We start from the raw sequence: 57024 nt of genomic DNA on the forward strand, positions 1-57024 counted from the left end.
AGACTGGTGGTTCCGGCCAGTTCGCGAAGGTGCAGATGGCCATCGAGCCCCTCGAGGGCGACGGCTACGAGTTCGAGAACAAGGTCACCGGTGGCCGTATCCCGCGGGAGTACATCCCGTCCGTGGACGCGGGTTGCCAGGAGGCCATGGAGTTCGGCGTGCTGGCCGGCTACCCGCTGACCGGTGTCAAGGTGACGCTGCTCGACGGCGCCTACCACGACGTCGACTCGTCCGAACTCGCCTTCAAGATCGCCGGTTCCATGGCGTTCAAGGAGGGTGCTCGCAAGGCGTCCCCGGCTCTTCTCGAGCCGATGATGTCGGTCGAGGTCACCACCCCCGAGGACTACATGGGTGACGTCATCGGTGACATCAACTCCCGCCGTGGCCAGATCCAGGCCATGGAGGACCGTCACGGCGCCAAGCTCGTCAAGGGCCTGGTTCCGCTGTCGGAGATGTTCGGCTACGTCGGAGACCTCCGCAGCAAGACCTCGGGTCGCGCAAGCTACTCGATGCAGTTCGACTCCTACGCCGAGGTTCCGCGGAACGTCGCCGAGGAGATCATCGCGAAGGCCAAGGGCGAGTAACTCCGCGTCTTCGCACGCGAAGCTCACGCTTTAGGCTTTACACCGACTGTCGGGGCATACCGCAGCAATCCGCAGGAATGCAGCGGATGCCCCGGCGGACGGCACCCCAGCAAAGATCACCTGGCGCCGTTGAAGTAAGGCGTACAGAACCACTCCGTAGGAGGAACAGTGGCGAAGGCGAAGTTCGAGCGGACTAAGCCGCACGTCAACATCGGCACCATCGGTCACGTCGACCACGGTAAGACCACTCTTACCGCGGCGATCACCAAGGTGCTGCACGACGCGTACCCGGACCTGAACCCCTTCACGCCGTTCGACGAGATCGACAAGGCGCCGGAAGAGCGTCAGCGCGGTATCACGATCTCGATCGCTCACGTTGAGTACCAGACCGAGTCGCGTCACTACGCCCACGTCGACTGCCCGGGTCACGCGGACTACATCAAGAACATGATCACCGGTGCCGCCCAGATGGACGGCGCGATCCTCGTGGTCGCCGCGACCGACGGTCCGATGCCGCAGACCAAGGAGCACGTGCTCCTGGCCCGCCAGTCCGGCGTTCCGTACATCGTTGTCGCCCTGAACAAGGCCGACATGGTGGACGACGAGGAGATCATGGAGCTCGTCGAGCTCGAGGTCCGTGAGCTCCTCTCCGAGTACGAGTTCGACGGCGACAACTGCCCCGTCGTCCAGGTCTCGGCTCTCAAGGCGCTCGAGGGCGACAAGGAGTGGGGCGAGAAGCTCCTCGGCCTCATGAAGGCCGTGGACGAGAACATCCCGCAGCCCGAGCGTGACGTCGACAAGCCGTTCCTCATGCCGATCGAGGACGTCTTCACGATCACCGGTCGTGGCACCGTCGTCACCGGTCGTATCGAGCGTGGTGTCCTCAAGGTCAACGAGACCGTCGACATCATCGGCATCAAGACCGAGAAGACCACCACCACGGTCACCGGTATCGAGATGTTCCGCAAGCTGCTCGACGAGGGCCAGGCCGGTGAGAACGTCGGTCTGCTCCTCCGTGGCATCAAGCGCGAGGACGTCGAGCGCGGCCAGTGCATCATCAAGCCCGGTACGGTCACGCCGCACACCGAGTTCGAGGCCACGGCGTACATCCTGTCGAAGGACGAGGGTGGCCGTCACACCCCGTTCTTCAACAACTACCGTCCGCAGTTCTACTTCCGTACGACTGACGTGACCGGTGTTGTGACCCTCAAGGAGGGCACGGAGATGGTCATGCCCGGCGACAACGCCGAGATGACCGTCAACCTGATCCAGCCTGTCGCGATGGAGGAGGGCCTGCGCTTCACCATCCGTGAGGGTGGCCGCACCGTCGGCGCCGGCCAGGTCGTCAAGATCAACAAGTAATCACGCGGCCTCCGGGCCGAGTGTTACCGAAGGATCTGGGCGGGCCCCGCACATCATTCGATGTGCGGGGCCCGCCTTTTTTCGTGCCCGGGCTCCGTGTCCCGGCCGGGTGCTTCGTTCTGGCAAGGTGGCGCCGACGTACGCCGGGGAGCCGCGGCGGGATTGGACTGACGCCTTGACCATCCGGAACGAGGACGACGAGCTGTGGATCCGGCGTTTCCGTCCCTCGCCGGACAGTGCGGTCTCCCTGGTGTGCCTCCCGCACGCCGGAGGGTCGGCGAGCACGTACGCCGGCTTCTCCGAGGCGCTCTCCCCGGCGGTCGAGGTGCTGGCCGTGCAGTACCCCGGCCGGCAGGACCGCCGCTGGGAGGCGCCGGGCCGCACCGTCGCCGAGCTGGCGGACGCGGTGACGGACGCGCTCGCGCCCCGGCCCGGCCGTCCGGTGGCGCTGTTCGGGCACAGCATGGGGGGTGCGATCGCGTTCGAGGTGGCGCGCCGCCTGGAGGAGCGCGGCCGGGCCCCCGTCGCCCTCTTCGTCTCGGGCCGACGGGCCCCCTCCCGGCACCGCGAGCGCCTCGGCGCCGAGGCGCCCACCGACGAGGAGGTCGTGGCGGAGCTGCGGCGGCTCGGCGGCACGGACGCGGCCGTCCTGGCGGACGCCGCGCTGCTGCGGATCCTCCTGCCGGTGGTCCGGGCCGACTACCGGGTGGCGGGCTCCTACCGGGGCGAGCCCGGGGCGGCCGTCGGCTGCCCGCTGACCGCGCTGGTCGGCGACCGCGACCCGGAAACCACCATCGAGGAGGCCGGGGCCTGGGAAGCGCACACCACCGGGGGGTTCGAGCTGCGGATCCACCCGGGTGGGCACTTCTTCCTCGAGCCGAACCGGTCCGAGGTCATCGACGTGATCTCGGACGTGCTGCTGCCGAACGGCGCCGCCCGGCCCGCCCCCACGGCGGGGTGAGGCCGGGGGCTCTCGGCCCGTCCGTCGCCGACCGTTTCCGTCCAACGAGCGACGTGCCTTCGCGGCCCTGCCCCCCGAACGAGCGTGATGGCCCCTTCCTCCGGGGCCGGACGCGGAAGGAAGCCGTGGTCAACGCCTGCGGCGGGGCGCGGTGTGCGCGGGCCGGGGCTGCGGAACACCCCCGGCTGAGCGCCCACGGGAACCGGGATCAGGGGTTTTCCGGGGTGCTTTCTCTGGTCGAATGCCATCGGGGGAGGGCCGGCGTGCCGCGCGCCCCGCCATGGACGCGGTGACAGGTCATCAAGGGGGAAATCGTGGGTTCCAGGAACGTGCGCCCCGCGCTGCCGCGACCGGCGGCGGGCGGGTTGTCCGGGAGGCGGCTGTTCGGCGGACCCGGGGGTCCGCGCGGGGAGTTCCTCGGTGAGGGCACCCGGCGTCCGGTCACGGAAGTGCGCGACGCCGGGGACGATCGGCTGCCGCCCGTCCTGCCCGACACGGCCAGCACCGCGCCCGCCCCGCGCCGGCCCGAAGCCGCCGGCGCACCGGAGGACGAGGCGGCCCCGTTACGCACGGCCGAGTTCACGTACACCTGCACCTGGCAGCCCGCCCCTCTGACGGCCACCGCCCACGACACCCCCGCGGGCCCGGTGCTGATCCTGTACACCCCCGCCGGGCGGCCCCTGGCCGACGCGATCGCCGCGCGGCACGACACCGACGACATCGTCCACGTCGAACTGGGCACGGTCACCCGGCAGTCGGCCCCCGGCCGCTGGGAGCTCGACGCCGCGGCCCCCGAGGCTCCGGCCGCCCTGCGCGACACGCTCCCGAGGCCCCGCACCGTCTACTTCCTCGGCGGGCTGCGCGACGCCGCGAAGGACTCCACGGCGGAGCTGGACCGGGCCGAGGAGAGCGGCGTACGGGCACTGTTCCGCTGTGCCAGGCACCTCGTGATCCCGTCGGCCGCCACGCGGGAGACCGGCTGGAAGGTCGTCACGAACGACGCCTGGCCGGTCGCGGGCGGCCGGGTCGCGAACCCGTACGCGGCGGCCCTGGCCGGCATGGCCCGGGTGCTGGAGAACGAGCACCGGCGCTGGAGCGTCCCCGTCGTCGACCTCGGCCTCGACGGCCGCCTCCCCGGACCCGGCGACCCCCGCCGGCACGAACTCGCCGCCCTCGTCACCGCCGAACCGGCCGAACGCGGCGTCCGCGTCGCCCACCGCGACGGCGTGCGCCACCGGCAGGCGCTGCGCCCGGTCACCCTCCCGGCCGCCGACGCCGCCGCGATCCGCACCGGCGGCACGTACGCCGTCGTCGGCGGCGCGGGCGGCATCGGTCTGGAGACGGCCCGCTTCCTGGCCCGCGACCACGGCGCACGGGTGGCCCTGATCGGCCGCTCCCCGCTGGACGAGGACCGCCGACGCCGGATCGCCGACGCCGACCCCGACGGCTCGCGGCTGCTGTACGTACGGGCCGACGCCTCCGACGAGGACGGCCTGCGGGCCGGGCTCGCCCTGGTCCACGAGCGGTTCGGGCCCGTGCACGGTGTGTTCCACTCGGCGCTGGACCACACCGCCGCCGCCCTGGTCCGCAACCTCGACGAGAGCGCCCTGCGCGCCGGTCTCGCCGCCAAGACCGGGGTCAGTGTCGCGCTGGCCTCGGTCTTCGCCGCCGAACCGCTGGACTTCCTGCTGTTCTTCTCCTCCGCGCAGTCCTTCCTCGGCGACCCCGGCCTCGCCGGCTACGCCGCCGCGTCGACGTTCCAGGACGCCTATGCGCACGCCCTGGACCAGCGGATGCCGTTCCCCGTGCGCAGCATCGACTGGGGTTACTGGGGCACGGTCGGCGCCGTCGCGGGCGAGGTCCACCGCGCGCGGCTGACCCGGCAGGGCTTCCGCTCCATATCGCCGCGCGAAGGCTGGGACACCGTCCTGCGCGCCCTGGCCGGACCGGAGGCACAGGTGCTCGCCCTGCCCGCCGAGGAGATCCTCCTGGAGCGGCTGGGCCTGGGCGGCGAGCTGCGCACCCATGAAGCGCGGCCGGTGGCGCCCGCGCCCGTGACGGCCACCGCCCGACCGTGGTGACGGCCCGTGCACCGCGCCCGTGCGGGAGCGGTGACAGTGCCGTCGCCGTGGTCGGCACGGCGGGCATGCGTGGCGGGCGGGGCGCGGAGATGCCCCGCCGGGCCGGGGTGAGCGCGTTCGGGCTGGGTGGCATGGACGCGCACGCGGTGGTGGAGGAGTACGTCGAGGACCCCCGCCGCGCGGCGGACGTCGGGCCCGGGGTGTTCGTCCTCTCCGCGAAGAGCGAGGAGCGCCCCCACGCCGCGCCGTGCAGCGCCCCGGCGCCGACGCGCCCCTTCGCGAGGGAGCGGTACCGGGTACGGGTGGGGGAGCGGTTCGACGGCGGGCAGGGCGCGTCTTGAGTGATCCCACGGATGTCGGGCGGCGGGTCCCGCAGGGGGCGCCCGGACTCATCGAGGCGCGGCTGGCGGGCGTCCTGCGGGAGCTGCTCGGTGTGGGCGCCGCGGCGGTGACCACGACCGAGACGTTCGCCGAACTGGGACTGGACTACCCGACCTTGGCGATGTTCGCGCGGCGGACGGCGGCGGAGCTGGGAGCCGAGCGGTCCCCCTCCTTCCTCGCCCCCTTCCTCGACGGCGCCTCGACGCTGGCCTCGCTGGCCGCCCGGCTGTCCGGGCCGGCGGCGCCGCCCGCGCCGGACCACGCCCTGGTCGGGGCGGCCGTCGAACGGCCCGAAGGGCACGTCTTCACGGCGCGGCTGGCCTTGGCGGACCACCCTTGGCTCGCCGATCACGTGATCGCCGGTTCGGTGCTCCTGCCCGGTACCGCCTTCGTGGACCTCACCTCGCACATCGCCCACCGCATGGGCGTGCCCGTGGTCGAGGAGCTGACCCTGTCCGTCCCCCTCGCCCTGCCCGGGCCGGATCCGGCCGCCGCCCTGCGCGTCTCGGTGGACACCGCCGACGCCACGGGCCGACGGGCCTTCGCCGTCCACTCGCGGCCGGAGGACGCCCCGGGCGGCACGCCGTGGACGCGGCACGCCACCGGTGTGTTCGCCGCCGGGCGGGCAGCGGCCGCACGGCCTCCCACCGGCCACGCGGCGTGGCCGCCCGTCGGCGCCCGGGCCGTGCCGGTCGCGGGGACGTACGAGCGGTCGGCCCGGGCGGGGCTCGGCTACGGCCCGTCGTTCCAGGGCCTGCGGGCCGTGTGGCGGCAGGGCCGGGACGTGTACGCCGAGGTCGCGTTGCCCGGTGCCGTGCCGTCCGGGGGCTTCGGGGTGCACCCGGCCCTGTTGGACGCCGTGCTGCACGCGATCGCCTTCGGGGACTTCCTCGCGACGCCCGGCACGCCGTACCTCCCGTTCGCGTGGAGCGGGGTCCGGCTGCACGCGGCTCCCGGCGTGTCCGGGCTGCGGGTACGGATCTCCCCGGCGGGGACCGACATCGTGTCCCTGGAGGCAACGGATGCCACGGGCGTTCCCGTGGTCACCGTCGAGTCCCTGGCCCTGCGGCCGCTGCCGGCGAGTACGGGCGGCGGCTCGCTGTTCCAGGTCGACTGGGTGGAACTGCCCGCCACCGCCGCCGGTACGGCCGGGCGGCGTTGCGCGGTCCTCGGCGACGTTCCGGCGGTGTCCGCCGCGCTGTCGGCGGCGGGCGGGACGGTCGTGTCCGCCGCCGACCCGGCCGCGCTCGCGGCCTCGGGGACGGTCCCGGAGCTGGTGTTCGTCCCGTGCGCCGCGACGGCGACACCCGGCGGGGAGGCGGCCCGCGCGGCGGTGCGGTGGGCGCTGGCGCTCGCCCGGGCATGGTCGGGCGACGACCGCTTCGCGCGGTCCCGGCTGGTGTTCCTGACCCGGGGCGCGATGGCCGTCGCCACCGGGGACCGGGTGGACGACCCGGGACACGCGGCGGTCTGGGGCCTGCTGCGCTCGGCCCAATCGGAGCACCCGGACCGCTTCGTCCTCGTGGACGTGGAGGACACCACCCCGGACACCGCCCGCGCCCTGCTCTCCGCCCTCACGTCGGACGAACCCCAACTGGCCGTACGCGCGGGTGTCGTACACGTACCGCGCCTGGCCCGCGTGGCCCCGGGGCCGGGGGCGGATGCCTCCGCCGTTACGCCCGGCGCGGTCGCGGACGGCGTCCGGTCGGCCGGGCCGGGAGCGGACGTCACCGGGCCCGGCCCGGAGGGCGCGGGGACGGCCGCACGTGGCGCCCGCGCGCCGGGTGGGCCCGGCGCCGCCCCACCGACTGCGGGCGGTTCCGCCGGGCCGCCGCGCCCGGGCGCAGCGGACGCGACGGCCGCCGGGGCGAGTGGCTCCGAGCTGCCGGACGAGCCGATCGGGACCGCCCTCGCGTCCGGCGGGGCGGCTCCGGACACCGGCTGGGCCGGTCCCGGCACCGTCCTGGTCACCGGCGCGTCCGGCGCGCTCGGCGGGCTCGTCGCCCGGCATCTGGTGGCCGTACACGGCGTGCGGGGACTGCTGTTGCTCAGCCGCCGTGGAGCGCGGGCGCCCGGGGCCGAGGCGCTCGAAGCCGAGCTGGCCGGGCTCGGCGCGCACGTCACCACCGTGGCGTGCGACGCCGCCGACCGGGAGGCGCTGGCCGGTGCGCTCGCCCGGGTCCCGGCGGAGCGCCCGCTGACCGCCGTCGTGCACGCCGCCGGTGTGCTCGACGACGGTGTGCTGGGCGAGCTGACCCCCGCCCGCCTGGACGCCGTGCTGCGGCCGAAGGCGGACGCGGCGTGGAACCTGCACGAGCTGACCCGCCACCTGGACCTGTCCGCCTTCGTGCTGTTCTCCTCCGTCGCGGGCGTCATCGGCGGCCCGGGGCAGGCCAACTACGCCGCCGCCAACACCTTCCTGGACGCGCTGGCCCACCACCGCCGCGCCCGGGGCCTGGCCGGTCTCTCGCTCTCCTGGGGCCTGTGGGAGGGCGCCGACGACACGGCGGGCGGCATGGGCGGCACGCTCGACGGAGCCGGCCGCCGTCGCATGGACCGTACGGGCGTCACCGCGCTGTCCGCCCGTGAGGGCCTGCGGCTGCTCGACGCGGCGGCCGCGTCCGGCCGGGCGCACCTCGTGGCGATCGCCCTCGACCCGTCGGCGGCGGGTACGGGCGCGGGGCCCGTGCCGCCGCCACTGCGCGGCCCGGTCCGGAAGCCCGCCCCCGCCCGCCTCCTGTCCCTGCCCGGGCCCGGGCAGGGACAGGAGGCGCTGGCGCAGTGCGTGCGCGCCCAGATCGCGGCCGTGCTCGGCCACGCGGACGCCGGTGCGATCGAGTCGGACCGGCCGTTCGCCGAGCTGGGCTTCGACTCGCTCACCTCGGTGGAGTTCCGCAACCGGCTGGAACGCGCCCTGGGCGGCCCGCGCCTCCCCGCCACGCTGACCTTCGACCACCCCACCCCCGACGCGCTGGTGGAGTATCTGCGCGGCGAGCTCGGAAGCGGGGGAAGGGCCGCCGGGCCCGCCGGGGAGAACGACGAGCGCGGCCGGGAGCCCATCGCCATCGTCGGCATGGGCTGCCGCTACCCCGGAGGCGTCGGCACGCCCGAGGACCTCTGGCGGCTCGTCGCCACCGGCGCCGACGGCGTCACCGCCTTCCCCGAGGACCGGGGCTGGGACATCGAGGCGCTGTACGCACCGGACCCCGGGAACGAGGGCAGCACCCCCGCCCGGGAGGGCGGGTTCCTGCACGACGCTGCCGGGTTCGACGCCGGGTTCTTCGCCATGTCGCCGCGCGAGGCCCGCGCCACCGACCCGCAGCAGCGGCTCTTCCTGGAGACCGCCTGGGAGGCCGTCGAACGCGCGGGCATCGACCCGCACACCCTGCGCGGCAGCCGCACCGGCGTCTTCGCGGGCGTGATGTACCACGACTACGCCGGGGCCGGCGCGGCCGGCAGCGTCGTCTCCGGGCGGGTCTCGTACGCCCTGGGCCTGGAGGGCCCGGCCGTCACCGTGGACACGGCGTGCTCGTCGTCGCTGGTGGCGCTGCACCTGGCCGTGCACGCGCTGCGCCGCGGCGAGTGCGCGCTGGCGCTGGCCGGCGGGGTCACGGTCATGGCGACGCCGGAGACGTTCGTGGAGTTCGGCAGGCAGCGGGGGCTGGCGGCGGACGGGCGCTGCAAGTCCTTCGCGGCCGCGGCCGACGGCACGGGCTGGGCCGAGGGCGTCGGCGTGCTCCTCGTCGAGCGGCTCTCCGACGCACGCCGCAACGGCCACCGGGTCCTCGCGGTCGTCCGCGGCAGCGCCGTCAACCAGGACGGCGCCAGCAACGGGCTGACCGCGCCCAGCGGCCCGTCCCAGCAGCGCGTCATCCGCGACGCGCTGGCCGACGCGGGCCTGTCCGCCGACCGGGTCGACGCCGTCGAGGCGCACGGCACCGGCACCCGGCTCGGCGACCCGATCGAGGCACAGGCGCTGCTGGCGGCCTACGGACAAGGCCGGGCACCGGGGCGGCCGTTGTGGCTGGGGTCGGTCAAGTCGAACCTCGGCCACAGCCAGGCGGCCGCCGGTGTCGCGGGCGTCATCAAGACGGTCATGGCCCTGCGCAACGGGCTGCTGCCGCGCACCCTGCACGTCGACGAACCCACCCCGCACGTCGACTGGTCGGCGGGCGACGTGCGGCTGCTGACCGAGCCCGTGCCGTGGCCGGGCACGGCCGGTGAGGTGCGGCGGGCCGCCGTCTCGGCGTTCGGGCTGAGCGGCACGAACGCCCACGTGATCATCGAGGAGGCGGCGGAGGAGCCGGAAGGGGAACCGCCGTCGGACACCCCGCGCGGACCCCTGCCCTGGGTCCTCTCCGCCCGCACCCACGAGGCCCTCCGCGACCAGGCCGCCCGGCTGCGCACCTGGGCCTTGGACCGCCCCGCGCTGCGCCCGCTCGACGTGGCGTACGCGCTGGCGACGACCCGTTCCGTCTTCGCGTGCCGGGCGGTGGTGCTGGGGACCGGCCGCCGGGAACTGCTGGCCGGGCTGGCGGAGCTCGGGGGAGGGGCGGACACGGCGGCCGTCGTCGGTACGGCCGTGCCGGACACCCCCCTGACCGCGCTCGCGCGGGCGCACGCCCGTGGGGGACCGGCCCCGGACTGGGCCGCCGCCTTCGCCGGCACGGGCGCGCGGGCCGTGGAACTGCCCACGTACGCCTTCCAGCGCGAGCGGTACTGGGCGACGCGCCCGGCCCCCGGCACCGACGCCGCCCACCTCGGGCTGCGCGCCGCCGCCCACCCCCTGCTGGGCGCGGCCGTCACGCTCGCCGACACCGCCGGGCTGCTGCTGACCGGCCGCCTCTCGCTCCGCACCCACCCCTGGCTCGCCGACCACACCGTGGACGGCACGGTGCTGCTGCCCGGCACCGCCTTCGTCGAACTGGCCCTCCGGGCCGGGGGCGAGGCGGGCTGCGACGTCCTGGAGGAACTCACGCTCCGGGCGCCGCTGATCCTCCCCACCGGCGGGGTGCGGCTCCAGGTGACGGTCGGCGAACCCGACGAGGGCGGCCGCCGCCCGCTGGCCGTGCACTCCCAGGCGGACGAAGCGGGCGCGGACGCCTGGGTCCGGCACGCCACCGGCGTGCTGGCCACCGGCGCCCCGACGGCCCCGCCCGCGGCGGGGGAGTGGCCGCCGGAAGGCGCCGAGGAACTGCGGCCGGAGGACGTCTACGCCGCCATGTCCGCGGCCGGACTGGAGTACGGGCCGGCGTTCCGCGGCGTACGGGCCGTGTGGCGGCACGGCGCCGACCTGCTCGCGGAGGTCGCCCTGCCGCCCGGCACGGAACCGGACGCCACCGCGTACCGCCTGCACCCGGCCCTGCTCGACGCCGCGCTGCACCCGTTGGCCCTGGGCCTGTCCGGAACGGGCGGCGAACCCGGGGGAAGGCCCCGGCTGCCCTTCGCCTGGCGCGGTGTCGCCCTGCACGCCTCGGGCGCGGGCGCCCTGCGCGTCCGGCTGACGGCCGGGGCGGGCGGGGTGCGCCTGCACCTCCACGACGCGGCCGGCGGCCCGGTGGCGACGGTGGACTCCCTCGTCGTACGCCACCTGCCGGAAGGAACCCTCGGCGCCGCCGGGGCGCGGGAGACTCCACTCCTCCGTGTCGAGTGGACGCCCCTCCCGGTCCCCCTTCCGGCGGAACCGGTGGCGCGGAGCGTGCCGTGGACGGTCCTCGGCCCGGACGGCCCGGCGCTGGCCGAGGCGTTGGAAGCGAACGGCTCACGGGTACGGGTCCACGGCGACCTCGCCTCACTGGCCGCCGCGCCGCCGCCCGGCCTGGTGCTCGTCCCCTTCTTCCCGCGCCCCGCCGAGGCCCTCGCGGCCACCGCCCGCACGGCGGCGCACCGGGCCCTGTCCCTGGCCCAGGGCTGGCTGGCCGAGGACCGCTTCGCGCGGTCGCGGCTCGTACTGGTCACCCGGGGCGCGGCGGGCGCCGGCCCGACCGGCCCGGCGCACGCGGCCCTCTGGGGGCTGATCCGCTCCGCCCAGTCCGAACACCCGGGCCGCTTCGTCCTCCTGGACCTCCCGGAGCCGGATGCCCCTTCGGGCATCCCCTTGGCTGGCCTCCCGGCGGCCCTGGCGTCGGGCGAACCCCAACTGGCCCTGACGGCCGACGGGTCGCTGTGGGTGCCGCGCCTGGTACGGGTGAACACCGCGGCCTCCGGCACGGCCGCTGGGCGCGCGGCGCGATCGGGTGATGTCGCCGCGCAAGGCGTGGTCGTGGGGCCCGACGGGGTCGCCGCCGCGCGACCGGAACGGCCGGGCGGCGGTGCCGTGCCGTCGGACGGGTCCGATGTGGCCGCTGGGCGCGCGGCCTGGCCGGGCGGCGCCCACGCCCAACGCCCGGGTGCGACGCCTACCCGGCGTGCGAAGTCCGGTGGGCTTCCCGCGCCGTCCGGTCCGGCCGTCGGACGCGCGGCCCGGTCGGGTGATGTCGACGCCCAAGGCGCGGGCGTCGCGCAGCCCCCGGGTGCGCGGGCCGGGCGAGCCGTCTGGGATCCCACCGGCACGGTGTTGATCACCGGTGCCACCGGCACTCTCGGCGGGCTCGTCGCCCGGCACCTCGTCCGCGAGCACGGCGTCCGGCACCTTCTCCTGGCCGGGCGGCGGGGGCCGAGCGCGCCCGGCGTGGCGGAGCTGGCGGACGAGCTGACCCGGCTCGGCGCGGACGTGTCGGTCGTCGCCTGCGACGTCGCCGACCGGGCCGCCCTGCGGGAGCTCCTCGTGGGGGTGCCCGAGGCGCGTCCGCTGACCGGGATCGTGCACGCCGCCGGTGTCCTCGACGACGGCGTGTTCGTCTTGCTCACCCCCGAGCGGCTCGACCGCGTGCTGCGGCCGAAGGTCGACGCCGCCGTGCACCTGCACGAGCTGACGCGTGAACTCGGTATCGAGCTGTCCGCGTTCGTGCTGTTCTCCTCCGTGTCCGGCGTGCTGGGCGGGCCCGCCCAGGCCGGCTACGCCGCCGCGAACGCCTTCCTCGACGCCTTGGCCCGCCACCGCCACGCGCACGGACTCGCCGCCACCGCCCTCGCCTGGGGGCTGTGGGAGGAGATCAGCGAGATGACCGGCGGCCCGGCCGGGGCCGCCCGCGACCGGATGGCCCGTACCGGGTTCCTGCCGCTGGCCACCGAGGACGGGCTCGCGCTGTTCGACGCCGCGCAGGCGACCGGCGACGCCGCGCTCGTGCCCGTGCGGCTGGACCTCCGCGCCCTCGCCGCGCACGACGTGCCGCCCCTGCTGCGCGGGCTGGTGAAGCCGTCCGCGCGGCGGGCCGCACAGCACGACGGGCCCGCATGGGCGGACCGGCTGGCCGCACTGCCTGGCGCCGAGCGCGAACGGGCGGTCCTGGACCTCGTCCGCGACCGCACGGCCACGGCCCTCGGCTTCGCGTCGCTGCACGCCGTCGAGGCCGTACGCACCTTCCAGGAACTGGGCGTCGGCTCGCTCACCTCGGTCGAACTGCGCAACCGCCTCGCCACCGACACCGGCCTGCGGCTGCCCGCGACGCTGGTCTTCGACCACCCCACACCCCAGGAACTGAGCCGGTACCTGCTCTCCCAGCTCCCCGAACCGGCCCCGGCCCTAACCTCGGCCCCTCCCGCGCCGGTGGCCGGGCAGGACACGGAAGACCCCGTCGCGATCGTGGCCGTGGCGACGGCAGGCACGCTCGCCTTCGACCCGGAGTTCTTCGAGGAGCCGTCCGCCGGACGGCTCGCGGAGACCGCCTGGGAGGCGTTCGAGTCCGCCGGAATCCTCCCGGCGGACTGGTCCGGCGCGGGCGGCCATGTGGGCGTCTTCGTCGGCCGCACCCACCGCGCCCCCGGCACCGACGCGGGCCGGATCTCCGCCACGTACGGCTTCCACGGCCCGGCGGTCACCCTCGACACGACGGACACGCCCGCCCTGACGGTGCCGCACCTGGCGGTCCAGTCCCTGCGCCGCCACGAGAGCGGGCTCGCTCTGGCGGCCGAGGTGACCGACGCGGGCTGCGCGGTGCTCGTCCTGCAACGCCTCTCCGACGCCCGCCGCCACGGCCACCCCGTACTGGCCCTCGTGACGGACAGCGCGGCCGGCCGGGGCGCGGCAGGAGAAGGGGACCGGCCCGGTGACCCGGGCCTGGCCGGGCTCATCGCGTCGGTGCGGTCCTTGCGGGAGGGCGCGCCGACGCACCCGCCCGCGCCGCGCGTCTCCGCCCTCGGCGCGGACGGGACGCACGCCCGCGTGGTCCTCGGCGAGGCCCCAGCCGGTACCGCGCCCGCCGCGCCCGCCCCCGGCGGTCGGCCCGGGATGCCGTCGACGGTGTGCGTGGTGTCGGCCGCGTCCACCGACGCGCTACGGGCCCAGGCCCACAGGCTCCGGGCGCACCTGAGGCAACACCCCGGCCTCGCCCCGGCGGCGGTCGCCCACGCCCTGGCCACGACCCGTACGGCCTTCGCCCACCGCGCGGCCCTCGTCGTGGACGGCCGCGAGGAACTCCTCGACGCGCTCACGGCCTTGGCCGACGGCGAGGACAGCGCCGCCCTCATGCGCGGGGAGGCGACCGGTCCCACCCCGCCGACCCTGCGTTTCGCCGCGCACGACGGCCGCAGGCCCGTGTTCGGGCGGGGCCTCTACCGCGCGTTCGGCCCGTACGCCGAGGCGTTCGACGAGACGGTCGAGCTGCTGGACGCCTCCCTGGGACGCCCGATGCGGGACGTCGTCTGGTACGAGCCGGTGCTGCTGGAAAAGCCCGAGTACGGCCACCCGGCGCTCTTCGCCGTCCAGGTCGCGACGTTCCGGCTGCTGGACCACCTGGGCCTGCGGCCGGACCGGCTCACCGGAACCGCGGTCGGCGCCGTGGCCGCCGCCCATGCCGCGGGCGTGCTCGACCTGCCCGACGCGGCCGCGCTGGCCGTGGCACACGGGCGGCTGGTGGCCGGGGCACCGCCGGAGGAGTTCGAGCGGGTGACCGGGCGTCTGACCTACCGGGCGCAAACGATCCCTCTGGTGTCCGGCACGGGCCGGGCCGTACCCGACGAGGGGCCGGCCTCGCCCGCGTACTGGCTCCGCCGGGCCGAGGCGGGCCCCCCACCCGCGGCCGACGTGCTGGAACTCGGTCCGTACGGCCCGTACTTCGGCCCGAACGGACCCGTGGACGGTGCGTCCCAGACGCGCGCGCTGGCCGAGACCCTCGGCCGGGCGTACGTGCGGGGGCTGCCGCTGAACTGGGACGCGCTGTACGGGGGCGGCGGCCGAGCGGTGAGCCCCGGTCGGTACCTCGGCCTGCCGACGTACGCCTTCCAGCGGGTCGAAGCCCCTGCGGACACCGTCGAACGCGGTGATCCCGACGCCCTGGCCGGCCTCCTCGACCTGCGTGGCGACGAGCCCCTGGACGTCGTCCTGTCGGCAGTGTCCACGTGGCGGCGACGCCGGCTGAGGCAGCGGAACGCCTGGCGAGCGCTGCCCGACCCGGGGACCGCCGCCCTGTCCGGGACCTGGCTCGTCGCCCTGCCGACAGGCACCTCCGGCGACGACCTCACCGAACCGCTCCTGGGCGCCCTGCTGCGGCACGGCGCGAACGTCCTGCCCTTCCCGGTGCACCAGGCGTCCGCCGACCGCGCCGACCTCGCCGACCGTCTGCGCCGGCTCCTGGCCGAACGCGGCCCGCTGGCCGGTGCGCTGTCCTGTCCCACCGCTGCCGACGGCCCCGTCGACGGCACGCGCGCCCTGCTCCACGCGCTCGGCGACACCGCCCCCGAAGCGCCCGTCCGGTGCCTGACGCGCGGCGCGCTGCCCACGGACCCGTCCGCCCCCGCACCGTCCGCCGCCTGGGACCTCGTGCGCGCGGTCACGCGCGAACACCCCGGGCGCGGCACAGGGGTGATCGACCTTCCGCCGATCGTCGACGAACGCGCCCGCGCCCGCCTGTGCGCGGCCCTCGCGGCGGGGCACCAGGAGCGTGAGCTCGCGGTGCGCGACGCGGCGGTGTTCGGCCGCCACGGCTGACGGCGCAGCGGTCAGCGCGCCGAAGGCCCCACGGCCGGCGCCGCCCCCTCCAGCATCGCGCGGGCCACCTCGTCCGCGTGGCGGTCCTGCCAGGCGCCGAGCCCCGTCGTGCGGAGCCACTGGTTGCAGGCGCCCAGCGCGGGGCCGCAGGGGATCTGGAAGTCGACCTCGCGGCCCGCCTCGCCCGCGACCGCCAGACGCAGGGCACCGTCGCAGTACCAGCGGAAGACGAGGGCCATCCGCCGCTTCGCGTCCGGCTCCGGGGCGCCCGGGGCGGCGGCGCGCAGCCGCGCGTACACCGCGTCGAACGTGTCCCGGAAGTACCGTTCCTCGACGTCGCGCCGGACCGCCGGGGCGACGGCCTCCCAGGACGGGTGGAGGCGCCACAGGTCGTACAGCCTGTCGGCGCGGGCGGGGAAGAGGACGCCCTTCTTCACCACCCGGGCGCGCCCGCCGAGTTCGAACAGGTCGCCGTGGGGCGCGTACGTGGTGTCGTGCACGTCCAGGCCCTGGAGCAGGTCCTTCGCGCGGGCGCTGATGCCGCTCTCGACGGTGCAGAGGTTGACCGAGCCGGTCAGGACGAAGTCGGCGCCGAGGACGAAGGCCGCGGCCGCCGCCTCCGGGGTGCCGATGCCGCCGCCCCCGCCGACGCGGACCCGCCCCGCCGCGGGGAACGCGCGGGCGAACCGATCGCGCAGCCGGATGACGGACGGCAGCAGGGCGGGCAGGACGCCCATGTCGGTGTAGCCGCCGGCGTCGCCCGTCGCGCAGAGGTCGTCGGCCATCGGCAGCAGCGGGGCCGCCGCGGCCTCCCCCGCCGTGATGGCGCCTTCGGTGCGGAGCCGGGTCACGAGCCGCGCCGGTGCCGGCCCCAGGAAGAGCCGGGCGCCGTCCGGGCGGGTCACCTTGGCCAGCAGCTTCCGTGGGGCGTGCGCGCGGCCGTCGGCCAGGACCCGCGCGCCGCGCAGCCGGTACCGCACCAGGGCGGGGGTGATCCGGACGTAGGCCGACGCCTCCAGGAAGCGGACCCCGGCGTGCAGGGCCGCGTCCACCACGTCGTCCTCCGCCGTGGGGTCGAAGGGGCGGTGGGTGAGGTTGACGCCGAAGGGCGCGGCGGGGCCGAGGCGGTCTCCGAGGGTGCGCAGCGCCGCGGCGATCTGGGTGCGGGTCAGGCCGCCGGTGCCGAGGAAGGAGAGGATCCCGGCGCGGGCGAGCCGGACGACGAGGCCGGGCGGGCCGATGCCCCCGTGCATGCCGCCCGCCGCGTACGCGTACCGCACGCCGTACTCCTCGCGGAAGGCGGTGGAGCCGAGCGTCCCGGCGGTGCGGCGGGCCGGTCCGGCCGGGACGACGGGATCCGCGGCCGGGCCCAGCGGTGTCGCCTCCTTCCCCGCCCGCGCCGCGGTGTGCTCCAGGCATTCCCGGACCGACTCGGTCGGCACGGGGCCCACCACGGCGTCGGGCACCACGCCCCAGGACGCGCGCGCACCCACGGCCACCGGATCGAGCGACATGGTCACCTCTGGACACCTCTCGTCCGTGTGCCCAGGAGGCTGGGCCCGCCCGCGCCACGCCGGGCAGCGGGAACACGGACGAGAACCTCCGCCGGCCCCTCGAGGTCACCCTCGGCCCAGGGGGCGGCGGCCACGGGAGGCGTCGGTCAGCCGCCGGCGGCGGGGCCCGCGCGCCAGACCCACGGGGTGGCGTCCGGGCCGAGGGCCACCGCGCACAGCTGCTGTCCCGCGTCCGTGAGCAGCGAGGGCGTGCCCACGGGGAGGAGCCCGCCCGTCGCGCGCCGCGGCTCGGAGCCGGGGTCCGCCGCGTCCTGGAGCTGTATCTCGCCGCTCACGGCCCGGCCCAGCACCATGACGGTGTCCTTGCCGCGGGCGGCCACGGACCGCGCGACGATCGGCCCGTAGCCCGCGAAGTTCTCCAGACCGGTGCCGCTGACCTGCTCGGCGGCGACCTGCTGGCCGCCTCCGCCGCTGGGCACGAAGCGGTAGACGACCGGTTCCCGGGCCGCCGGGGTGCGGTAGACGACGTTCAGCCCGCCGTCGGGGCCGACGGCCGCCGCGGGCTGGTCGCCGGGCTGCGGCAGGCCCGTGAGCGGCTGGTGGCGGACCGGCCCGGAGGGGGTGTCCTGGGCCCAGTGGTGCACGGTGTCGCGGCCCGCGCCGAAGACGTGCACACGCTTGTCCCGGTCCAGCACGACGGTCAGGCCGTCCTGGATCTCCTGGCCGTGCAGGCTCTGCCACTTCCCCCACCGGCCGTCGGCCTCGCGGACCCGGCTGGAGACGCCCTTGCCGGCGTTGCGGACGAAGAGGTGGACCCGCCCGTCGGGGGTGGCGACCGCGGCCGGCATGCCGACGCGGCGGCCCCGGTCGGGCTTGCGCTCGGGGTTGCCGAGGCCCGTCCAGGCCTTGAAGGCACCGCCGGGCTCGCGCTGCTCCAGGACCGCGATCTCGCGGGTGTTGGCCCGGCTGTCGAGGGCGGAGAACCGCAGGGCGAACAGCAGCCGGCGCCCGGCGGCGTCCTTGACCGAGGCGAGGGCGGGGGCGAGGGGGCCGCCGCCGAGGTTCTGCGGCGCGCCCCAGCGGCCGCTGCCGGGGGAGGACTCCACCCAGCGCACGGCCTGGGCGCCCAGCACGCCGTACGCCTCCAGGCGCCCGGCCTTGTCGGTGTCGGCCACGGGCATCGCACCGGGGTAGCGGTAGTGGGTGGAGCGGATCCAGCCCTTGCGGTTCTTCAGCGGGCGGTCGCCGCCCTGGCCGTAGTCACCGCAGCCGGCGGCGTTGGAGCAGTCCCAGGACGGGTCCCCGCCGTACGCCTGGACCAGGCGGTGCTTGGTGTCCACGACGTCCTGCGGCAGATTGTGCGGCCAGCGCTGGTTGTAGTAGCCGCGGAAGGCAGTGGTGGTGAAGCGGGGGGCCCGGCCGTCGCGCTTGGTGGCGTCGGCCGCCCACTGGGACATGGCCTTCCAGGAGAACAGCGCGGTCGGGGTGTGGTCGCGGTGGTCCGAGCACGCCCCGTAGTCGTTGTCCTTGGGGTGGGTGGCGTCGTGGACCTGGTAGTCGGGGTCCGGGTCCAGGGTGTGGATCACCGTCGGCCGGAACCGGTCCATGATCGCGGCCAGCGCGTCCACCAGCGTGTTGTGCCGGTAGGTGCTGGTGGTGGTGCAGGGCGAGCCGGTGGAGACCAGGCTCTGCATGGCGGCGCGGGGGTCCTCCCACAGATGCGGGATGCGCACGTTGTTCGCGGACTGCATGGCGATGTTCAGGAAGATCAGCCGGACGGTGTGCTTCCCGTCGCCCAGCTCGTTGGTCTCGGCCTTCACGCCCCCGGGGAGGTCCATGACGGACTTCTTCCAGGCCGAGAACTTGTCCATGCCGATCATCTCGGCGTACGCCTGGCGCAACCCCTGGTGCCGGGCGGAGGCGTACGCGGCCTTGTCCGGCTTGGTCTTCGGCATCCCCTCGATCCAGTTCCGCCCGACCGCCTCGCCGGCCGTCACGTAGACCGAGACGACGGGCACACCGGCTCTCGCGATGTTCTCGGCGTCGGGGTTCATGAAGTACAGGTCGTCGTCGGGGTGCGCCATGATCTGCAGGAGCAGGGCATGCTTGCGGTCGTCGAACAACTGTGTTGCCCTGGGGTCGACGGCCCGGGTGGGCCTCGGGGCGGGCTGCCTGTTCTTCCCGGAGTCGCCACCGCTGCAGCCCACCGCCGTGACCAGTGTGGTGGCCGCCACGCCGGTGAGCGCGGCCCTGCGGGAGATGGCCCAGCGCGGTGAGATGTTCAACTCCGTGACTCCGTCCCGTCGTGCAGCGCCTGGTCCCCGGCTGCCCCAGCGTGTTAGGGGACGGCGAGGGGATCGCGTCGGTTGCCCAAGACCCGACAATGCCTGTTAACGGATTGGGCAAGATTCGGGTCGCGCGGCCGGTGCCGGGAGATGCGGACGAGCCGGACGAGCCCGGACGAGGCGGCCGGGGCAGTAGCAAACTCAAGGCCCATAGTGTCCTGTATGTCGGCGGGGTGGTTTGACAACTGCGCCGGTCGGGGTACCTTCTTCGGCTGCGATTGGCGCACCTTCCAGCACGTATGGCACACTGTTCAGGTTGCTCGGTTGAGTGCCAATGCTGCGCGCCTCCCGCCGGGAGGACTGGAAGCGAGTCCCGCAGTACTCGTCACCCCTTTACGGGGTGGAAGTACGGGAATCTTCCGGGAAGTGTCAGCGTGGCCCCGGCCAGGCGCTCGGTGGGTGCCCTTCCCCCACAGCCCCCTTCATCAGGGAATTTCCTTCGGGAGATTTTACTGGAAGGGGCGCGACACGCCCGACCGCGTGGGTCGGAGGAGGGCGGCGCTTCAGCAGAGGCGCAGCACACCGAGTCCCAGAGCGTTACGAGAGACAGGACTACGAAGTAGCCATGGCGGGACAGAAGATCCGCATCCGGCTCAAGGCCTACGACCACGAGGTCATCGACTCTTCGGCGAAGAAGATCGTCGAGACGGTGACTCGCACTGGTGCGTCGGTCGCGGGCCCGGTGCCGCTGCCCACTGAGAAGAACGTGTACTGCGTCATCAAGTCGCCGCACAAGTACAAGGACTCGCGCGAGCACTTCGAGATGCGCACGCACAAGCGCCTCATCGACATCCTCGACCCCACGCCGAAGACGGTTGACTCGCTCATGCGCCTCGACCTGCCGGCGGGCGTCGACATCGAGATCAAGCTCTGAGGTGACGCGCGAGATGGCTAAGAACATTAAGGGCGTCCTGGGCGAGAAGCTCGGCATGACCCAGGTCTGGGACGAGAACAACCGGGTTGTCCCGGTGACCGTCGTCAAGGCCGGGCCCTGCGTCGTCACCCAGGTCCGCACCAACGACAGCGACGGCTACGAGTCGGTCCAGATCGCCTTCGGCGAGATCGACCCGCGCAAGGTGAACAAGCCCCTCAAGGGTCACTTCGCCAAGGCCGACGTCACCCCGCGCCGCCACCTGGTGGAGCTGCGTACCGCTGACGCCAGCGAGTACACGCTCGGCCAGGAGATCACCGCTGCCGTGTTCGAGTCGGGCGTCAAGGTTGACGTCACCGGCAAGAGCAAGGGCAAGGGCTTCGCCGGTGTCATGAAGCGTCACAACTTCAAGGGCCTCGGCGCCGGTCACGGCACCCAGCGCAAGCACCGCTCCCCCGGTTCCATCGGTGGCTGCGCCACCCCGGGCCGTGTGTTCAAGGGTCTGCGCATGGCAGGCCGTATGGGCAACGAGCGGGTCACCACCCAGAACCTGACCGTCCACGCCGTTGACGCGGAGAAGGGCCTGCTCCTCATCAAGGGCGCGGTTCCTGGTCCGAACGGCGGCCTCGTCCTGGTCCGTACCGCGGCCAAGGGGGCCTGAGGTAACGATGAGCACCATTGACATCCTTTCGCCGGCAGGCGACAAGGCCGGGACCGTCGAGCTCCCCACGGAGATCTTCGACGCGAAGGTCAGCGTTCCGCTGATCCACCAGGTCGTCGTCGCCCAGCTGGCCGCTGCCCGTCAGGGCACGCACAAGACGAAGACTCGTGGCGAGGTCCGCGGCGGTGGCAAGAAGCCTTACCGCCAGAAGGGCACCGGCCGCGCGCGCCAGGGCTCGACCCGCGCCCCGCAGTTCGCCGGTGGTGGCGTCGTGCACGGTCCCGTGCCGCGTGACTACTCGCAGCGGACCCCGAAGAAGATGAAGGCCGCCGCCCTGCGCGGTGCCCTCACCGACCGGGCCCGCAACAGCCGCATCCACGTCGTCACCGGCGTGGTCGAGGGCGAGGTCTCCACCAAGGCCGCCAAGACGCTGTTCGGCAAGATCTCGGAGCGCAAGAACCTGCTCCTGGTCGTCGACCGCGCCGACGAGGCCGCGTGGCTGTCCGCCCGCAACCTGCCCCAGGTGCACATCCTGGAGCCGGGCCAGCTGAACACGTACGACGTGCTCGTCTCCGACGACGTGGTCTTCACGCAGGCTGCCTTCGAGCGCTTCGTGGCGGGCCCCGCCGCGGCCGCCAAGGCCACCGCTTCCGAGGCTGAGCTCGAAGGGAGCGACGCCTGATGAGCGAGCAGACTGCAGCGGTCATCACCAGCAAGACCTACACGGACCCCCGTGACATCCTGGTCAAGCCGGTGGTCTCCGAGAAGAGCTACGCGCTGCTGGACGAGAACAAGTACACGTTCATCGTCGACCCGCGCGCCAACAAGACCCAGATCAAGCAGGCCGTCGAGGCGGTCTTCTCGGTCAAGGTCACCGGGGTCAACACGATCAACCGCCAGGGCAAGCGCAAGCGCACCCGCACCGGTTTCGGCAAGCGCGCCAACACCAAGCGCGCCATCGTGACCCTTGCCGAGGGCGACCGTATCGACATCTTCGGCGGCCCGGTCTCCTAACGGAGTCCGAGTCGTCCGGAATCGGACGAGGACTGAGAAATGGGTATCCGCAAGTACAAGCCGACGACCCCGGGCCGTCGTGGCTCCAGCGTCGCCGACTTTGTCGAGATCACGCGGTCCACGCCGGAGAAGTCGCTGGTCCGCCCCCTGCACAGCAAGGGCGGCCGTAACAACGCCGGTCGTGTGACCGTTCGCCACCAGGGCGGTGGCCACAAGCGCGCCTACCGAGTGATCGACTTCCGTCGTCACGACAAGGACGGCGTGCCGGCCAAGGTCGCGCACATCGAGTACGACCCCAACCGCACCGCGCGCATCGCGCTCCTGCACTACGCAGACGGCGAGAAGCGCTACATCATCGCCCCGGCCAAGCTGAGCCAGGGTGACCGGATTGAGAACGGCCCTGGCGCCGACATCAAGCCGGGCAACAACCTCCCGCTGCGCAACATCCCGGTCGGTACCACGATCCACGCGATCGAGCTCCGTCCCGGTGGTGGCGCCAAGTTCGCCCGCTCCGCCGGTTCGTCCGTGCAGCTGCTGGCGAAGGAGGGCGCTTACGCCCACCTGCGCATGCCGTCCGGCGAGGTCCGCCTGGTCGACGTCCGCTGCCGCGCCACGGTTGGCGAGGTCGGCAACGCCGAGCAGTCGAACATCAACTGGGGCAAGGCCGGCCGTATGCGCTGGAAGGGCGTTCGCCCGACCGTCCGCGGTGTCGCGATGAACCCGGTTGACCACCCGCACGGTGGTGGTGAAGGCAAGACTTCCGGTGGTCGCCACCCGGTCTCGCCGTGGGGTCAGAAGGAGGGTCGTACTCGTTCGCCGAAGAAGGCGTCCAACAAGTACATCGTCCGCCGCCGCAAGACGAACAAGAAGCGCTAGGAGCGGGTTTAGATGCCGCGTAGTCTCAAGAAGGGGCCCTTCGTCGACGACCACCTCATCAAGAAGGTGGACGCTCAGAACGAAGCAGGTACCCACAACGTCATCAAGACCTGGTCCCGTCGCTCCATGATCGTGCCGGCCATGCTCGGCCACACGCTCGCGGTGCACAACGGCAAGACGCATGTCCCGGTGTTCGTCACCGAGTCCATGGTCGGCCACAAGCTCGGCGAGTTTGCGCCGACCCGCACCTTCCGCGGCCACGTCAAGGACGACCGCAAGTCGAAGCGCCGCTAAGGCGGGGTGCGAAGACTATGAACGACACCGAAGGGACAACCATGGAAGCCAGGGCCCAGGCGCGGTACATCCGCGTCACGCCCATGAAGGCCCGCCGAGTGGTGGACCTTATCCGTGGCATGGATGCCACGGAGGCTCAGGCGGTCCTGCGTTTCGCCCCGCAGGCCGCCAGCGTGCCGGTCGGCAAGGTGCTTGACAGCGCCATTGCCAACGCCGCGCACAACTACGACCACACGGACGCCTCCTCGCTGGTCATCAGCGAGGCGTACGTCGACGAGGGCCCGACCCTGAAGCGGTTCCGTCCGCGTGCCCAGGGCCGTGCCTACCGGATCCGCAAGCGGACCAGCCACATCACCGTGGTCGTCAGCAGCAAGGAAGGAACCCGGTAATGGGCCAGAAGGTAAACCCGCACGGGTTCCGGCTCGGCATCACCACCGACTTCAAGTCGCGCTGGTACGCCGACAAGCTGTACAAGGACTACGTCAAGGAAGACGTTGCCATTCGTCGCATGATGACGAAGGGCATGGAGCGCGCCGGTATCTCGAAGGTTGAGATCGAGCGCACCCGCGACCGCGTCCGCGTCGACATCCACACCGCTCGTCCGGGCATCGTCATCGGCCGCCGTGGCGCCGAGGCCGACCGCATCCGCGGCGAGCTGGAGAAGCTGACCGGCAAGCAGGTCCAGCTGAACATCCTCGAGGTCAAGAACCCCGAGGTTGACGCTCAGCTGGTGGCCCAGGCCGTCGCCGAGCAGCTCTCCTCCCGCGTCTCCTTCCGTCGCGCCATGCGTAAGAGCATGCAGTCGACCATGAAGGCCGGCGCCAAGGGCATCAAGATCCAGTGCGGTGGCCGTCTCGGCGGCGCCGAGATGTCCCGCTCGGAGTTCTACCGCGAGGGCCGTGTGCCCCTGCACACGCTCCGCGCGAACGTGGACTACGGCTTCTTCGAGGCCAAGACGACCTTCGGTCGCATTGGTGTGAAGGTCTGGATCTACAAGGGCGACGTCAAGAACATCGCCGAGGTCCGCGCCGAGAACGCTGCCGCCCGTGCGGGTAACCGCCCGTCGCGCGGTGGCGCCCAGGACCGTCCGGCCCGTGGTGGCCGTGGCGGCGAGCGTGGCGGCCGCGGCCGCAAGCCGCAGCAGAGCGCTGCCGCCGAGGCCCCCAAGGCTGACGCGACCGCCGCTGCTCCGGCAGAGACCACCGGAACGGAGGCCTGACCGACATGCTGATCCCTCGCAGGGTCAAGCACCGCAAGCAGCACCACCCGAAGCGGTCGGGTATGGCCAAGGGCGGCACGGAGCTGGCGTTCGGCGAGTACGGCATCCAGGCCGTTACTCCGGCGTACGTCACGAACCGGCAGATCGAAGCCGCTCGTATCGCCATGACCCGCCACATCAAGCGTGGCGGCAAGGTCTGGATCAACATCTACCCGGACCGGCCGCTCACCAAGAAGCCTGCCGAGACCCGCATGGGTTCCGGTAAGGGTTCGCCGGAGTGGTGGATCGCGAACGTCAAGCCCGGTCGGGTGATGTTCGAACTGTCCTACCCGAACGAGAAGACTGCTCGTGAGGCGCTCACCCGCGCTGCTCACAAGCTTCCGATGAAGTGCCGGATTGTTCGGCGCGAGGCAGGTGAGTCGTGATGGCCGCTGGTATCAAGGCGACCGAGCTGCGTGAGCTGAACGACGAGGACCTCGTCGCGAAGCTCCGTGAGGCCAAGGAAGAACTGTTCAACCTCCGCTTCCAGGCGGCGACCGGACAGCTCGAGAACCACGGTCGGCTCAAGTCCGTCCGTAAGGACATCGCCCGGATCTACACCCTGATGCGTGAGCGCGAGCTCGGCATCGAGACGGTGGAGAGCGCCTGATGAGCGAGAAGAATGTGACTGAGACGAACGAGCGCGGCTTCCGCAAGACCCGTGAGGGTCTCGTCGTCAGCGACAAGATGGACAAGACCGTCGTCGTCGCCGTCGAGGACCGCGTCAAGCACGCGCTGTACGGCAAGGTCATCCGCCGTACGAACAAGCTCAAGGCGCACGACGAGCAGAACGCTGCCGGCGTCGGCGACCGCGTCCTCATCATGGAGACGCGTCCGCTGTCGGCGAGCAAGCGCTGGCGCATCGTCGAGATCCTCGAGAAGGCCAAGTAGGCAATTCCCGCAAGGGAATTCCAAAGAAACCGTCTGAGGGGTTTCCCTCGGATAAGTTCCGCCAGGCTCGGCGCGGGGCTTCAGGCAACTGAAGCCCCCGCCGGGAACCGGCAGACGATCAGGAGATAGACGTGATCCAGCAGGAGTCGCGACTTCGCGTCGCCGACAACACTGGTGCCAAGGAGATCCTTTGCATCCGTGTTCTCGGTGGCTCGGGTCGCCGCTACGCGGGCATCGGTGACGTCATCGTCGCCACCGTCAAGGATGCGATCCCCGGTGGCAACGTGAAGAAGGGTGACGTCGTCAAGGCCGTCATCGTTCGCACCGTCAAGGAGCGCCGCCGTCCCGACGGCTCGTACATCCGTTTCGACGAGAACGCCGCTGTCGTTCTCAAGAACGACGGTGACCCCCGCGGCACCCGTATCTTCGGCCCGGTGGGCCGAGAGCTGCGCGAGAAGAAGTTCATGAAGATCGTCTCGCTCGCGCCGGAGGTGCTGTAACCGATGAAGATCAAGAAGGGCGACCTGGTTCAGGTCATCACCGGTAAGGACAAGGGCAAGCAGGGCAAGGTCATCGTGGCCATGCCCCGCGAGAACCGCGTCCTCGTCGAGGGTGTCAACCGGGTCAAGAAGCACACCAAGGCCGGCCAGACCGCTCGTGGTTCGCAGACCGGCGGCATCGTGACGACCGAGGCCCCCATCCACGTGAGCAACGTTCAGCTCGTCGTGGAGAAGGACGGCAAGAAGGTCGTCACTCGTGTCGGTTACCGCTTCGACGACGAGGGCAACAAGATCCGCGTTGCCAAGCGCACCGGTGAGGACATCTGATGACTGCCACCACCAACGCACCGCGTCTCAAGCAGCGCTACCGTGACGAGATCTCCGCGAAGCTCCGTGAGGAGTTCTCGTACGAGAACGTCATGCAGGTCCCCGGCCTGACCAAGATCGTGGTCAACATGGGTGTGGGCGACGCCGCCCGCGACTCCAAGCTGATCGACGGCGCGATTCGCGACCTCACCACGATCACGGGCCAGAAGCCGGCCGTGACCAAGGCCCGCAAGTCGATCGCGCAGTTCAAGCTGCGTGAGGGGCAGCCGATCGGCTGCCACGTCACCCTCCGCGGTGACCGCATGTGGGAGTTCCTGGACCGTACGCTGTCGCTCGCGCTGCCGCGCATCCGCGACTTCCGTGGTCTGTCCCCGAAGCAGTTCGACGGTCGGGGCAACTACACCTTCGGTCTCACGGAGCAGGTCATGTTCCACGAGATCGACCAGGACAAGATCGACCGCGTCCGGGGTATGGACATCACCGTGGTGACCACGGCGACCAACGACGACGAGGGCCGTGCCCTCCTTCGTCACCTCGGCTTCCCCTTCAAGGAGGCGTAAGCGAGATGGCGAAGAAGTCTCTTATTGCCAAGGCTGCTCGCAAGCCGAAGTTCGGTGTGCGCGCGTACACCCGCTGCCAGCGCTGCGGCCGCCCGCACTCCGTTTACCGCAAGTTCGGCCTCTGCCGCGTGTGCCTTCGTGAGATGGCTCACCGTGGCGAGCTGCCGGGCGTGACCAAGAGCTCCTGGTAACAACCCACCCGTCGCCCAACCACCGCCCCTCAAGGGCGTTCTGGCGAACGGCGGCACCAAAGGTGGGTTGTCCAGGGCTCTCGGTAAGCATCCTGGATGGCGGTCGCCCGACCTGATCTTGTCGCGATGCGTTCTCGCTCGCGTACAGTAGAAGGGTTGGGCGCCCGCCGCCCATGACCGTCTTACTACGCCGTAGGTCCCCGCGCCGCACCCGTCCCGACTCTGCTCGGGGAGAGGGATGGCGCAGATAGGAAACCACGGCGAGAGAGGCCGAAGGCCAAACATGACCATGACCGATCCGATCGCAGACATGCTGACGCGTCTGCGAAACGCTAACTCGGCATACCACGACTCCGTGTCGATGCCGCACAGCAAGATCAAGTCGCACATCGCGGAGATCCTCCAGCAGGAGGGCTACATCACCGGCTGGAAGGTCGAGGACGCCGAGGTCGGCAAGTCCCTGACCCTCGAGCTGAAGTTCGGCCCGAACCGCGAGCGCTCGATCGCCGGCATCAAGCGTATTTCGAAGCCGGGCCTGCGGGTCTACGCAAAGTCCACCAACCTGCCGAAGGTCCTCGGCGGCCTGGGCGTGGCGATCATCTCCACGTCCCACGGTCTCCTGACCGGCCAGCAGGCCAGCAAGAAGGGCGTGGGTGGGGAAGTCCTCGCCTACGTCTGGTAATCGGGAACGGAGGAATAGCCAATGTCGCGTATTGGACGGCTGCCCATCCAGGTTCCCGCTGGTGTGGACGTCACCATCGATGGCCGTACGGTGCATGTGAAGGGCCCCAAGGGTTCCCTCACGCACGCCGTGTCCGCGCCCATCGAGATCGCTAAGGCCGAGGACGGCACCCTTGTCGTCTCTCGTCCGAACGACGAGCGTCAGAACAAGGCCCTGCACGGCCTGTCCCGCACGCTGGTGGCGAACATGATCACCGGCGTGACCCAGGGCTACAGCAAGGCTCTTGAGATCAGCGGTGTCGGTTACCGCGTCCAGGCGAAGGGCTCCAACCTGGAGTTCGCCCTGGGCTACAGCCACCCGATCCTGATCGAGGCCCCCGAGGGCATCACCTTCAAGGTGGAGTCCCCGACCAAGCTCAGCGTCGAGGGCATCGACAAGCAGAAGGTCGGCGAGGTCGCCGCCAACATCCGCAAGCTTCGCAAGCCTGACCCTTACAAGGCCAAGGGCGTGAAGTATGCGGGTGAGGTCATCCGCCGCAAGGTCGGAAAGGCTGGTAAGTAAGCCATGGCATACGGTGTGAAGATCGCTAAGGGCGACGCCTACAAGCGTGCCGCCATTAAGCGTCGCCACATCCGCGTTCGTAAGCGGATTTCCGGCACGCCCGAGCGTCCCCGCCTCGTGGTGACGCGCTCGAACCGCCACATGGTGGCCCAGGTCATCGACGACATCGCGGGCCACACGCTCGCGTCGGCGTCGACCCTGGACACGTCCATCCGTGGCGGCGAGGGTGACAAGAGCGCCCTGGCCAAGCAGGTCGGCGCGCTTGTCGCCGAGCGTGCGAAGGCCGCCGGCGTCGAGGCCGTCGTGTTCGACCGCGGTGGCAACCAGTACGCCGGGCGCATTGCCGCTCTGGCGGACGCCGCCCGCGAAGCCGGGCTGAAGTTCTAAGCCCCGGTTCCGGAGCTAGCGGACGTAACAGAGAGAGGTAAATCCAATGGCTGGACCCCAGCGCCGCGGAAGCGGTGCCGGTGGCGGCGAGCGGCGGGACCGGAAGGGTCGCGACGGTGGCGCTGCCGCCGAGAAGACCGCGTACGTTGAGCGCGTTGTCGCGATCAACCGCGTCGCCAAGGTTGTCAAGGGTGGTCGCCGCTTCAGCTTCACCGCGCTGGTCGTGGTGGGCGACGGTGACGGCACCGTAGGTGTCGGATACGGCAAGGCCAAGGAAGTTCCCGCGGCCATCGCCAAGGGCGTGGAAGAGGCCAAGAAGAACTTCTTCAAGGTCCCGCGTATCCAGGGCACCATCCCGCACCCCATCCAGGGCGAGAAGGCTGCGGGCGTCGTCCTGCTCAAGCCTGCTTCCCCCGGTACCGGTGTTATCGCCGGTGGCCCGGTGCGTGCGGTGCTCGAGTGCGCCGGCGTCCACGACATCCTGTCGAAGTCGCTCGGTTCTTCGAACCCGATCAACATCGTGCACGCCACGGTGACCGCGCTTCAGGGCCTTCAGCGCCCCGAGGAGATCGCGGCCCGTCGTGGCCTGCCGCTGGAAGACGTCGCCCCCGCCGCACTGCTGCGGGCGCGTGCCGGGGCGGGTGCGTAATGGCTCGCCTCAAGGTCACGCAGGTTAAGTCCTACATCGGTAGCAAGCAGAACCACCGCGACACCCTGCGTTCGCTCGGGCTCAAGCGCCTGAACGACGTGGTTGTCAAGGAGGACCGTCCCGAGATCCGCGGCATGGTGCAGACCGTCCGCCACCTCGTGACGGTTGAGGAGGTCGACTGACATGGCGGAGCAGAACCCGCTGAAGGTCCACAACCTCCGGCCCGCCCCGGGCGCCAAGACCGCCAAGACCCGCGTGGGTCGTGGCGAGGCGTCCAAGGGTAAGACCGCAGGTCGTGGTACCAAGGGCACCAAGGCCCGTTACCAGGTTCCGCAGCGCTTCGAGGGCGGGCAGATGCCCCTCCACATGCGTCTGCCGAAGCTCAAGGGCTTCAAGAACCCGTTCCGCGTCGAGTTCCAGGTCGTGAACCTGGACAAGCTGGCCGCGCTCTACCCGCAGGGTGGCGAGGTCACGGTGGCCGATCTGGTCGCCAAGGGCGCGGTTCGTAAGAACCAGCTCGTGAAGGTGCTCGGCACCGGCGAGATCTCCGTGGCGCTGCAGGTGACGGTTGACGCCGTCTCCGGCTCCGCCCAGGAGAAGATTGTCGCCGCTGGCGGCACCGTCACCGAGCTCGTCTGAGCTCGTTGATCTGACAACCGGGGATGTCCCAAAAGGGGCATCCCCGGTTGGTCGTTCCAAGGGGGGCACGGTCGCCGGTAAGGTGGCGTGCACTGTTACAGTCCGCGCGGCCACGAGTCCGTGCGGATTTTGACTGATATGTATTCGTCGATCCTCAAGACCGTCACCTCTCGCGCGTCTGCGTGAGGGGCGCAGGAGGCACCGTGCTCACCGCGTTCGCCCGGGCGTTCAAGACGCCCGACCTGCGCAAGAAGCTGCTGTTCACGCTGGGCATCATGGTGCTCTTCCGGCTCGGGGCGCACGTACCCGTTCCCGGCGTCGACTACCAGAACGTTCAGACGTGCATGGACCAGGCCAAGAGCGGTCAGGGCCTCTTCGGCCTCGTGAACATGTTCAGCGGTGGCGCGCTGCTGCAAATCACGATCTTCGCGCTCGGGATCATGCCGTACATCACGGCGAGCATCATCCTGCAGTTGCTCACCGTCGTCATCCCGCGTCTGGAAGCCCTCAAGAAGGAGGGCCAGACCGGCCAGGCCAAGATCACGCAGTACACGCGTTATCTGACCGTCGCCCTCGCGATCCTGCAGGGCACCGGCCTGGTGGCGACCGCCAGCAACGGCGCGCTCTTCGGCAACTGCACCGTCGGCAACCAGATCGTCCCGGACAAGTCGATCTTCGCCACGGCGGTCATGGTCATCACGATGACCGCGGGCACCGCGCTGATCATGTGGCTCGGTGAGCTCATCACCGACCGCGGCATCGGCAACGGCATGTCGATCCTGATGTTCACGTCCATCGCCGCCGGCTTCCCGGGCGCCCTCTGGGCGATCAAGATGCAGGGCAACCTGATGGGCGGCTGGTTGGAGTTCGGCCTGGTCATCCTGTGTGGTCTGGCGATGGTCGGCCTCGTCGTCTTCGTCGAGCAGGCCCAGCGCAGGATCCCCGTTCAGTACGCCAAGCGCATGATCGGCCGTCGTTCCTACGGCGGCACGTCCACCTACATTCCGCTCAAGGTCAACCAGGCGGGCGTGATTCCGGTCATCTTCGCCTCGTCGCTGCTCTACATCCCGGCCCTGCTGGTGCAGTTCACCAACTCCAAGGCGGGCTGGGCGAACTGGGTCCAGGCCAACCTGGTCAAGGGTGACCACCCGATCTACATGGCCACGTACTTCCTGCTGATCGTCTTCTTCGCGTTCTTCTATGTCGCCATCTCCTTCAACCCCGAAGAAGTTGCCGACAATATGAAGAAGTATGGTGGCTTCATCCCGGGTATCCGGGCAGGACGTCCCACCGCGGAGTACCTGAGCTACGTGCTGAATCGCATCACGTGGCCCGGCTCTCTCTACCTGGGCCTGATCGCCCTCGTGCCGACCGTGGCTCTGGTCACACTTAACGCGGACCAGAACTTCCCGTTCGGTGGAACCAGCATCCTGATCATCGTCGGTGTTGGCCTGGAGACTGTGAAGCAGATCGAGAGCCAGCTTCAGCAGCGCAATTACGAAGGGTTCCTCCGCTGATGCGAATCGTCCTCGTCGGGCCGCCCGGCGCCGGCAAGGGTACGCAGGCCGCGTACCTTGCCAAGAACCTCGCGATCCCGCACATCTCGACGGGCGACCTCTTCCGGGCCAACATCAGCCAGGGCACACCGCTCGGGCAGAAGGCCCAGGAGTACATGCGCGCCGGCCAGCTCGTGCCGGACGAGGTCACCATCGGCATGGCCAAGGACCGCATGCAGCAGCCCGACGCCGCCCACGGCTTCCTGCTGGACGGCTTCCCGCGCAACCTGGCCCAGGCCGAGGCGCTGGACGGGATCCTGAAGGCCGACGATCTGAAGCTCGACGCCGTCCTGGACCTGGAGGTCCCGGAGGACGAGGTCGTCAAGCGGATCGCCGGTCGCCGGATGTGCCGCAAGGACAGCAGCCACATCTTCCACGCGATCTACAACCCGCCGAAGACCGAGGGTGTCTGCGACACCTGCGGTGGCGAGCTGTACCAGCGCGAGGACGACAGCGAAGAGACCGTTCGCAAGCGCCTCGAGGTCTACCACAGCGAGACCGAGCCGATCATCGACTACTACAAGGCCCAGGGCCTCGTGGTGACGATCTCGGCGCTCGGCAAGGTCGTCGAGGTCACCCAGCGGGCCATGGCCGCGCTGGGCCGCGACTGACCTCGCCGGTCACACCAGCAGTCTCCTACGGCCGCGATGCCCCTACGGGCATCGCGGCCGTATTGTGTATGGGGCGGTCACGCCCCGCGCAGGACCGAGGACGCTCCGGGCCGCCGGACCTCCTCCAGAGCGCTCGCCCCCCTAGGGGCAGGGCCTCCGACGGTCCCGCGGGCCCACCGTCACCGGTGCGTGGCGGCAGCCGCGCGAGGTTCCATCCGTCGTTCAGAAAGGCGCCAGCCGTCATGGTCGAGATCAAGACCCCGGACCAGATCGCGAAGATGCGCGAGGCGGGGCTGGTCGTCGCCGCCATCCACGCCGCCACCCGGGAGGCGGCCGTACCCGGCGCCACGACCAAGGACCTGGACGAGGTGGCCCGCAAGGTGATCGCCGAGCACGGTGCGAAGTCGAACTTCCTGGGCTACGGCGGTTTCCCCGCCACGATCTGCACCTCGGTGAACGAGGTCGTCGTCCACGGCATCCCGGATTCCAAGACCGTCCTCAAGGACGGCGACATCATCTCCATCGACGCCGGCGCCATCATCGACGGCTGGCACGGTGACGCCGCCTTCACGGCCTTCGTGGGCACCGGACACGCCCCGGAGCTGCTGGAGCTCTCCCGGGTGACCGAGGAGTCCATGTGGGCCGGTATCGCCGCCGTGAAGAACGGCAACCGCCTGGTGGACATCTCCCGGGCCATCGAGGGCTACATCCGCCGCCAGCCCCGCCCGGCCTCGGGGAAGTACGGGATCATCGAGGACTACGGCGGGCACGGCATCGGCAGCGAGATGCACATGGACCCGCACCTGCTGAACTACGTCTCCCGCAAGCGCGGCAAGGGCCCGAAGCTGGTCCCCGGCTTCTGCATCGCCATCGAGCCCATGGTCAGCCTCGGCACGCCCCGTACGCACGTCCTCGAGGACGACTGGACGGTCCTGACGGACGACGGCACCTGGTCCTCGCACTGGGAGCACTCCGTCGCGCTCACCGAGGAGGGCCCGCTGGTTCTCACGGCGGTCGACGGCGGCAAGGCGAAGCTCGCGGAGTACGGCATCGAGGCGGCGCCCGACCCGCTGGCCTGAGCGAGCCGTTCCGCCGGCTTAAGGATCTTTGCGGCGGGGCAGTGGACCTGGATTAGTCTTTCCGGTTGCCCTGACGTAGACTGATGCGTCGGCTCTCGTGTATCCCCATGCCTGCGTCCGTATAGGTATGGGCTCAGGAGAGTCGATCAAGGTAGCCGATTCGAAAGGCGAAGCGTGGCCAAGAAGCAAGGTGCCATCGAGATCGAGGGCACCGTGATCGAGTCTCTGCCGAACGCGATGTTCAAGGTAGAGCTCCAGAACGGTCACAAGGTCCTCGCGCACATCAGCGGCAAGATGCGGATGCACTACATCCGCATCCTCCCGGATGACCGGGTCGTCGTGGAGCTGTCTCCCTACGACCTGACGCGTGGCCGGATCGTCTACCGCTACAAGTAGATCTTGTCGACGCCCCCCTTCGGTGGGGTGACGGCACTGACCCGGAGAACCTCACATCCCATGAAGGTCAAGCCGAGCGTCAAGAAGATCTGCGACAAGTGCAAGGTGATCCGCCGTCACGGCCGGGTCATGGTCATCTGCGACAACCTGCGCCACAAGCAGCGCCAGGGCTGACGCAGAACCTGCACTCCGCAGTTACTTCGCGCGACGCATAGCGAATTTGTACATACGCAGACACCCGACCCCCGCGTGATCACGCGAGGGGACGACACCCCCGGCGGAGGCCGGGGACCCGGCTCGTAACTCTTACGGGAACGGTGCTGCGGAAGACCTCCGACACACAGGAGCCAATCAATGGCACGCCTTTCCGGCGTTGACCTCCCGCGCGAAAAGCGCGTCGAGGTCGCCCTCACCTACGTCTTCGGCATCGGGCGCACCCAGTCGCAGAAGGCTCTGGCAGCGACCGGCGTCAACCCCAACACCCGCGTTCGTGACCTGGCCGAAGAGGACCTGGTCAAGCTCCGCGAGTACGTGGACGCCAACCTCAAGACCGAGGGTGACCTCCGTCGCGAGATCCAGGCCGACATCCGCCGCAAGGTCGAGATCGGCTGCTACCAGGGTCTGCGCCACCGCCGTGGCCTGCCCGTCCACGGTCAGCGCACCAGCACGAACGCTCGTACCCGCAAGGGCCCGCGTCGCGCGATCGCCGGCAAGAAGAAGCCGGGCAAGAAGTAGTCCTCAGCGGACGCTCATCAGCGGTCTTCGCTGTAGGACCGATCACCTCCACTCCACAGGAGTAAAGACATGCCTCCTAAGGGCCGTCAGGGTGCAGCCAAGAAGGTGCGCCGCAAGGAAAAGAAGAACGTCGCTCACGGGCACGCCCACATCAAGAGCACGTTCAACAACACGATCGTCTCGATCACGGACCCCACGGGCAACGTGATCTCCTGGGCCTCCGCCGGCCACGTCGGCTTCAAGGGCTCGCGCAAGTCCACTCCGTTCGCCGCGCAGATGGCCGCCGAGTCGGCTGCCCGTCGCGCGCAGGAGCACGGCATGCGCAAGGTCGACGTCTTCGTCAAGGGTCCGGGTTCCGGTCGTGAGACCGCCATCCGTTCGCTGCAGGCGACCGGCCTCGAGGTTGGCTCCATCCAGGACGTCACCCCGACCCCGCACAACGGCTGCCGTCCGCCCAAGCGCCGCCGCGTCTGATCCGACGGGCCGAGAGGCCCGCTGATCATCTTCGCGCCGCTTGAAACGGCACACGGGCGGTACGGCTCCTTCGGGCCGTGCCGCCCGTACCCTTGACCTAGGCATCAAATAGTGGGTGCCTAAGACTGGAAGGCAACATCTCATGCTGATCGCTCAGCGCCCCTCGCTGACCGAAGAGGTCGTCGACGAGTTCCGCTCCCGGTTCGTGATCGAGCCGCTGGAGCCGGGCTTCGGCTACACCCTCGGCAACTCCCTGCGTCGTACGCTCCTCTCCTCGATCCCGGGTGCGGCTGTCACGTCCATCCGCATCGACGGTGTCCTGCACGAGTTCACCACCGTGCCGGGCGTCAAGGAGGACGTCACCGACCTCATCCTCAACATCAAGCAGCTGGTCGTCTCCTCGGAGCACGACGAGCCGGTCGTGATGTACCTGCGCAAGCAGGGCCCCGGCCTGGTCACCGCTGCTGACATCGCCCCCCCGGCCGGCGTCGAGGTGCACAACCCCGACCTGGTCCTGGCGACCCTGAACGCCAAGGGCAAGCTGGAGATGGAGCTGACCGTCGAGCGCGGTCGCGGCTACGTCTCCGCCGTCCAGAACAAGCAGGTGGGCCAGGAGATCGGCCGTATCCCGGTCGACTCCATCTACTCGCCGGTTCTCAAGGTCACCTACAAGGTCGAGGCGACCCGTGTCGAGCAGCGCACCGACTTCGACAAGCTGATCGTCGACGTCGAGACCAAGCAGGCCATGCGCCCGCGCGACGCCATGGCGTCCGCCGGTAAGACCCTGGTCGAGCTGTTCGGTCTGGCCCGCGAGCTCAACATCGACGCCGAGGGCATCGACATGGGCCCGTCCCCCACGGACGCCGCCCTTGCCGCCGACCTGGCGCTGCCGATCGAGGAGCTCGAGCTCACGGTCCGCTCGTACAACTGCCTCAAGCGCGAGGGCATCCACTCCGTGGGTGAGCTCGTCGCCCGCTCCGAGGCCGACCTGCTCGACATCCGCAACTTCGGTGCGAAGTCGATCGACGAGGTCAAGGCGAAGCTGGCCGGCATGGGCCTGGCCCTCAAGGACAGCCCGCCCGGATTCGACCCGACCGCTGCCGCGGACGCCTTTGGCGCCGACGACGACGCGGATGCGGGTTTCGTGGAGACCGAGCAGTACTGATCCTGATCCGTCCGGCGGCTGAGGACTTGTCCTCAATCGCCGGACGGGCTTGATCCACACACTTTCCGGTGGGCAACCGCCCGCTGGGACCTGACATCGGTACCTGATACGGCCGGTGCAGAGAACAAGGAGAAACACCATGCCGCGTCCCGCAAAGGGTGCCCGTCTGGGCGGCAGCGCCGCGCACGAGAAGCTGCTCCTGGCGAACCTCGCCAAGTCGCTCTTCGAGCACGGCCGCATCACCACCACCGAGGCCAAGGCCCGTCGCCTTCGTCCGGTCGCCGAGCGTCTGATCACCAAGGCGAAGAAGGGCGACATCCACAACCGTCGCCAGGTGCTGCAGACGATCACGGACAAGAGCATCGTCCACGTGCTCTTCACCGAGATCGCCCCGCGCTTCGCCGAGCGTCCGGGTGGTTACACCCGTATCACGAAGATCGGCAACCGTCGTGGCGACAACGCCCCGATGGCCGTGATCGAGCTCGTCGAGGGCGAGATCGCCAAGAAGGCGACCGTCGCCGAGGCCGAGGCCGCCACCAAGCGTGCGGTCAAGGAGTCCGAGGCTGCTGCCGAGGCTCCGGCCGAGGAGTCCAAGGACGCCTGACGCATTTGATGCGTGTGTACGGACGGGTCCGCTCCCTCTTGCCAGGGGGCGGGCCCGTCCCGCATTTCTGAGAGGAACTCTGGTGAGTGACGAGGCGGAGCCCGGTTTCGTCCGGGTGCGGCTGGACCTGTCGTACGACGGCAAGGACTTCTCCGGCTGGGCCAAGCAGCGCGCGGGACAGCGCACGGTGCAGGGCGAGATCGAGGACGCGCTCCGGACGGTGACCCGGTCGGACCGGACCTACGAGCTGACGGTCGCCGGCCGCACGGACTCGGGCGTGCACGCGCGCGGCCAGGTCGCGCACGTCGATCTGCCGGTCGAGGTGTGGGCCGAGCACGAGGAGAAGCTGCTGCGCCGGCTCGCCGGCCGACTGTCGCACGATGTGCGGGTGTGGAAGGTCGCAGAGGCGCCGGCCGGTTTCAACGCGCGGTTCTCGGCGATCTGGCGGCGGTACGCCTACCGGGTGGTCGACCACATCGGTGGTGTCGATCCGCTGTTGCGCGGTCATGTCCTGTGGCACGACTGGCCGTTGGACGTCGAGGCGATGAACGCCGCGTCGCAGGCGCTGCTCGGGGAGCACGACTTCGCCGCGTACTGCAAGAAGCGCGAGGGTGCGACGACCATCCGCACGCTCCAGCAGCTGAGTTGGGAGCGCGACGCGTCCGGTGTCGTCACCGCGACCGTACGGGCGGACGCCTTCTGCCACAACATGGTGCGTTCGCTGGTGGGCGCGCTGCTGTTCGTCGGCGACGGGCACCGGCCGGTGGAGTGGCCCGGCAAGGTGCTTGCCGCGCGGGTGCGGGATTCCGCGGTGCATGTGGTGCGGCCGCACGGGCTGACGCTGGAGGAGGTCGGATATCCGGCCGACTCCGAGCTTGCCGCGCGTAACCGGGAAGCGCGCAATAAGCGGACGCTGCCTGGTGCGGGGTGCTGTTAGGGATTCGGGGCTCCGCCCCGGACCCCGGTCCTCAATCGCCGGACGGGCTGGTCTGTTGCCCGTCCGGCCGATTCTTTCTCAATTCCCGTCCGGCGCCGGGCAGGTGACCGCCAGGTCGCTGTTGACCGTGAAGTACGGGCGGACGCCGTCCACGGTCGGGTAGAGGTCCGTCTTGTTCCGGTCGACGATGTCGCCGACGAGCCGGGCGATCTTGATGGGTTCGCCGTCCGGCGTCAGCCGCAGGGCCAGGTCCCAGACGGTGTTCTCGCCGACCGCGCGGGCGGCGCGCAGCCGCTCGTAGGGCAGGGCGACGGTGAAGGCCGACTTGTTCACGACGATCACCTCGGCCGTCACCGGCTCGGCGCCCTCGATGCGCGGGGTGCCGACGACGACCGGGTTGCTCTCCGAGGTGAACTCGGTGCCGTGCAGGGTGCCTTCGACCATCAGCGCGGCGCCGCTCTGGCGCACCGTGCGGGCCTCCGCGTGCCGGGTGCGGTGCCAGGCGCGCAGGGCGAGGTAACCGTCGACGGTCGGGTAGGGGACCCACCAGGTGAACGGGGTGCCGGGCAGCGGCTCCAGCTCCACCAGGCCGCGTCCTTCGGCGAGATGGGAGACGACCCGGCGTCGGGCGCCGTCCTCGCCCCGGACGACGTGCAGGTCCCAGCGGCCTTCCCCGAGGCGCAGTTCGCGGTGGTCGAGGACGGCCGTCCAGGGGCCGGTTGCGGTGGTCGGCTGCCGGAGGGGGACGCTGACGGGCTTGCCCTCCTTGCGGCGGGTGACCGTCAGGGAGAGGTTGTCGCCGGACAGGCCCTTGCGGTCGACCGAGACGTGGATGTTGCCGTCGGCGTCGACGCGGCAGGAGGCGGTGCAGCGCAGCGGCTTGCGGACGATGTCCTTGAGGGCCGTCTTCACCGTGGGCTTGGCGGGCTTGGCCACCGTGCGGCGCAGCGGGCGGATGATCTTCCCGGCGGTGCGGCGCAGCATCTTGGCCAGCGGTACGGGTGCGGACTCGGCCTCGTCGGCGGAGGTGTGGGCCGTGGTGGCGGCGGCGGTGTCGCCGCCCAGGCTCGCGATCAGTTCCTCGTACTGCCGGGCGATGGAGTCCGGGTGGTACCGCTCGGCGGAGACGCGGGCGGCGCGGCCCATGGCGCGGCGCAGTTCGTCGTCCTCGATGAGCTTGAGCAGGCCCTTGGCGATGCCGTCGCTGTCGCCGACGGGGACGAGGAGGCCGTCGGTGCCGTCGTTGATGATCTCGCCGGGGCCGTGCGGGCAGTCGGTGGCGACGACGGGGACGCCGCAGTTCATCGCCTCGACGATCGTCATGCCGAAGGACTCCTCGCGGGAGGTCACGGCGGCGATGGAGCCCTTGGCCCACTCGGTCTCGATGGGGGAGTGGGCGCCCATGAGGGTGATGTGCTCGTTCAGGCCGAGCGTGTCGATCTGCTCGCGCAGCTTGGCCTGCTGGGGGCCGCGGCCGTAGATGCGCAGGCTCCAGTCGGGGTGGGCGGCGGCGACGGTGGCCCAGGCCTTGACCAGCAGGTCGTAGCGCTTGACGGGGATGAGGCGGCCCGCGGCGACGACGAGCTTGGCGTTGCCGTCGGAGGGCTCGACCTCGGACGCCGGGACGCCGTTCGGCAGGGCGATCAGCTTGGTCCTGATGCCCGGGAACTGCTCGCGGTGGGTGGTCGCGTCTGCCTCGGAGACGGCGGTGTGCGCGTCGAGGTGCGGGATGGCGCGGTCCTGGGCGGCGCGGATGTTGGGCTCGTGGGTGCCGTAGATCCGGTGCTCCTGGCCGATCCGCAGATAGCGGTCCTGCCCGAACTCGGCGAGGTACATGACCAGGCCGGGCCGGGTGGCGATCACGACGTCGGCGTCGGTGCGGGCGAGGTGCTCGGCGACGCGCTTGTCGGTGAGGGCGCTGAAGTGGGCGCCCTTGGCCTCGACGGGCGGGACGTGCGCGCTGTCCTGCTGGAGCAGCGGGTTGTCCCGGTCGGCGCCGGTCTCGGGCCGGGTGTCGACGAGGTGGACCAGCTTGACCTTGCGGTCCAGGGGGAGCTTGGGCGTGCCGCCGGTTCTGTGGATCGACACGATCTCCACGTCGTGCCGGGCGGCGAGCGCACCGGCCACGTTGAACGTGGAGCGGATGGTGCCGCCGATGCCGTAGGCGTTCTGCAAAAGGAAAGAGATCTTCATGGCGGTGTGTGCGCGACGCGTCGAGGCGTCGCGTCCGTCCTTCCCCCTGGCCTGGGTGTCCGAGTCGTCCCCTCTTGACCGGATCGCTTGGTAGCTGCGGTCCGATCCGCCGGTTAAGACCGTTGGGAGGGGTATCGGTTGCCTGCGCAGCCTACATTGTGGCGTCCGTCACATCTCGCACGTCAAGGGTGAGGTCGTTTTCGGGGTCGAAGACCGGTCGGACGGCGACCGGGCCGCGCTCGGGGTGGACCAGGGTGCGGGCCGGGTGGACGTCGGTGCGCTTGCGGTCCACGCTGTCGCCGGCGAGCCGTCCGAGGGGCACGAGCGGGGCGCCCAGGACGGGCCGCAGCCGCAGCTGCCACACGTCGCGGGCCGTACCGCGCCTGGTGAGGAGCTGCTCGTAGGGCAGGGTGCAGCGCAACCGGTGGCCGTCCTGGACGGTGACCGGGAGTTCGACGTCGTACGCGCTGTCCTCCGGCGACACGGCGACCAGGGTCGCGGCGTCCATGTCGAGGAGGGTCGCGGCGTCGCCGTGCAGGGTGGCGGTGACGGTGAGGGAGTCCTCGCCGACGTGGATGCGCTCCAACTCGGCGTGGGACGTGCGCAGCCAGGTGCGCAGGGTCAGGGAGCCCGCGGCGGTGGTGTAGGGGACCCAGGCGGAGACCTGTCCGCCGTCGGTGTTCAGCGGCAGGGGCAGCAGCCGGGCCTGTTCGACGAGGGCGGCGGCGACGCGGGCGCGCTTGCCGTCGTCGGCCCGCTCGACGTGGAAGTCCCAGCGGCCCTCGGCGAGTCGGGTGCCGGCCCGGTCGAGGACGGCCGTCAGCGGGCCCTTGCCGTAGCCGGGGTGGGCGAGGGGGAGCACGATGCGCTCCCCGGCCCCGGTGCCGTCGGTGCCGCGCAGCCGGCCGACGAGGGTCAGCCACTCGCCGGTGACCCCGGCGCGGGGCAGCCGCACGGCGAGGCCGCCGTCGGCGGTGGCGCGTGCGGACGCCTTGGGCCGCAGTGCCTTGAGCGGCGCGGGCGTGGGCGCGGTGGCCGGGGCGGGGTCCACGGGCGCGGGCTTGCGGCGCAGCGGGCGGACGAGCCGGGCGGCGGTGCGGCGCAGGCTGCTCGCCGGGCCGGCCGTCTTGGCCGCCGGGGCCGCGGGCTCGGGCGCCGGGGGCAGCAGCTCGGGGCGGAGCGTACGGACGATCTCCTCGAACCGCTCGGCGATGCGGGCGGGCGCGTACCGCTGGGCGGACTCGCGGGCGGCGCGGCCCATGGCGCGGCGCAGTTCGTCGTCCTCGATGAGCTTGAGCAGGCCCTTGGCGACGCCGTCGGCGTCGCCGACGGGGACGAGGAGGCCGTCGGTGCCGTCGTCGATGATCTCGCCGGGCCCGTGCGGGCAGTCGGTGGCGACCACCGGGACGCCGCAGTGCATGGCCTCGACGATCGTCATGCCGAACGATTCGTAGTCCGAGGTGACGGCGGCGATGGAGCCCTTGGCCCACTCGGTCTCGATGGGGGAGTGGGGGCCCATGAGCTGGATGTGCTCGTTGAGGCCGAGCTCGTCGATCTGCGCACGGAGGGCGGCGCGCTCGGGGCCGCGGCCGTAGATGCGCAGGGACCAGTCGGGGCGCTCGGCGGCCACCTTGGCAAAGGCCTCGACGAGCAGGCTGTAGCGCTTGACGGGGATGAGCCGACCGGCGGCGACGACCAGCTTGGAGTCACTGCCGGAGGGCTCGACCGCGCCGGCGGGCACGCCGTTGGGCAGCGCCACGATGTGCGTGCGGGCGTCCGGGAAGTGCTCCCGGTGGGTGGCGGCATCGGCCTCGGAGACGGTGGTGTGCGCGTCGAGGAGGGGGATGGCGCGGTCCTGGGCGGCGCGGATGCTCGGCGCGTGGGAGCCGTGGATGAGGTGCTCCTGGCCGATGCGCAGGAAGTCGCGGTCGGTGGCGCACTCGGTGAGGTAGACCAGCAGTCCGGGCCGGGTGGCGATCACGACGTCGGCGTCGGTGGCCTCCAGGTACTGGGAGACGCGCAGGTCGGCGAGGCGGGTGAACGCCTTGACCGAGCCCTCGGGGTGCGGCAGCAACGCGCTCGGCTCCTGCTGGAGCTCGTTGTCGCTCTCGCAGCCCGCCGCGTCCTTGCGGATGTCGATCAGCGAGGTCAGCTTGACCTTGCCGCTGACGGGCAGCTGGGGCGTGTCGGCGCCGCGGTAGACCGAGACGATCTCGACGTCGTGGCGGGCGGCGAGAGCCCCCGCGAGGTTGGCGGTCGCGCGGATGGTGCCGCCGATGCCGTAGGCGTTGTGAATCAGAAACGCGATCTTCATGAGCGTACGGAAGCGCGCCGCCCTCCGGGGCGCCGCGCGGGCCCCTCTCCCTGCCGATCCCTGCGGAACTGGTCTACCGCTCGGTACGGTGCGCGATGTGTACGCCCGTTAGTGCGAGTGACCGAACTGTAGATGTATAGGTAAAGGACCTGCAAGCGCCAATACGGGACATAAGGCGCTTTTCGTCGCGAACGCAAGGGGTTGGGGATCGTGATGCGGACTGTGGTGCGTCTGGTGGGGGTCGTCGTGGCGGTGGCCGCGCTGGGGATGACGACCGCGTGCGGCGGCTCGGACGACGGCGGAGGTGACGACGGCAAGCCCGCGAAGGTCCTGGGCGACGACCGCGCCACCACCAAGGGCCCCGGCTCCGGGGCCAAGGCGCTCGGCAAGGCGCGGGTGGCCTCGGCCGTCCTGGAATCGGCGGACGCCAAGGGGTACGCCGTCACCAGGATGTCGAAGGAGGAGTTCACCAGCGCGAAGGCCCCCAAGGCCAAGCAGTCGAAGTGCCAGCCGCTCGCGGCGCTCCTCGGCTCCTCCCCGGACCCGGCGCCCGCCGCCTGGGCCGTCAGCACCTTCGGCGTGCAGGACTCCAAGGCCGGGGCCATGGGCGGTATGGGCATGCTGGAAGTGTCCTCGTACGAGGGGGACGGCGCCGAGAGAACGCTGCAGAACCTCGGCAAAGCCGTCCGGGACTGCGCGGGCGGCTTCGAGATGACCACGGGCGCGGGCACCCAGCAGACGTACAGCGCGGTCGAGTCCCTCGACGCGCCGAAACTGGGCGACGAGGCGGTCGCCTACCGCGCGGTGGACAAGGCCTCCGGCGCGCCGAGCCTCTACACGGTGGTGCGCAGCGGGGCCAACGTTTCGATGATCTTCGCCGCGAACATGATGGACCCGGCCAAGGCCACGATGGACCCGAATCTGGTGAAGACGCAGGTCGCCAAGGTGGAGAAGGCCGCCAAGGCAACGGGCTGAACCACCGGGCGCGCTCCCCGCGGGGCACCGCTTCCCGTCGCCCGCCCGCCCGTCTCCCCGTTCTCTCCCGCTCGTCCCCGCTCCTGACGCGTGAGACCGCCTCGCGCCGGGTAATCGTGCACCGGGCGTGGCGTCGTCGCGAGCCCGGCGGGCGCTGGGAGGCTGGGAGATGTGAAAGCGAAGGTGGCGGCCTCCGTGGCCGCGGTGGCGGTCCTGTCGGCACTGGCCCTGACGGCCGGGTGCACCGATGGCGCGGCCGACCGCGCCGACGGCACCGAGGCCAAGGACCGGCGGGACGCCGGGCGGGTGCTCAGCACCGACCAGCTCAGACACGCCGAGCTGGGACCGAGGGAGGTCCCGGGCTTCCAGATCGAGCGCGCGTCCATAGGGACGGCGGGGCACGGCAAGCCCCGGACGGACAGCGCGCCCTGCCGGCCGCTGGTGGCCCTCCTCGGCTCCAGACCCCAGCCCGCGCCCGCCGCCTCGGTGGTCAACACCTTCGCCAAGGCGGGCGACGGCCACCACTTCGACGGCCTGCTGGGCACGATCCGCGTCTCGGCCTACGACCGGGACGGCGCCGCCGCCACGCTCAAGCAGCTGCGCCTGGCCGCCGCGGCCTGCGCGGACGGCTTCGGGATGACGACCGGGGAGGGCGAGCCGCAGACCTTCAAGGCGGTCCAGACCCTTCAGCCGCCGTCACTGGGCGACGAGGCGGTCGCCTACCGCCTGGCGAACGCGGCGGAGAAGGCGCCCAGCCTCGTGACCGTCGTGCGGACCGGCAGCAATCTCTCCCTGTTCTTCGCGACGAGCCTGTCCGACCCGGAGGGCGTGGAGATCCCCCGGGAACTGGTGGAGGCGCAGGTCGGGAAGATCGAGAAGCTGGCGAACGCGGAGCGGGTGCCCACCGCGCCACCCTCGCCCTCCACCCTCGTGGCACCGGAGGGCGGCGAGGCGGGGGACAGCGTCGAATAGGCCGGACAGCGGGCGCGGGCGCCCTGGGGGCGTCAGGCGCTCTTGTTCGACTCGCCCGACCCGCTGGCCTTGCCCGTCCTGGACGCCTTGGGGGACGGCGACTTCACCGAAGCCGAGGCCTGGGCGTTGGCGCGGGCCATGATGCGCCGGAAGGTGTAGCCCGACACGTCCCGCCCGGCGGTGCGCGCCTTGGTGTCGTCCGAGTCGACGGCCTTGCCGCTGGTGTACCCGGCGACCGTGAAGTAGGCGTAGCGGCCCTCGGCGTTGGCCGTCAGCCGGCAGGCGGTGCCCTTGCAGAAGCTCGGGCCGTCGTCGTCGGGCAGTGCGGCGATGTTGCCGGTGGACTGCGACTTCGCCTTGTCGGCCGCTTCCTTGGTGTCGAAGACGGCGACGCCGACGGTGACCGCGACCCCGTCCCGGACGTAGGTGGCGCGCAGTACCTTGCGGCAGCCGTTGTCGCTGAGCACGGAGCCCAGCCCGCCCTGGGCGGCGGAGGCGCAGTCGCTGGTGGTGTCGGTGGCCACCTTCTTGTACGTGCGCTTGTTGAGCGAAGGCTTGGAGTGCGGGAAGAGCGACTTCGTGGTGAGCGGCGCCTTGTCCTTCTCGGCGCTGCCGATGAACTCCCGCGGATTGGGCGGGGGCGGCGGCGCGACGGAGGAGAACGACGGCTCCGGCGAGGCGCCCGCGCTGGGGAGCTTCTCGGCGGCCGGCAGTTTCTTGTCCGCCCCCTTGCCGGAGCTCGCCACGGCGGTCGCCACGATCCCGGCCACCGCGCCGGCGGCCAGCACACCACCGCCGACCAGCAGCCACTTGCGGCGCCGTCCGCGGGCCTCCGTGGTGGCGGCGAGCGCCGCCCAGTCCGGCGTCGCCGCGTCCCCGAGCGGGGGCGGTCCTCCGTACGGGTTCGGTATCTGGCCGCCCGGCGGTACGGGTCCGCCCGGTGGTCCCTGCGGATCCGGTGTGAAGTTCGGCGGCGGCGGACCCCATCCAGGAGTCGGCGGCTGAGATCCCCCGGGGGCCCCTTGCGGCCCTCCCTGCCCAAAGCTCATGGCGTGCATCGTAAACCGGTTGGTCGCCGCCCCGGGAGCGGCGAGAATTCGGGCATGGGACATGTGGAAGCGGGACATCTGGAGTACTACCTTCCGGACGGCAGGGTGCTGCTCGGAGATGTGTCGTTCCGGGTCGGTGAAGGCGCGGCCGTCGCCCTCGTCGGGGCGAACGGCGCGGGCAAGACCACACTGCTGCGGCTGATCGCGGGCGAGCTGCAGCCGCACGGCGGATCGGTGTCGGTCACCGGCGGGCTGGGCGTGATGCCGCAGTTCGTGGGGTCCGTGCGGGACGAGCGCACCATCCGTGACCTGCTGGTGTCCGTGGCCGGGCCGAGCATCCGGCAGGCCGCGGCGGCCGTCGACGAGGCCGAGCACGCGATCATGACGCGCGACGACGAGGCCGCGCAGATGGCCTACGCCCAGGCCCTCTCCGACTGGGCCGAGGTGCGCGGCTACGAGGCCGAGACCACCTGGGACATGTGCACCATGGCCGCCCTCGGTGTCCCGTACGAACAGGCACAGTGGCGCCAGGTGCGCACCCTCTCCGGCGGCGAGCAGAAGCGGCTGGTGCTGGAGTCGCTGCTGCGTGGCAGCGACGAGGTACTGCTGCTGGACGAGCCGGACAACTATCTGGACGTGCCCGGCAAGCGGTGGCTGGAGGAGAAGCTGCGCGAGACGAAGAAGACCGTGCTCTTCGTCAGCCACGACCGGGAGCTCCTGGCCCGCTCCGCCGAGAAGATCATCAGCGTGGAGCCGGGCCCCGCCGGCTCGGACGTATGGGTGCACGGCGGCGGATTCGGCACGTATCACGAGGCCCGCAAGGAGCGCTTCGCGCGCTTCGAGGAGCTGCGCCGACGCTGGGACGAGAAGCACGCGCAGCTGAAGAAGCTGGTGCTCAGCCTCCGCCAGGCCGCCTCCATCAGCCATGAGCTCGCCTCCCGCTACGCCGCCGCGCAGACCCGGCTGCGGAAGTTCGAGGAGGCGGGACCCCCGCCGGAGCCGCCGCGCGAGCAGGACATCCGGATGCGGCTGCGCGGCGGCCGCACCGGCGTGCGCGCGGTGACCTGCGAGCAGCTGGAGCTGACCGGCCTCATGAAGCCGTTCGACCTGGAGATCTTCTACGGCGAGCGGGTCGCGGTCCTCGGCTCGAACGGCTCCGGCAAGTCCCACTTCCTGCGGCTGCTGGCCGGGGAGCACGTGCAGCACACCGGCACCTGGAAGCTGGGCGCCCGCGTCGTGGCCGGCCACTTCGCCCAGACCCACGCCCACCCCGAGCTGCTCGGCCGCACACTGGTCGACATCCTGTGGACGGAGAACGCCAAGGACCGCGGCGCCGCGATGTCCGTGCTGCGCCGGTACGAGCTGGAGAAGCAGGGCGACCAGCTCTTCGAGCGGCTCTCCGGCGGTCAGCAGGCCCGCTTCCAGATCCTGCTGCTGGAGCTGTCCGGCACCACGGCCCTGCTGCTCGACGAGCCGACCGACAACCTCGACCTGGAGAGCGCGGAGGCCCTCCAGGAGGGCCTGGAGTCGTACGAGGGCACCGTGCTGTCGGTCACGCACGACCGCTGGTTCGCGCGCTCCTTCGACCGCTTCCTGGTCTTCGGCGCGGACGGGGTCGTCCGGGAGGTCTCCGAGCCGGTCTGGGACGAGGGACGCGTGGCGCGCAAGCGTTAGCCGTGCCCGGCCGTGGCGTGTGCACCTCCGCTGCGCGGCGGTGTCCTCAAGCGCCGGACGGGCTGCTGTGCTGTGTCCTCAAGCGCCGGACGGGCTGATTTGTAGCCCGTCCGGCGCTTGAGGACGCGCCCGCAGGGCGCTCGCCGCCGCAGGCGGCACAAAGATCCGCCGGACAGGCGCTAGCGTGCAAACACCGCGCGGCGCAAGCCACCGGGGGCATGTTTTGACCCGGATGGGGGCCGGACGGTAGTCTGCCAGTTCGTTATGCGTATTGGCTTGGTCGTTCTCACGCGAGGGGCCCTTACGCTTGTCCACCGGGCCGATGACCAGCGGCAGGTACTCGGGTTGCGTCCCCGGGTGCGGCCAAGGCTGTCGTGATCGTCCGGGTGGCCTTGTCAGGACCCACTCACACACGAAGCGAAGGCTACGACCGTGCGTACGTTCAGCCCCAAGCCCGGCGATGTCCAGCGCCAGTGGCACATCATTGACGCGCAGGACGTTGTCCTGGGTCGTCTGGCCACTCAGGCCGCCAACCTCCTCCGCGGCAAGCACAAGCCTGTGTACGCGCCGCACATGGACATGGGTGACTTCGTCATCATCATCAACGCCGACAAGGTTCACCTGTCCGGCAACAAGAAGACCCAGAAGATGGCCTACCGCCACTCTGGCTTCCCGGGCGGTCTGCGTTCGGTTCGTTACGACGAGCTGCTCGACAAGAACCCCGAGAAGGCCGTCGAGAAGGCCATCAAGGGCATGGTTCCCAAGAACTCCCTGGGCCGTCAGATGCTCTCGAAGCTGAAGGTGTACTCGGGCAGCGAGCACCCGCACGCCGCGCAGCAGCCGGTTCCGTTCGAGATCACCCAGGTCAAGCAGGGCTAGTCCCGGCCACCGCCGAACCAGACAGAAAGCATCTGAGGAGAATCGTGGCTGAGACCACCGCCGAGACGCCCATCGAGGACATCACCGAGGAGTTCGCGGGCGACGCGACCTTCGAGTCCGAGGAGACCGAGTACACCAGCGAGTCCCTCGCGTCCCGCTTCGGCGACCCGCAGCCGGCCGCCGGCCTGGGCCGTCGCAAGAACGCCATCGCCCGCGTCCGGATCGTTCCGGGCACCGGCAAGTGGAAGATCAACGGTCGCACCCTTGAGGACTACTTCCCCAACAAGGTGCACCAGCAGGAAGTCAACGAGCCCTTCAAGGTGCTCGAGCTCGACGACCGCTACGACGTCATCGCCCGCATCTCGGGTGGCGGCGTGTCCGGTCAGGCCGGCGCCCTGCGCCTCGGCGTGGCCCGTGCGCTGAACGAGGCGGACGTGGACAACAACCGCGGCCCGCTGAAGAAGGCCGGCTTCCTCTCGCGCGACGACCGTGCGGTCGAGCGCAAGAAGGCCGGTCTCAAGAAGGCCCGCAAGGCTCCGCAGTACAGCAAGCGCTAAACAAGCGGCTTCGCTGCTTCTGCTCGAACGCCCCGGCGGCACGATCCGTGCCGCCGGGGCGTTCGGCTATCAGCGGCCCGGGGCGTATACCTGGATGCAATGCCCCGGTCCCGGACCCGACACCTCATCTGCGGGGGCGACACCCCCTCCCCCCACCCGCGTTTTTACGGAGGACACCAGTGGGACGACTCTTCGGTACGGACGGTGTGCGCGGTGTCGCCAACGCCGACCTGACGGCGGAGCTGGCGCTCGGCCTGTCGGTCGCCGCGGCGCATGTGCTCGCCGAGGCGGGCACGTTCGAGGGCCATCGGCCGGTGGCCGTGGTCGGTCGTGATCCGCGCGCGTCCGGGGAGTTCCTGGAAGCCGCCGTGGTGGCCGGGCTCGCCAGCGCCGGCGTCGACGTCCTGCGGGTGGGCGTGCTGCCCACGCCGGCCGTCGCCTATCTGACCGGCGCGCTCGGCGCCGACCTCGGCGTGATGCTCTCCGCCAGCCACAACGCCATGCCCGACAACGGCATCAAGTTCTTCGCCCGCGGCGGCCACAAGCTCGCCGACGAGCTGGAGGACCGCATCGAGCGGACCTACCGCGCGCACGCCTCCGGCGAGCCCTGGGACCGCCCCACCGGTGCCGGCGTCGGCCGCGTCCGCGAATACGACCAGGGCTTCGACAACTACGTCGCGCACCTGATCGGCGTGCTGCCCAACCGCCTGGACGGCCTCAAGGTCGTCATCGACGGCGCCCACGGCGCCGCCTCCCGCGTCTCCCCCGAGGCCTTCGCGCGCGCCGGCGCCGAGGTGATCACCATCGGTACCGACCCCGACGGTCTCAACATCAACCACGAGTGCGGCTCCACGCACCTGGAGAAGCTGCGCGCCGCCGTCGTCGAGCACGGCGCCGACCTGGGCGTGGCCCACGACGGTGACGCCGACCGCTGCCTCGCGGTCGACGCGGCCGGCGCGGAGGTCGACGGCGACCAGATCCTCGCCGTGCTCGCCCTCGCCATGCGCGAGGCAGGCACGCTGCGGAAGAACACCGTGGTCGCCACCGTCATGTCCAACCTGGGCTTCAAGCTGGCCATGGAGCGCGAGGGCGTCGACCTCGTCCAGACCTCGGTCGGTGACCGGTACGTCCTGGAGGAGATGAAGGCGAACGGCTTCGCCCTGGGCGGCGAGCAGTCCGGCCACGTCATCGTCCTCGACCACGCCACCACCGGCGACGGCACCCTGACCGGCCTGATGCTGGCCGCCCGGGTCGCCGCCACGGGCCGCTCGCTGGCGGAGCTGGTCGGGGTCATGGAGCGACTGCCGCAGATCCTGATCAACGTCCGCGACGTCGACAAGGCCCGGGTGGGCTCCTCGCCCGAGCTGGCCGCCGCCGTCAACGACGCCGAGCGCGAGCTGGGCGCGACGGGCCGGGTGCTGCTGCGCTCGTCCGGCACGGAGCCGCTGGTGCGGGTCATGGTCGAGGCCGCGGACATCGAGCAGGCGCGGAAGGTGGCCCAGAGCCTGGCCGACGTGGTCAAGTCGGCTTTGGGCTAGCCGGGGCTACGGACGGGCTGACTGGCTCTGTCCTCGAGCGCCGGACGGGCTTCTCCAGCCCGTCCGGCGTTTTCATGCCGCAGATTTGCGGTGCTGGGCCCAGAACACCCTCTGAGCGGCCAGCGTCAGCGTCCCGGCCACGATGATCCCCAGCAGGTTCAGCGCCAGCTGCACCGCCGAGCCGCGGGTCTCCGACCAGTTGCCGTAGGACAGGGCGACGGCGGCGTTGGCCGCCGCGGGCACGGTCGTCACCGAGATCGCCACGCCGATCAGCGCGCCAGACTTCGCCGAGGTCAGCGACAGGATCCCGGCGATGCCGGCCAGGAACGCCACCACGAACGAGAAGGCGTCCGGCTGCCAGATGAACGAGGTCTGCGGGCGGTCCGCGAGGAACTTCGCCTCGTGGAAGAGCCCCACCGTGTCCATCAGCACGCTGAAGCCGCAAGTCAGCGCCATCGCCACGGGGAAGCCCACCAGCAGCGCCGTCATCGAGCGCCAGGCGAGGCGGGGCGCCCGCCGGACGATCGCCGTGCACAGCCCGGCCAGTGGGCCGAACTCCGGCCCGACCACCATCGCGCCCACGATCAGGATCGCGCTGTCCATGATCACGCCACAGGCGGCGAGCATCGTCGCGACGGTCAGGAACGCCAGGAAGGTGACGCTGAGCGTCGACTCCTCGTGCGTCTCCTCGACCAGCGACTCCCAGACCACCGCGTCCGCGCCGTCGCCCGGCGCCGCCTCCTCGGCCTCCTCAGCGCGCCGGGAGAGCATCAGGCCCACGTCGTCGACGGAGATCGAGCCGACGTCCGGCAGCCCGGTCGCGCGCAGCCGCTCCAGCAGCCCGTCGGCCGCCTCGCGGGCCACGTCGCACAGCACGATGTCGCCCTGGGGATGACGGGCCGCCCTGGCGAGTACGGCCACGTGGGTGACGCCGATGGTCCGCTCCAGCAGCTCGACGATCTCGTCGGTGCGGTCGGGCGGGGTGATCATCCGCAGATGCAGCATGGAGGGTCCTCGGTGCTCGGGCGTTCTGGGATCCGCTCCGGCAGGGAGGGAACGAGTCGGGCGGGCTCGGCCTAGAGCTTCCGCAAGGAGAGCCGCTGCACCTTGTGGTCGGGCCCCTTGCGCAGGATCAGGTTCGACCGCCCCCGGGTGGGTGCCACATTCTCCAGCAGATTCGGCTTGTTGATGGTGCGCCAGTTCCGCCGGGCGTAGTCCAGGGCCTCCTCCTCGGAGACCTGGGTGTACTTGCGGAAGTACGAGTCGGGGTCCTGGAAGGCCGTCGCGCGCAGCTTCCTGAAGCGCTCGTAGTACCAGCGCTCGATGTCGTCGGCCCGCGCGTCGACGTACACGCTGAAGTCGAAGAAGTCGGCCAGCCCGACACGGGTGCGGCCGTCGCTGCCGGGCAGGGCGGGCTGGAGGACGTTGAGCCCCTCGATGATCAGGATGTCCGGGCGGTGCACGGTCAGCCGCTCGTCGGGGACGATGTCGTAGATCAGGTGGGAGTAGACCGGGGCGGTCACCTCCGCCTTGCCGGCCTTCACGTCCGCGACGAAGCGGGTCAGGGCGCGCCGGTCGTAGGACTCGGGGAAGCCCTTGCGCGACATCAGGCCGCGCCGCTGCAGCTCGGCGTTGGGCAGCAGGAAGCCGTCCGTGGTGACAAGCTCGACGCGCGGGTGCTCGGGCCAGCGGGCCAGCAGCGCCTGGAGCAGTCGGGCGGTGGTCGACTTGCCGACCGCGACGCTGCCCGCGACGCCTATGACGAAGGGCGTGCCGGGCTGTGAGCCGTGGCCGCCGCCCACGTCGCCCAGGAAGGTGTTCAGGGCGCCGCGCAGCTCGCTGGTCGCGCCGACGTAGAGGTTGAGCAGCCGGGAGAGCGGGAGGTAGACGTCCCGGACCTCGTCCAGGTCGATGACGTCGCCGAGCCCGCGCAGCCGCTCGACCTCCTCGGCGGTCAGCGGCAGCGGGGTGTTCTCGCGCAGGGCGCTCCACTCCGCACGGGTCAGATCCACGTACGGGGAGGAGTCGGCGCGGCGTCGTTGCTGCGGCTGCTCTGTGGTGGTCGGCACGGGCCCCATTCTGCGCGGGTGGCGGGCGGGGCTCACTTCGGGGGCTCCTTGGGGCGCGTACTGGCGGTTACATCGGGGGCATACGCCGGGTGTGGGATTCGGGTGTTCTTTGTGGGGTTTATGGGGTGTGAGAGAGGGATTGCGGGACACGAGCGGGTGACGTTCGGCCTTGTTCCCTGTACCTACCGGCGGGTCGGAGCTACGTTCCAGCCACTCCGGACACCCCCACTGCCACCGGAGCCCCCCACAGCATCAGAGGGACACCGTGTTCGCTCTCAGACCCCTGCGCCGCCGCCACGGCCGCCGCGACTGTTCCGACCGGACCGCCTTCGCCGACCGGGTGACCTCCGCCGACCAGGTGGCTTTCGCCGACCAGGTGAAAAGCGAGCTGACCGACGAGCTGCCGGACGAGGACCTCGGCCAGGACCTGGAGGACTGCCTGGCCGTCTACGAGCTGGGCAGCAAGCCGCGCTGCGAGGAGGTCGAGTACCTCGAACTCGTCCAGGAAGCCATCGACCGGATCGACCGCGGCCGCTGAGCCCTGGGCCTTACGCTGCACTCCATGTGCGGAATCGTTGGCTATGTGGGAGGGCAGTGCGCCCTCGACGTCGTATTGGCGGGCCTGAAGCGCCTGGAGTACCGCGGCTATGACTCGGCCGGGGCCGCGGTGCTGGCCGACGGCGGTCTCGCCGCCGCGAAGAAGGCGGGCAAGCTCGCCAATCTGGAGAAGGAGCTCGCCGAGCGGCCGCTGCCGTCCGGCCCGACCGGCATCGGCCACACCCGGTGGGCCACCCACGGCGGCCCCACCGACGCCAACGCCCACCCGCACCTGGACAACGCCGGGCGCGTCGCGGTGGTCCACAACGGCATCATCGAGAACTTCGCCGGGCTCCGCGCCGAGCTGGCCGAGCGCGGCCACACCCTGGGCTCCGAGACCGACACCGAGGTCGTCGCCCACCTGCTCGCCGAGGCCTTCTCCTCCTGCGGCGACCTCGCCGAGTCCATGCGGCAGGTGTGCCGCCGCCTGGAGGGCGCCTTCACGCTCGTCGCGGTGCACGCGGACGACCCGGACGTGGTCGTCGGCGCCCGCCGCAACTCCCCCCTCGTCGTCGGCGTCGGCGACGGCGAGCACTTCCTCGCCTCCGACGTCGCCGCCTTCATCGCCCACACCCGCGAGGCCATCGAGCTCGGCCAGGACCAGGTCGTGGAGCTGCGCCGGGACGGCGTGACCGTCACGGACTTCGACGGCGCCCCCGCGGACGTCCGGGCGTACCACGTGGACTGGGACGCCTCCGCGGCCGAGAAGGGCGGCTACGACTACTTCATGCTCAAGGAGATCGCCGAGCAGCCGAAGGCGGTCGCGGACACGCTGCTGGGCCGGATCGACGCGTCCGGCGCGCTGCTGCTGGACGAGGTCCGCATCCCCGCGTCCGTGCTGCGCGAGGTCGACAAGGTCGTCATCGTGGCGTGCGGCACGGCGTACCACGCCGGGATGATCGCCAAGTACGCCATCGAGCACTGGACGCGCGTCCCCTGCGAGACGGAGCTGGCGAGCGAGTTCCGCTACCGCGACCCGATCCTCGACCAGCGCACGCTGGTGATCGCCATCAGCCAGTCCGGCGAGACGATGGACACCCTGATGGCCCTGCGGCACGCGCGGGAACAGGGCGCGAAGGTCCTGGCGATCTGCAACACGAACGGCTCGACGATCCCCCGTGAGTCCGACGCCGTGCTCTACACCCACGCGGGCCCGGAAGTCGCCGTCGCGTCCACGAAGGCGTTCCTGACCCAGCTGGTCGCCTGCTACCTCGTCGCCCTCTACCTGGGCCAGGTGCGCGGCACCAAGTGGGGCGACGAGATCGTCTCCGTCGTCCACGAGCTGTCGGCCATCGCCACCCAGGTGGAGGAGGTCCTGGAGACCATGGAGCCGGTCCGTGAGCTGGCCCGCTCCCTGGCCGGCAAGAACACGGTCCTCTTCCTCGGCCGGCACGTCGGCTACCCGGTCGCCCTGGAAGGCGCCCTGAAGCTCAAGGAGCTCGCCTACATGCACGCCGAGGGCTTCGCGGCGGGCGAGCTGAAACACGGCCCCATCGCCCTGATCGAGGACGACCTGCCGGTCGTCGTGGTCGTCCCCTCCCCCCGCGGCCGGTCGGTCCTCCACGACAAGATCGTCTCGAACATCCAGGAGATCAGGGCCCGGGGCGCCCGGACGATCGTCATCGCCGAGCGGGGCGACGAGGCGGTGCGCCCGTACGCCGACCACCTCATCGAGATCCCGGCGACCCCGGTGCTCCTCCAGCCCCTGGTCGCCACCGTCCCGCTCCAGGTCTTCGCCTGCGAACTGGCCACGGCCCGCGGCAACGAGGTCGACCAGCCGCGCAACCTGGCGAAGTCGGTGACGGTCGAATGATCATCGGCGTCGGCATCGACGTAGCCGAGATCGACCGCTTCGACGCGGCCCTCCAGCGAACACCGAGCCTCGCCGAGCGCCTGTTCGTCGAGGCCGAGCTGTACCTGCCGAGCGGGGAACGCCGAGGCATCGCCTCCCTGGCGGCCCGCTTCGCCGCGAAGGAAGCCCTCGCCAAGGCCCTCGGCGCCCCGGCGGGCCTGCTCTGGACGGACGCGGAGGTCACCACGGAGGACAGCGGCCGCCCGAGCCTGACGGTCACGGGCACGGTGGCCGCGTGCGCGCAGGCGCTGGGGGTGCGCTCCTGGCACATCTCGCTGAGCCACGACGCGGGGGTGGCCTCGGCGGTGGTGATCGCGGAGGGGTAGGGGTGCTCCCGGGCGCGGCCCGTGGGGCGGGCCGCACGCTGGCGGCCGCCCGCTACGACGCCGGGCGGGCGCGGAGCGCCCCGGCGTTGACTCTCCAGCGACGGGAGACACCAAGGTGGCGGACATGGACGACGACACCCTCCATTCCATCGGTGACCTGGCCCGGCTGACCGGTCTTTCGGTCAAGACCATCCGGTTCTGGTCCGATGCGGGAGTGGTGCCGCCGACCGACCGTACGCCCGCGGGCTACCGCCTCTACGGGCAGGACGCCCTGGCCCGACTCGGCCTCGTCCGTACGCTGCGCGAACTCGGTGTCGGCCTCGCCGCCATCCAGCGGGTGCTGGAGCGCGAGATCACCGTCGCCGAGGTCGCGGCCGTGCACGCCGAGGCGCTCGACGTGCAGATCCGCACGTTGCGGCTGCGCCAGGCCGTTCTGCGAGCGGTAGCCGGACGCGGGTCCACACCCGAGGAGATGGAACTCATGCACAAGCTCGCGAATCTCTCCGATCAGGAACGCCGCCGTCTGATCCACGACTTCATCGACCACGCCTTCGACGGCCTCGACGTCGACGCCGAATTCCTGGCCACGATGCGCAGCGCGATGCCCGAGCTGCCGGAGGACCCGGCGCCCGAGCAGATCGACGCCTGGGTGGAGCTGGCGGAGCTCGTCCAGGACGCCGACTTCCGTGCCGGAATGCGCAAGGCCGCCGTCGACCAGCTCCGGTCCCGTACGGAGGTCGGGGCGCCCGCTCCGGAGGACACCCGCCGGCTGGCGGACCTGATCAGGGAGCGGACCGCCCGGGCTCAGGAGTCCGGCGTCGAGCCGACCTCCGAGGAGGCGCGCCCAGTGGTCGACGAGCTGGTGGCCCGGAGCGCGGAGCTGTCGGGCCGTGAGGACGGCCCGGAGTTCCGGACCTGGCTGCTGGAACGGATGGAGATCGGCAACGACTCGCGGTTCGAGCGGTACTGGCGGCTCATCGCCGTGATCAACGGCTGGCCGGCGCCGAGCATGGGTCCGGCGATGGATTGGCTGATCGCGGCGCTTCGCGCCGGCCGCTGACGGCTGTGGGGTGAGGTTGGCGAACGGCCCCCGCGGAAGCGGGGCCGTTCGTCGTTCCCCCCCCCAGCGGTTGCGCACGCGTCAGGGGCTCGTGTGGGTCGGGGCGCTCTCTCGGGTCTCGTAGTGGAAGGGTGGCGCGCTCCAGCTGATGCCGCTCCCCGACCAGATCCGCGCCCCGCGCCCGGCTGGTGGCCACCGCAGTGGTTCCGGGGGTCTTTGCCCCGAGCTCTGTCAGCCGATCGGGGTCTGGAGGCGAAGCCCCTGGGCCGGGCAGCTGCGCCGCTACCGGTACATCAGCCGCCGCAGCACCGCTTCCACCGGGCCCCGCCGCCCCCGGCGCTCGAGCGCGTACGCCCCGGCCACCGTCACCAGCCACACCCCCACCGCGAACAGGGCCATCGTCGCGCTGGTCAGATGGGCGCCGATGCCCAGGCCCCAGGCAGCGAGCAGCGGGGCGAAGAGCAGTGAGTGGGCGAGATAGCTGGACAGCGACCGCTTGCCCACGGCGGATATGGCCGAAATGGCCACTGTGGCCTTCGCGTTCCCTCGCGCAGGCCGCCCGCTCCACCAATGCGCGAACAACGCCACTACCGCGACATAGCCGAGCCCGGCCCCGTACCCGGTGACCTCCCGGAGCACCGTCAGCGCCCCGGCCTCGCTCTGTGCGTCGTCCGGCACATCGAGCGCCCCGATGTGGGCGAGCGCCGCGGGCAGCGCGCCGAGCCAGCCGACCGCGATGCCGATGACCGCCGTGCGGCGCAGTAGCGGCAGGTGGTGCCCCGGCTCCTCCAGGATGCGGCGGCGCGCGGCCCAGAAACCGAGCAGAAAGATGACGTAGCCTCCGCCGACCAGAGACAAGGGGGCCGCGGCGAAGGTGATGAAAAGGCCGGTCGCCAGCCGGGTCCCGGCCGCCGCGAACCAACCCCCCTCGTCCGCTCCGTATGCCTCGGCCCCCGGGTCCGCACCCGCGTCCCCCAGGGTCCCCAACTCCCCATGGAGCACGGCGGATATGACCGGTTGTGCGGAAACGAGCACCAGTTGCGCGGCACCGATCGCGATCCACCACTTCAGGGCGCGCTCGCTCCGTCGCAGGAAGAGCCAGCCGAGGGCGAGGCTCAGCAGTCCGTAATAGCCGACGATGTCGCCCGCCATGAGGAGGGTGGAGTGGGCGAGCCCGATGACGATCAGGAGGAGGCTGCGCCTGCGCAGGATGCCGGCCGCTCCGCGTTCGCCGGTCCCGGCGGCGGTTTGGCGCAGGAAGAGCTGCATCATGCCGTAGCCGAAGAGGAAGGCGAAGAGCGGATAGACCCGCAGGTCGAGGGCCGTGATCATGGTGAACTGGACCGCGTGGTCCAGCCACCCCCCGGTCACCGGCTGCCACCCCGAGGGCCCGTACTCGGACCTCCACAAGTGGAACGCGGTGTTGGACAGCACGATGAACAGCAGCATGATCCCGCGCGCCAGGTCGGGCGCGAGGGCCCGCTCGGCAGGGCGTACACCTGCGCGGTGCGGTGCTGGGGTCGGGGGCATGTGGGCCCCGTCTTTGATGTCGACCGTCATACGCCGACGCTAGGGAGACGGCCGACGGTAGGGCGTCCGCCTTTGGTCTAGGAGCGCATGACCTTGGTCTAGAAGTGCGCGGCCTTCCGTCCTGGTTCGAGCTGCGGGCGGTCGTCGCGCTGAGCGCGTGAGCGTCCTGGCCCGCAATCTCCTGACCGCACAAGCCACCTGCCGTATCGTCAGATCGGCGCATGGGCGGGCGGAGGGGGAAGGCTGTGCACCCGGCGGAGGAACGT

55 protein-coding genes and 1 pseudogene (2 of these 56 running past the window's edge) are annotated in these 57024 nt (G+C 71.4%); 48 read left to right on the top strand and 8 right to left on the bottom strand.

Annotated elements, in window-relative coordinates; all coding sequences use genetic code 11:
• From fusA to FHS38_RS14140, 6 genes and pseudogenes are all read left to right on the top strand, one after another.
• A protein-coding gene (gene fusA, locus FHS38_RS14115) for an elongation factor G (RefSeq protein WP_130878979.1) crosses the window boundary here: on the top strand, positions 1–584 show its 3' end. The gene continues 1540 nt to the left of window position 1, outside the view; only the last 584 of its 2124 coding nucleotides appear in the window; its start codon lies off the left edge, out of view; its stop codon occupies positions 582–584.
• A 168-nt stretch (positions 585–752) separates the two neighbouring features.
• Positions 753–1946, top strand: a complete 1194-nt coding sequence (tuf, locus tag FHS38_RS14120) for an elongation factor Tu (protein WP_130878980.1) — start codon at positions 753–755, stop codon at positions 1944–1946.
• A 175-nt stretch (positions 1947–2121) separates the two neighbouring features.
• The gene (locus FHS38_RS14125) at positions 2122–2907 is read left to right on the top strand and encodes a thioesterase II family protein (protein ID WP_184733895.1); all 786 of its coding nucleotides are present in this window, start codon (positions 2122–2124) and stop codon (positions 2905–2907) included.
• 314 nt (positions 2908–3221) lie between these two features.
• Positions 3222–4988 carry an SDR family NAD(P)-dependent oxidoreductase gene (locus FHS38_RS36055; protein WP_229822457.1) on the top strand — a complete coding sequence of 589 codons (1767 nt, stop codon included), beginning with the start codon at positions 3222–3224 and terminating at the stop codon, positions 4986–4988.
• A complete protein-coding gene (locus tag FHS38_RS14135; RefSeq protein ID WP_184733896.1) occupies positions 4982–5329 on the top strand; it encodes a hypothetical protein in 348 nt (115 codons plus the stop codon). The genes FHS38_RS36055 and FHS38_RS14135 overlap by 7 nt, the downstream gene beginning before the upstream one ends.
• A 311-nt stretch (positions 5330–5640) precedes the next feature.
• Positions 5641–15369 (top strand): annotated as a pseudogene (locus FHS38_RS14140) (SDR family NAD(P)-dependent oxidoreductase); the annotation flags it as partial.
• A gap of 38 nt (positions 15370–15407) precedes the next feature.
• Here FHS38_RS14140 and FHS38_RS14145 read toward each other — a convergent pair.
• A complete protein-coding gene (locus FHS38_RS14145; protein WP_184734169.1) occupies positions 15408–16910 on the bottom strand; it encodes a PfaD family polyunsaturated fatty acid/polyketide biosynthesis protein in 1503 nt (500 codons plus the stop codon).
• Positions 16911–17056: 146 nt separating this feature from the next.
• The gene (locus tag FHS38_RS14150; protein ID WP_221494982.1) at positions 17057–19195 is read right to left on the bottom strand and encodes a PIG-L family deacetylase; all 2139 of its coding nucleotides are present in this window, start codon (positions 19193–19195) and stop codon (positions 17057–17059) included.
• 625 nt (positions 19196–19820) lie between these two features.
• Here FHS38_RS14150 and rpsJ point away from each other — a divergent pair.
• From rpsJ to truA, 31 genes are all read left to right on the top strand, one after another.
• The gene (gene rpsJ, locus FHS38_RS14155) at positions 19821–20129 is read left to right on the top strand and encodes a 30S ribosomal protein S10 (protein ID WP_003948644.1); all 309 of its coding nucleotides are present in this window, start codon (positions 19821–19823) and stop codon (positions 20127–20129) included.
• A 13-nt stretch (positions 20130–20142) separates the two neighbouring features.
• Positions 20143–20787 (top strand): 50S ribosomal protein L3, encoded by a 645-nt coding sequence (rplC, locus tag FHS38_RS14160; protein WP_086567349.1) that lies wholly within the window; start codon positions 20143–20145, stop codon positions 20785–20787.
• Between the two features lie 7 nt (positions 20788–20794).
• Positions 20795–21469: a 50S ribosomal protein L4 gene (gene rplD / locus FHS38_RS14165; protein WP_130878984.1), complete on the top strand. Its 675-nt coding sequence runs from the start codon at positions 20795–20797 to the stop codon at positions 21467–21469.
• Positions 21469–21801, top strand: a complete 333-nt coding sequence (gene rplW, locus FHS38_RS14170) for a 50S ribosomal protein L23 (RefSeq protein WP_130878985.1) — start codon at positions 21469–21471, stop codon at positions 21799–21801. Before rplD ends, rplW begins: the two co-directional genes overlap by 1 nt.
• Before the next feature lie 39 nt (positions 21802–21840).
• Entirely contained in the window at positions 21841–22677 is an 837-nt protein-coding gene (gene rplB, locus FHS38_RS14175; protein WP_184733898.1) for a 50S ribosomal protein L2, read from the top strand.
• Positions 22678–22689: 12 nt separating this feature from the next.
• Entirely contained in the window at positions 22690–22971 is a 282-nt protein-coding gene (rpsS, locus tag FHS38_RS14180; protein WP_030890751.1) for a 30S ribosomal protein S19, read from the top strand.
• Positions 22972–23012: 41 nt separating this feature from the next.
• A complete protein-coding gene (gene rplV, locus FHS38_RS14185) occupies positions 23013–23360 on the top strand; it encodes a 50S ribosomal protein L22 (RefSeq protein ID WP_004571827.1) in 348 nt (115 codons plus the stop codon).
• The gene (gene rpsC / locus FHS38_RS14190; protein WP_130878987.1) at positions 23360–24190 is read left to right on the top strand and encodes a 30S ribosomal protein S3; all 831 of its coding nucleotides are present in this window, start codon (positions 23360–23362) and stop codon (positions 24188–24190) included. The genes rplV and rpsC overlap by 1 nt, the downstream gene beginning before the upstream one ends.
• A 5-nt stretch (positions 24191–24195) precedes the next feature.
• Positions 24196–24615 (top strand): 50S ribosomal protein L16, encoded by a 420-nt coding sequence (rplP, locus tag FHS38_RS14195; RefSeq protein ID WP_014178774.1) that lies wholly within the window; start codon positions 24196–24198, stop codon positions 24613–24615.
• Entirely contained in the window at positions 24615–24839 is a 225-nt protein-coding gene (gene rpmC, locus FHS38_RS14200; RefSeq protein WP_030368408.1) for a 50S ribosomal protein L29, read from the top strand. The genes rplP and rpmC overlap by 1 nt, the downstream gene beginning before the upstream one ends.
• Positions 24839–25120 carry a 30S ribosomal protein S17 gene (rpsQ, locus tag FHS38_RS14205; RefSeq protein ID WP_030026328.1) on the top strand — a complete coding sequence of 94 codons (282 nt, stop codon included), beginning with the start codon at positions 24839–24841 and terminating at the stop codon, positions 25118–25120. The genes rpmC and rpsQ overlap by 1 nt, the downstream gene beginning before the upstream one ends.
• A gap of 131 nt (positions 25121–25251) precedes the next feature.
• Positions 25252–25620: a 50S ribosomal protein L14 gene (gene rplN / locus FHS38_RS14210; protein ID WP_099199421.1), complete on the top strand. Its 369-nt coding sequence runs from the start codon at positions 25252–25254 to the stop codon at positions 25618–25620.
• A gap of 3 nt (positions 25621–25623) precedes the next feature.
• Positions 25624–25947, top strand: coding sequence for a 50S ribosomal protein L24 (gene rplX, locus FHS38_RS14215; RefSeq protein ID WP_130878989.1), 324 nt, complete (start codon positions 25624–25626; stop codon positions 25945–25947).
• Positions 25947–26507 carry a 50S ribosomal protein L5 gene (rplE, locus tag FHS38_RS14220; protein ID WP_130878990.1) on the top strand — a complete coding sequence of 187 codons (561 nt, stop codon included), beginning with the start codon at positions 25947–25949 and terminating at the stop codon, positions 26505–26507. Before rplX ends, rplE begins: the two co-directional genes overlap by 1 nt.
• A gap of 5 nt (positions 26508–26512) precedes the next feature.
• Entirely contained in the window at positions 26513–26698 is a 186-nt protein-coding gene (locus tag FHS38_RS14225; RefSeq protein ID WP_030368403.1) for a type Z 30S ribosomal protein S14, read from the top strand.
• A 283-nt stretch (positions 26699–26981) separates the two neighbouring features.
• Positions 26982–27380, top strand: coding sequence for a 30S ribosomal protein S8 (gene rpsH / locus FHS38_RS14230; RefSeq protein ID WP_087927570.1), 399 nt, complete (start codon positions 26982–26984; stop codon positions 27378–27380).
• Between the two features lie 21 nt (positions 27381–27401).
• On the top strand, positions 27402–27941 hold the full coding sequence (gene rplF / locus FHS38_RS14235; protein ID WP_184733899.1) for a 50S ribosomal protein L6: 540 nt from the start codon (positions 27402–27404) through the stop codon (positions 27939–27941).
• A gap of 3 nt (positions 27942–27944) precedes the next feature.
• Positions 27945–28328 carry a 50S ribosomal protein L18 gene (gene rplR, locus FHS38_RS14240; protein WP_184733900.1) on the top strand — a complete coding sequence of 128 codons (384 nt, stop codon included), beginning with the start codon at positions 27945–27947 and terminating at the stop codon, positions 28326–28328.
• Positions 28329–28374: 46 nt separating this feature from the next.
• Positions 28375–28977, top strand: a complete 603-nt coding sequence (rpsE, locus tag FHS38_RS14245; RefSeq protein WP_116212431.1) for a 30S ribosomal protein S5 — start codon at positions 28375–28377, stop codon at positions 28975–28977.
• Entirely contained in the window at positions 28977–29159 is a 183-nt protein-coding gene (rpmD, locus tag FHS38_RS14250; protein WP_087927574.1) for a 50S ribosomal protein L30, read from the top strand. The genes rpsE and rpmD overlap by 1 nt, the downstream gene beginning before the upstream one ends.
• Position 29160: 1 nt before the next feature.
• Positions 29161–29616 (top strand): 50S ribosomal protein L15, encoded by a 456-nt coding sequence (rplO, locus tag FHS38_RS14255; protein WP_130878993.1) that lies wholly within the window; start codon positions 29161–29163, stop codon positions 29614–29616.
• 203 nt (positions 29617–29819) lie between these two features.
• Positions 29820–31133 (top strand): preprotein translocase subunit SecY, encoded by a 1314-nt coding sequence (gene secY / locus FHS38_RS14260; RefSeq protein WP_130878994.1) that lies wholly within the window; start codon positions 29820–29822, stop codon positions 31131–31133.
• Complete coding sequence (locus tag FHS38_RS14265) at positions 31133–31783, top strand: adenylate kinase (RefSeq protein WP_184733901.1); 651 nt, start codon at positions 31133–31135, stop codon at positions 31781–31783. The genes secY and FHS38_RS14265 overlap by 1 nt, the downstream gene beginning before the upstream one ends.
• Positions 31784–32025: 242 nt before the next feature.
• Positions 32026–32862 carry a type I methionyl aminopeptidase gene (gene map / locus FHS38_RS14270; RefSeq protein ID WP_184733902.1) on the top strand — a complete coding sequence of 279 codons (837 nt, stop codon included), beginning with the start codon at positions 32026–32028 and terminating at the stop codon, positions 32860–32862.
• 174 nt (positions 32863–33036) lie between these two features.
• Positions 33037–33258, top strand: a complete 222-nt coding sequence (gene infA / locus FHS38_RS14275) for a translation initiation factor IF-1 (RefSeq protein WP_003956442.1) — start codon at positions 33037–33039, stop codon at positions 33256–33258.
• Positions 33259–33318: 60 nt separating this feature from the next.
• Complete coding sequence (rpmJ, locus tag FHS38_RS14280) at positions 33319–33432, top strand: 50S ribosomal protein L36 (protein ID WP_003956441.1); 114 nt, start codon at positions 33319–33321, stop codon at positions 33430–33432.
• Positions 33433–33612: 180 nt separating this feature from the next.
• Positions 33613–33993 (top strand): 30S ribosomal protein S13, encoded by a 381-nt coding sequence (rpsM, locus tag FHS38_RS14285; RefSeq protein WP_184733903.1) that lies wholly within the window; start codon positions 33613–33615, stop codon positions 33991–33993.
• Between the two features lie 69 nt (positions 33994–34062).
• On the top strand, positions 34063–34467 hold the full coding sequence (rpsK, locus tag FHS38_RS14290) for a 30S ribosomal protein S11 (protein ID WP_003948617.1): 405 nt from the start codon (positions 34063–34065) through the stop codon (positions 34465–34467).
• Positions 34468–34609: 142 nt separating this feature from the next.
• A complete protein-coding gene (locus tag FHS38_RS14295) occupies positions 34610–35632 on the top strand; it encodes a DNA-directed RNA polymerase subunit alpha (protein WP_004946635.1) in 1023 nt (340 codons plus the stop codon).
• A 139-nt stretch (positions 35633–35771) separates the two neighbouring features.
• Positions 35772–36236, top strand: coding sequence for a 50S ribosomal protein L17 (rplQ, locus tag FHS38_RS14300; RefSeq protein ID WP_130878998.1), 465 nt, complete (start codon positions 35772–35774; stop codon positions 36234–36236).
• 82 nt (positions 36237–36318) lie between these two features.
• On the top strand, positions 36319–37173 hold the full coding sequence (gene truA / locus FHS38_RS14305; RefSeq protein WP_184733904.1) for a tRNA pseudouridine(38-40) synthase TruA: 855 nt from the start codon (positions 36319–36321) through the stop codon (positions 37171–37173).
• A gap of 78 nt (positions 37174–37251) precedes the next feature.
• Here truA and FHS38_RS14310 read toward each other — a convergent pair whose 3' ends face one another.
• Together FHS38_RS14310 and FHS38_RS14315 are read right to left on the bottom strand one after the other, a co-directional pair.
• Entirely contained in the window at positions 37252–39366 is a 2115-nt protein-coding gene (locus FHS38_RS14310) for a glycosyltransferase family 4 protein (RefSeq protein WP_184733905.1), read from the bottom strand.
• A gap of 151 nt (positions 39367–39517) precedes the next feature.
• Complete coding sequence (locus FHS38_RS14315; RefSeq protein WP_184733906.1) at positions 39518–41680, bottom strand: glycosyltransferase family 4 protein; 2163 nt, start codon at positions 41678–41680, stop codon at positions 39518–39520.
• Between the two features lie 210 nt (positions 41681–41890).
• Between FHS38_RS14315 and FHS38_RS14320 the strand changes: the two genes are divergently transcribed.
• Together FHS38_RS14320 and FHS38_RS14325 are read left to right on the top strand one after the other, a co-directional pair.
• Positions 41891–42655, top strand: coding sequence for a hypothetical protein (locus FHS38_RS14320; protein ID WP_184733907.1), 765 nt, complete (start codon positions 41891–41893; stop codon positions 42653–42655).
• 171 nt (positions 42656–42826) lie between these two features.
• Positions 42827–43627 (top strand): hypothetical protein, encoded by an 801-nt coding sequence (locus tag FHS38_RS14325; RefSeq protein WP_184733908.1) that lies wholly within the window; start codon positions 42827–42829, stop codon positions 43625–43627.
• Between the two features lie 32 nt (positions 43628–43659).
• On the opposite strand, the gene FHS38_RS14330 is transcribed toward FHS38_RS14325, so the two are convergent.
• Positions 43660–44676, bottom strand: coding sequence for a hypothetical protein (locus FHS38_RS14330; protein ID WP_229822458.1), 1017 nt, complete (start codon positions 44674–44676; stop codon positions 43660–43662).
• Positions 44677–44730: 54 nt separating this feature from the next.
• Between FHS38_RS14330 and FHS38_RS14335 the strand changes: the two genes are divergently transcribed.
• The 4 genes from FHS38_RS14335 to glmM all read left to right on the top strand — a co-directional run bounded on the left by FHS38_RS14335 (position 44731) and on the right by glmM (position 49324).
• The gene (locus FHS38_RS14335; RefSeq protein WP_184733909.1) at positions 44731–46350 is read left to right on the top strand and encodes an ABC-F family ATP-binding cassette domain-containing protein; all 1620 of its coding nucleotides are present in this window, start codon (positions 44731–44733) and stop codon (positions 46348–46350) included.
• A gap of 432 nt (positions 46351–46782) precedes the next feature.
• Complete coding sequence (gene rplM / locus FHS38_RS14340; RefSeq protein ID WP_130879005.1) at positions 46783–47229, top strand: 50S ribosomal protein L13; 447 nt, start codon at positions 46783–46785, stop codon at positions 47227–47229.
• Between the two features lie 44 nt (positions 47230–47273).
• Entirely contained in the window at positions 47274–47786 is a 513-nt protein-coding gene (gene rpsI, locus FHS38_RS14345) for a 30S ribosomal protein S9 (protein ID WP_130879006.1), read from the top strand.
• Between the two features lie 179 nt (positions 47787–47965).
• The gene (glmM, locus tag FHS38_RS14350) at positions 47966–49324 is read left to right on the top strand and encodes a phosphoglucosamine mutase (protein ID WP_184733910.1); all 1359 of its coding nucleotides are present in this window, start codon (positions 47966–47968) and stop codon (positions 49322–49324) included.
• Positions 49325–49396: 72 nt separating this feature from the next.
• Here glmM and FHS38_RS14355 read toward each other — a convergent pair whose 3' ends face one another.
• The gene (locus tag FHS38_RS14355; RefSeq protein ID WP_184733911.1) at positions 49397–50329 is read right to left on the bottom strand and encodes a DUF389 domain-containing protein; all 933 of its coding nucleotides are present in this window, start codon (positions 50327–50329) and stop codon (positions 49397–49399) included.
• Positions 50330–50400: 71 nt separating this feature from the next.
• Positions 50401–51402: a type I pantothenate kinase gene (coaA, locus tag FHS38_RS14360; RefSeq protein WP_184734172.1), complete on the bottom strand. Its 1002-nt coding sequence runs from the start codon at positions 51400–51402 to the stop codon at positions 50401–50403.
• Between the two features lie 256 nt (positions 51403–51658).
• On the opposite strand from coaA, the gene FHS38_RS14365 reads away from it, so the two are divergent.
• The 4 genes from FHS38_RS14365 to FHS38_RS14380 all read left to right on the top strand — a co-directional run bounded on the left by FHS38_RS14365 (position 51659) and on the right by FHS38_RS14380 (position 55228).
• Positions 51659–51931, top strand: a complete 273-nt coding sequence (locus FHS38_RS14365; RefSeq protein WP_184734197.1) for a hypothetical protein — start codon at positions 51659–51661, stop codon at positions 51929–51931.
• A gap of 24 nt (positions 51932–51955) precedes the next feature.
• Positions 51956–53803, top strand: coding sequence for a glutamine--fructose-6-phosphate transaminase (isomerizing) (gene glmS, locus FHS38_RS14370; protein WP_184733912.1), 1848 nt, complete (start codon positions 51956–51958; stop codon positions 53801–53803).
• Positions 53800–54168 (top strand): holo-ACP synthase, encoded by a 369-nt coding sequence (locus FHS38_RS14375; RefSeq protein ID WP_184733913.1) that lies wholly within the window; start codon positions 53800–53802, stop codon positions 54166–54168. Before glmS ends, FHS38_RS14375 begins: the two co-directional genes overlap by 4 nt.
• A 124-nt stretch (positions 54169–54292) precedes the next feature.
• Entirely contained in the window at positions 54293–55228 is a 936-nt protein-coding gene (locus FHS38_RS14380; RefSeq protein ID WP_184733914.1) for a MerR family transcriptional regulator, read from the top strand.
• Between the two features lie 282 nt (positions 55229–55510).
• On the opposite strand, the gene FHS38_RS14385 is transcribed toward FHS38_RS14380, so the two are convergent.
• Positions 55511–56788 (bottom strand): DUF418 domain-containing protein, encoded by a 1278-nt coding sequence (locus tag FHS38_RS14385; protein WP_373301812.1) that lies wholly within the window; start codon positions 56786–56788, stop codon positions 55511–55513.
• A 215-nt stretch (positions 56789–57003) separates the two neighbouring features.
• Between FHS38_RS14385 and FHS38_RS14390 the strand changes: the two genes are divergently transcribed.
• Positions 57004–57024, top strand: the 5' end (the start) of a protein-coding gene (locus tag FHS38_RS14390; RefSeq protein WP_184733915.1) for a serine protease. It continues 3300 nt past the right edge of the window; only the first 21 of its 3321 coding nucleotides appear in the window; the start codon lies at positions 57004–57006; the stop codon falls past the right edge of the window.

The sequence above is a fragment of the Streptomyces netropsis genome (assembly GCF_014203545.1).
Classification (GTDB): Bacteria; Actinomycetota; Actinomycetes; order Streptomycetales; family Streptomycetaceae; genus Streptomyces; species Streptomyces netropsis.

Coding starts and splice junctions, on each gene's coding strand:
- rpsE (WP_116212431.1), top strand. CDS start 28,375: ATGGCTGGACCCCAGCGCCGCGGAAGCGGTGCCGGTGGCGGCGAGCGG.
- rpsJ (WP_003948644.1), top strand. CDS start 19,821: ATGGCGGGACAGAAGATCCGCATCCGGCTCAAGGCCTACGACCACGAG.
- rpmJ (WP_003956441.1), top strand. CDS start 33,319: ATGAAGGTCAAGCCGAGCGTCAAGAAGATCTGCGACAAGTGCAAGGTG.
- rpmD (WP_087927574.1), top strand. CDS start 28,977: ATGGCTCGCCTCAAGGTCACGCAGGTTAAGTCCTACATCGGTAGCAAG.
- rpsC (WP_130878987.1), top strand. CDS start 23,360: ATGGGCCAGAAGGTAAACCCGCACGGGTTCCGGCTCGGCATCACCACC.
- FHS38_RS14385 (WP_373301812.1), bottom strand. CDS start 56,788: ATGACGGTCGACATCAAAGACGGGGCCCACATGCCCCCGACCCCAGCA.
- coaA (WP_184734172.1), bottom strand. CDS start 51,402: ATGGGGCCCGTGCCGACCACCACAGAGCAGCCGCAGCAACGACGCCGC.
- rplF (WP_184733899.1), top strand. CDS start 27,402: ATGTCGCGTATTGGACGGCTGCCCATCCAGGTTCCCGCTGGTGTGGAC.
- rplO (WP_130878993.1), top strand. CDS start 29,161: ATGGCGGAGCAGAACCCGCTGAAGGTCCACAACCTCCGGCCCGCCCCG.
- FHS38_RS14315 (WP_184733906.1), bottom strand. CDS start 41,680: ATGAAGATCGCGTTTCTGATTCACAACGCCTACGGCATCGGCGGCACC.
- rplB (WP_184733898.1), top strand. CDS start 21,841: ATGGGTATCCGCAAGTACAAGCCGACGACCCCGGGCCGTCGTGGCTCC.
- rpsQ (WP_030026328.1), top strand. CDS start 24,839: ATGAGCGAGAAGAATGTGACTGAGACGAACGAGCGCGGCTTCCGCAAG.
- rpsK (WP_003948617.1), top strand. CDS start 34,063: ATGCCTCCTAAGGGCCGTCAGGGTGCAGCCAAGAAGGTGCGCCGCAAG.
- rplV (WP_004571827.1), top strand. CDS start 23,013: ATGGAAGCCAGGGCCCAGGCGCGGTACATCCGCGTCACGCCCATGAAG.
- FHS38_RS14310 (WP_184733905.1), bottom strand. CDS start 39,366: ATGAAGATCTCTTTCCTTTTGCAGAACGCCTACGGCATCGGCGGCACC.
- rpsS (WP_030890751.1), top strand. CDS start 22,690: ATGCCGCGTAGTCTCAAGAAGGGGCCCTTCGTCGACGACCACCTCATC.
- rpmC (WP_030368408.1), top strand. CDS start 24,615: ATGGCCGCTGGTATCAAGGCGACCGAGCTGCGTGAGCTGAACGACGAG.
- rplC (WP_086567349.1), top strand. CDS start 20,143: ATGGCTAAGAACATTAAGGGCGTCCTGGGCGAGAAGCTCGGCATGACC.
- FHS38_RS14330 (WP_229822458.1), bottom strand. CDS start 44,676: ATGAGCTTTGGGCAGGGAGGGCCGCAAGGGGCCCCCGGGGGATCTCAG.
- rplW (WP_130878985.1), top strand. CDS start 21,469: ATGAGCGAGCAGACTGCAGCGGTCATCACCAGCAAGACCTACACGGAC.
- FHS38_RS14225 (WP_030368403.1), top strand. CDS start 26,513: ATGGCGAAGAAGTCTCTTATTGCCAAGGCTGCTCGCAAGCCGAAGTTC.
- glmS (WP_184733912.1), top strand. CDS start 51,956: ATGTGCGGAATCGTTGGCTATGTGGGAGGGCAGTGCGCCCTCGACGTC.
- FHS38_RS14145 (WP_184734169.1), bottom strand. CDS start 16,910: ATGTCGCTCGATCCGGTGGCCGTGGGTGCGCGCGCGTCCTGGGGCGTG.
- rpsH (WP_087927570.1), top strand. CDS start 26,982: ATGACCATGACCGATCCGATCGCAGACATGCTGACGCGTCTGCGAAAC.
- rpsM (WP_184733903.1), top strand. CDS start 33,613: ATGGCACGCCTTTCCGGCGTTGACCTCCCGCGCGAAAAGCGCGTCGAG.
- FHS38_RS14295 (WP_004946635.1), top strand. CDS start 34,610: ATGCTGATCGCTCAGCGCCCCTCGCTGACCGAAGAGGTCGTCGACGAG.
- FHS38_RS14335 (WP_184733909.1), top strand. CDS start 44,731: ATGGGACATGTGGAAGCGGGACATCTGGAGTACTACCTTCCGGACGGC.
- rplX (WP_130878989.1), top strand. CDS start 25,624: ATGAAGATCAAGAAGGGCGACCTGGTTCAGGTCATCACCGGTAAGGAC.
- rplQ (WP_130878998.1), top strand. CDS start 35,772: ATGCCGCGTCCCGCAAAGGGTGCCCGTCTGGGCGGCAGCGCCGCGCAC.
- FHS38_RS14265 (WP_184733901.1), top strand. CDS start 31,133: ATGCGAATCGTCCTCGTCGGGCCGCCCGGCGCCGGCAAGGGTACGCAG.
- rplD (WP_130878984.1), top strand. CDS start 20,795: ATGAGCACCATTGACATCCTTTCGCCGGCAGGCGACAAGGCCGGGACC.
- FHS38_RS14380 (WP_184733914.1), top strand. CDS start 54,293: ATGGACGACGACACCCTCCATTCCATCGGTGACCTGGCCCGGCTGACC.
- map (WP_184733902.1), top strand. CDS start 32,026: ATGGTCGAGATCAAGACCCCGGACCAGATCGCGAAGATGCGCGAGGCG.
- rplE (WP_130878990.1), top strand. CDS start 25,947: ATGACTGCCACCACCAACGCACCGCGTCTCAAGCAGCGCTACCGTGAC.
- FHS38_RS14355 (WP_184733911.1), bottom strand. CDS start 50,329: ATGCTGCATCTGCGGATGATCACCCCGCCCGACCGCACCGACGAGATC.
- FHS38_RS14375 (WP_184733913.1), top strand. CDS start 53,800: ATGATCATCGGCGTCGGCATCGACGTAGCCGAGATCGACCGCTTCGAC.
- rplR (WP_184733900.1), top strand. CDS start 27,945: ATGGCATACGGTGTGAAGATCGCTAAGGGCGACGCCTACAAGCGTGCC.
- rplP (WP_014178774.1), top strand. CDS start 24,196: ATGCTGATCCCTCGCAGGGTCAAGCACCGCAAGCAGCACCACCCGAAG.